This window comes from Arthrobacter sp. U41 (genome assembly GCF_007679325.1).
Classification (GTDB): domain Bacteria; phylum Actinomycetota; class Actinomycetes; order Actinomycetales; family Micrococcaceae; genus Arthrobacter.
This window is the reverse complement of sequence record NZ_VEGI01000007.1, coordinates 115344-173014: the sequence shown is the minus strand read 5'-3', so window position 1 is coordinate 173014 and position 57671 is coordinate 115344. Positions and strand designations below refer to the sequence as shown.

Annotated in this window: 41 protein-coding genes, 1 tRNA gene and 1 pseudogene (2 of these 43 cut by a window edge); 16 read left to right on the top strand and 27 right to left on the bottom strand. The window is 68.3% G+C overall.

All coding sequences use genetic code 11. The features are described from left to right. The 8 genes from FS787_RS17325 to FS787_RS17290 all read right to left on the bottom strand — a co-directional run. Positions 1-1563 carry the 5' portion of a LuxR C-terminal-related transcriptional regulator gene (locus FS787_RS17325; RefSeq protein WP_144674381.1) on the bottom strand. The gene continues 1173 nt to the left of window position 1, outside the view, so only the first 1563 of its 2736 coding nucleotides appear in the window; the start codon lies at positions 1561-1563; its stop codon lies beyond the left edge, outside the window. Positions 1564-2507: 944 nt separating this feature from the next. Further along, positions 2508-5156: a LuxR C-terminal-related transcriptional regulator gene (locus tag FS787_RS17320; RefSeq protein WP_144674379.1), complete on the bottom strand. Its 2649-nt coding sequence runs from the start codon at positions 5154-5156 to the stop codon at positions 2508-2510. A gap of 43 nt (positions 5157-5199) precedes the next feature. Further along, on the bottom strand, positions 5200-7941 hold the full coding sequence (locus FS787_RS17315; RefSeq protein ID WP_144674377.1) for a helix-turn-helix transcriptional regulator: 2742 nt from the start codon (positions 7939-7941) through the stop codon (positions 5200-5202). Between the two features lie 189 nt (positions 7942-8130). After that, positions 8131-8718 carry an aminoacyl-tRNA hydrolase gene (gene pth / locus FS787_RS17310; RefSeq protein ID WP_144674375.1) on the bottom strand — a complete coding sequence of 196 codons (588 nt, stop codon included), beginning with the start codon at positions 8716-8718 and terminating at the stop codon, positions 8131-8133. 111 nt (positions 8719-8829) lie between these two features. After that, positions 8830-9429, bottom strand: coding sequence for a 50S ribosomal protein L25/general stress protein Ctc (locus tag FS787_RS17305; RefSeq protein ID WP_144674373.1), 600 nt, complete (start codon positions 9427-9429; stop codon positions 8830-8832). A gap of 298 nt (positions 9430-9727) precedes the next feature. Further along, on the bottom strand, positions 9728-10708 hold the full coding sequence (locus FS787_RS17300) for a ribose-phosphate diphosphokinase (protein ID WP_144674371.1): 981 nt from the start codon (positions 10706-10708) through the stop codon (positions 9728-9730). 6 nt (positions 10709-10714) lie between these two features. Next, positions 10715-12205 (bottom strand): bifunctional UDP-N-acetylglucosamine diphosphorylase/glucosamine-1-phosphate N-acetyltransferase GlmU, encoded by a 1491-nt coding sequence (gene glmU, locus FS787_RS17295; RefSeq protein WP_144674369.1) that lies wholly within the window; start codon positions 12203-12205, stop codon positions 10715-10717. 212 nt (positions 12206-12417) lie between these two features. Continuing rightward, positions 12418-12489: transfer RNA gene (locus tag FS787_RS17290), tRNA-Gln, on the bottom strand. A gap of 216 nt (positions 12490-12705) precedes the next feature. Between FS787_RS17290 and FS787_RS17285 the strand changes: the two genes are divergently transcribed. Then, positions 12706-13305, top strand: coding sequence for a TetR/AcrR family transcriptional regulator (locus FS787_RS17285; protein ID WP_144674512.1), 600 nt, complete (start codon positions 12706-12708; stop codon positions 13303-13305). Positions 13306-13896: 591 nt separating this feature from the next. On the opposite strand, the gene FS787_RS17280 is transcribed toward FS787_RS17285, so the two are convergent. The 5 genes from FS787_RS17280 to FS787_RS17260 all read right to left on the bottom strand — a co-directional run bounded on the left by FS787_RS17280 (position 13897) and on the right by FS787_RS17260 (position 20344). Further along, on the bottom strand, positions 13897-15726 hold the full coding sequence (locus FS787_RS17280; protein ID WP_144674367.1) for an ABC-F family ATP-binding cassette domain-containing protein: 1830 nt from the start codon (positions 15724-15726) through the stop codon (positions 13897-13899). A gap of 95 nt (positions 15727-15821) precedes the next feature. Next, positions 15822-16784, bottom strand: coding sequence for a 4-(cytidine 5'-diphospho)-2-C-methyl-D-erythritol kinase (locus FS787_RS17275; RefSeq protein WP_144674365.1), 963 nt, complete (start codon positions 16782-16784; stop codon positions 15822-15824). A gap of 79 nt (positions 16785-16863) precedes the next feature. After that, positions 16864-17748 carry a 16S rRNA (adenine(1518)-N(6)/adenine(1519)-N(6))-dimethyltransferase RsmA gene (gene rsmA, locus FS787_RS17270; protein ID WP_144674510.1) on the bottom strand — a complete coding sequence of 295 codons (885 nt, stop codon included), beginning with the start codon at positions 17746-17748 and terminating at the stop codon, positions 16864-16866. A 232-nt stretch (positions 17749-17980) separates the two neighbouring features. After that, positions 17981-19150, bottom strand: a complete 1170-nt coding sequence (locus FS787_RS17265) for a resuscitation-promoting factor (protein ID WP_144674363.1) — start codon at positions 19148-19150, stop codon at positions 17981-17983. Between the two features lie 306 nt (positions 19151-19456). Continuing rightward, positions 19457-20344 carry a TatD family hydrolase gene (locus tag FS787_RS17260; RefSeq protein ID WP_144674361.1) on the bottom strand — a complete coding sequence of 296 codons (888 nt, stop codon included), beginning with the start codon at positions 20342-20344 and terminating at the stop codon, positions 19457-19459. Positions 20345-20741: 397 nt separating this feature from the next. On the opposite strand from FS787_RS17260, the gene FS787_RS17255 reads away from it, so the two are divergent. From FS787_RS17255 to FS787_RS17245, 3 genes are read left to right on the top strand one after another with little or no spacing between them, the layout of a single operon-like run. Next, on the top strand, positions 20742-21890 hold the full coding sequence (locus FS787_RS17255; RefSeq protein ID WP_144674359.1) for a MoxR family ATPase: 1149 nt from the start codon (positions 20742-20744) through the stop codon (positions 21888-21890). A 13-nt stretch (positions 21891-21903) separates the two neighbouring features. After that, positions 21904-23361 carry a DUF58 domain-containing protein gene (locus FS787_RS17250; protein ID WP_144674357.1) on the top strand — a complete coding sequence of 486 codons (1458 nt, stop codon included), beginning with the start codon at positions 21904-21906 and terminating at the stop codon, positions 23359-23361. Continuing rightward, complete coding sequence (locus FS787_RS17245; RefSeq protein WP_144674355.1) at positions 23358-25943, top strand: DUF3488 and transglutaminase-like domain-containing protein; 2586 nt, start codon at positions 23358-23360, stop codon at positions 25941-25943. The genes FS787_RS17250 and FS787_RS17245 overlap by 4 nt, the downstream gene beginning before the upstream one ends. Positions 25944-25971: 28 nt before the next feature. On the opposite strand, the gene FS787_RS17240 is transcribed toward FS787_RS17245, so the two are convergent. Together FS787_RS17240 and rsmI are read right to left on the bottom strand one after the other, a co-directional pair. Then, entirely contained in the window at positions 25972-27471 is a 1500-nt protein-coding gene (locus FS787_RS17240; protein ID WP_144674353.1) for an NAD-dependent succinate-semialdehyde dehydrogenase, read from the bottom strand. A 203-nt stretch (positions 27472-27674) separates the two neighbouring features. Beyond that, positions 27675-28496 carry a 16S rRNA (cytidine(1402)-2'-O)-methyltransferase gene (rsmI, locus tag FS787_RS17235; protein ID WP_144674508.1) on the bottom strand — a complete coding sequence of 274 codons (822 nt, stop codon included), beginning with the start codon at positions 28494-28496 and terminating at the stop codon, positions 27675-27677. Positions 28497-28682: 186 nt separating this feature from the next. Here rsmI and FS787_RS17230 point away from each other — a divergent pair, with 186 nt between their 5' ends. Continuing rightward, entirely contained in the window at positions 28683-30395 is a 1713-nt protein-coding gene (locus FS787_RS17230) for a dolichyl-phosphate-mannose--protein mannosyltransferase (protein WP_144674351.1), read from the top strand. 58 nt (positions 30396-30453) lie between these two features. After that, the gene (locus tag FS787_RS17225; RefSeq protein WP_144674349.1) at positions 30454-32283 is read left to right on the top strand and encodes a long-chain fatty acid--CoA ligase; all 1830 of its coding nucleotides are present in this window, start codon (positions 30454-30456) and stop codon (positions 32281-32283) included. Positions 32284-32614: 331 nt separating this feature from the next. On the opposite strand, the pseudogene FS787_RS17220 reads toward FS787_RS17225, so the two are convergent. The 5 genes and pseudogenes from FS787_RS17220 to FS787_RS17200 all read right to left on the bottom strand — a co-directional run. Then, a pseudogene (locus FS787_RS17220) lies at positions 32615-33727 on the bottom strand (TIGR01906 family membrane protein); the annotation flags it as partial. Positions 33728-33928: 201 nt separating this feature from the next. Continuing rightward, positions 33929-35191, bottom strand: coding sequence for an Ig-like domain-containing protein (locus FS787_RS17215; protein WP_144674347.1), 1263 nt, complete (start codon positions 35189-35191; stop codon positions 33929-33931). Between the two features lie 227 nt (positions 35192-35418). Beyond that, on the bottom strand, positions 35419-36906 hold the full coding sequence (gene ahcY, locus FS787_RS17210) for an adenosylhomocysteinase (protein WP_144674345.1): 1488 nt from the start codon (positions 36904-36906) through the stop codon (positions 35419-35421). 123 nt (positions 36907-37029) lie between these two features. Continuing rightward, on the bottom strand, positions 37030-37287 hold the full coding sequence (locus FS787_RS17205) for a Trm112 family protein (RefSeq protein ID WP_144674343.1): 258 nt from the start codon (positions 37285-37287) through the stop codon (positions 37030-37032). Between the two features lie 80 nt (positions 37288-37367). Next, complete coding sequence (locus FS787_RS17200) at positions 37368-37757, bottom strand: DUF3499 domain-containing protein (protein WP_260982624.1); 390 nt, start codon at positions 37755-37757, stop codon at positions 37368-37370. A gap of 106 nt (positions 37758-37863) precedes the next feature. Between FS787_RS17200 and FS787_RS17195 the strand changes: the two genes are divergently transcribed. Then, positions 37864-38400, top strand: coding sequence for a metallopeptidase family protein (locus FS787_RS17195; protein WP_144674339.1), 537 nt, complete (start codon positions 37864-37866; stop codon positions 38398-38400). An 84-nt stretch (positions 38401-38484) separates the two neighbouring features. Here FS787_RS17195 and FS787_RS17190 read toward each other — a convergent pair whose 3' ends face one another. From FS787_RS17190 to FS787_RS17180, 3 genes are read right to left on the bottom strand one after another with little or no spacing between them, the layout of a single operon-like run. Further along, positions 38485-40245, bottom strand: coding sequence for a DUF5719 family protein (locus FS787_RS17190; protein ID WP_186329233.1), 1761 nt, complete (start codon positions 40243-40245; stop codon positions 38485-38487). Then, on the bottom strand, positions 40232-43672 hold the full coding sequence (locus tag FS787_RS17185) for a glycosyltransferase family 2 protein (RefSeq protein ID WP_144674337.1): 3441 nt from the start codon (positions 43670-43672) through the stop codon (positions 40232-40234). Before FS787_RS17185 ends, FS787_RS17190 begins: the two co-directional genes overlap by 14 nt. 29 nt (positions 43673-43701) lie before the next feature. Beyond that, on the bottom strand, positions 43702-44244 hold the full coding sequence (locus FS787_RS17180; protein ID WP_144674335.1) for a WhiB family transcriptional regulator: 543 nt from the start codon (positions 44242-44244) through the stop codon (positions 43702-43704). A 350-nt stretch (positions 44245-44594) separates the two neighbouring features. On the opposite strand from FS787_RS17180, the gene FS787_RS17175 reads away from it, so the two are divergent. Further along, the gene (locus FS787_RS17175) at positions 44595-45299 is read left to right on the top strand and encodes a TIGR03089 family protein (protein ID WP_144674333.1); all 705 of its coding nucleotides are present in this window, start codon (positions 44595-44597) and stop codon (positions 45297-45299) included. 24 nt (positions 45300-45323) lie between these two features. Here FS787_RS17175 and FS787_RS17170 read toward each other — a convergent pair whose 3' ends face one another. After that, complete coding sequence (locus FS787_RS17170) at positions 45324-45887, bottom strand: GtrA family protein (protein WP_144674331.1); 564 nt, start codon at positions 45885-45887, stop codon at positions 45324-45326. Between the two features lie 212 nt (positions 45888-46099). Here FS787_RS17170 and FS787_RS17165 point away from each other — a divergent pair, with 212 nt between their 5' ends. The 5 genes from FS787_RS17165 to FS787_RS17145 all read left to right on the top strand — a co-directional run bounded on the left by FS787_RS17165 (position 46100) and on the right by FS787_RS17145 (position 51877). Beyond that, entirely contained in the window at positions 46100-47248 is a 1149-nt protein-coding gene (locus tag FS787_RS17165; RefSeq protein ID WP_260982630.1) for a 5-(carboxyamino)imidazole ribonucleotide synthase, read from the top strand. Positions 47249-47319: 71 nt separating this feature from the next. Continuing rightward, entirely contained in the window at positions 47320-47859 is a 540-nt protein-coding gene (purE, locus tag FS787_RS17160) for a 5-(carboxyamino)imidazole ribonucleotide mutase (protein ID WP_395940366.1), read from the top strand. A 10-nt stretch (positions 47860-47869) separates the two neighbouring features. Continuing rightward, positions 47870-49522 (top strand): LCP family protein, encoded by a 1653-nt coding sequence (locus FS787_RS17155; protein ID WP_144674325.1) that lies wholly within the window; start codon positions 47870-47872, stop codon positions 49520-49522. A 71-nt stretch (positions 49523-49593) separates the two neighbouring features. Beyond that, a complete protein-coding gene (gene manA, locus FS787_RS17150) occupies positions 49594-50880 on the top strand; it encodes a mannose-6-phosphate isomerase, class I (protein ID WP_144674323.1) in 1287 nt (428 codons plus the stop codon). 4 nt (positions 50881-50884) lie between these two features. After that, positions 50885-51877, top strand: coding sequence for a peptidoglycan bridge formation glycyltransferase FemA/FemB family protein (locus FS787_RS17145; RefSeq protein WP_144674320.1), 993 nt, complete (start codon positions 50885-50887; stop codon positions 51875-51877). 299 nt (positions 51878-52176) lie between these two features. Here the strand turns inward: FS787_RS17145 and FS787_RS17140 are convergent, their stop codons facing one another. Then, entirely contained in the window at positions 52177-52683 is a 507-nt protein-coding gene (locus FS787_RS17140) for a DM13 domain-containing protein (protein WP_260982623.1), read from the bottom strand. Between the two features lie 387 nt (positions 52684-53070). Then, positions 53071-54093, bottom strand: coding sequence for a class II fructose-bisphosphatase (glpX, locus tag FS787_RS17135; protein WP_186329239.1), 1023 nt, complete (start codon positions 54091-54093; stop codon positions 53071-53073). A 206-nt stretch (positions 54094-54299) separates the two neighbouring features. Here glpX and FS787_RS17130 point away from each other — a divergent pair, with 206 nt between their 5' ends. The 3 genes from FS787_RS17130 to FS787_RS17120 all read left to right on the top strand — a co-directional run bounded on the left by FS787_RS17130 (position 54300) and on the right by FS787_RS17120 (position 57171). Beyond that, positions 54300-55037 (top strand): DUF4245 domain-containing protein, encoded by a 738-nt coding sequence (locus FS787_RS17130; RefSeq protein ID WP_144674316.1) that lies wholly within the window; start codon positions 54300-54302, stop codon positions 55035-55037. A gap of 10 nt (positions 55038-55047) precedes the next feature. Next, positions 55048-55662: a carbonic anhydrase gene (locus FS787_RS17125; protein WP_144674313.1), complete on the top strand. Its 615-nt coding sequence runs from the start codon at positions 55048-55050 to the stop codon at positions 55660-55662. 72 nt (positions 55663-55734) lie between these two features. Next, positions 55735-57171: a class II fumarate hydratase gene (locus tag FS787_RS17120; protein ID WP_144674311.1), complete on the top strand. Its 1437-nt coding sequence runs from the start codon at positions 55735-55737 to the stop codon at positions 57169-57171. A gap of 111 nt (positions 57172-57282) precedes the next feature. Here the strand turns inward: FS787_RS17120 and FS787_RS17115 are convergent, their stop codons facing one another. After that, on the bottom strand, positions 57283-57671 hold the 3' portion of the coding sequence (locus FS787_RS17115) for a vWA domain-containing protein (RefSeq protein WP_144674309.1). It continues 280 nt past the right edge of the window; the window shows 389 of its 669 coding nt (coding positions 281-669); its start codon lies off the right edge, out of view; the stop codon is at positions 57283-57285.

The following is a 57671-nucleotide window of genomic DNA, read 5'->3' as shown; positions in this document are numbered from 1 at the left end:
CATCTGCAGGACATCACCGTACCGGCCTTCGAAGGCTGCCAGCTCTGCGTAGGCCAGGCGAACGCGCTCAGCCACCGAACCCGGCCCGTGTCCGGTGTCCCCGGCTACCGTGAGCCGCAACTCAATCTCCTGCAGCCGGGCCAGCGCAGTTCCGGCCGCAGCCGGGCTCCGCCTGTCGAGCTCGGCCCACAGCAGCTGCAGGGACGCCCATTCATCCAATGCCAGTTCCTCGCCCGCCCGCTTTTCGACGCCGGCCAGGACGCGCCGGGCCGCTTCGTCGTTATGCAGGGAGATCAAGGCCCGGGCGGATTCGACGGCCACGTCCGTCAGCTTCTCCCCTCCGGCGATTTCCCGGGTAAACCTCAGGGCCGACTGCGGATCGGACTCCTTGTTCGCGATGCGGGCCGCCGCCAGCGCCAGCTGGGGATCCACTTCTTCACCGCAGTCGAGTGCCCAGGCCACCGCAGTGGACCCGGTGTATTCGTCCAGGTCCAGGTCCTGGAGCACAGCACCCAGCCGGCGGCGGAGTTCCGCACTGCGTCCGGGCGGCACTACGCTGGCGACGATTCCCGCTGTGACCGGGTTGGTGATGCTCACCATGGGCGGGTGCTCATGGCTGACCCGGATCAGCGCCCGCTCCTGAAGGGTGTCGATGTCCTGCGCCTTGGACACGTGCATCAGAGTCTGCAGGGGCAGGGCCCCGGCGAGCGACAGAAGCTCAAAGACGTCACGCTGGCCCGGACTCAGCCGGTTCAGGCGGGCCTTGAGCACGTCCCGGATCTCGCCGGCCAGCGCCACCGGCCTGTCCCCCAGGACCCACGAGTCCTCGTGGCGGACAATGACTCCCAGCTTGATCTGCTCCCGGGCCAGGGAGTGCAGGAAGAGCGCGTTGCCGCCGCTGGCGTTCCAAAGGGCTCGTGCCGCCGTGTGGGAGAAGTGTCCGCCGTATTCCTGGGCGAGGCTGTCCGCCGTTTCACTGAAATCGAAAGGACCAAGGTCCACCCGGCGCAGCAGGTCATCCTTCCAGAGCCCCATGATGTCGCTGCCCAGGTTGGGCAGGTCAACGCACGCGGCGAGCAACAGGACGTGGCCGCCGGCGCAGAGCTGGGCCACCATCATGGTGGACAGTTCATCGAGGTCATGGGCATTGTCGACAAAAAGTACGATGGTGCGGCCCTGGGCGCGGGTATGGAGCAGCTGTGTCAGGCCACGCAGGACCATCAGCGGATGCTCAAGGTGGGAGGAATCCAGTTCGTTAAGAAGTACGCTCAGCGCACCGTACGGAAGCTTGGAGGAAATGGAGCTGCCGCGGACCTGGACCACCAGGTAGTCATCACCGAGCTGTTCAAGTGCCCGCTGGGCAATAAAGGACTTTCCGGCCCCGTGTTCCCCCACAATCACCGCCCCGCAGCCGGTTCCGGAGGTCAGAGCCGCGACGACGTCCAGGACGGTCTTGTGCCGGGTGTAACGCTTCTGGTGCCACCCCTTCCCCTGCTGTTGGGCGGCTGAAATCACATCTGTTCTGCCGCTGCCCGCAGGCAGGCCGGCTTCTTGCTGAAACATGAGAGAGACCTTCGCAATCAAAGTATTGACTACCGATAGGTCCAATTTATGGATGCGGGGATTTATCGGGATGCGTAAGTGCTACTCGATTACCAACGTGGTGATCGGCCGGGGGCTACGCAGGTGTACTCAGAATCCGAGGGCCCCCACGATTACAAAACCAAGTAGTCGGAGCTGCCGTGCCCGGCTCCCGGGCAATATGCCATTCTCCGCACGTGGACCAGGGCTCCGGAACCGGCGGCATCGGTGCAGCTCAGGCCCGGACGGTGCCGTGACGCTGCGGGCCTCAGCCTGCTGCGAGCGTCTGCCACCCGGTGGGCGACACAGTCCTGGCACGGCCGCCCGGGCTGCGGGCGGCCGAGCCAGGACTGCGGACCGTAAAGCTAGGGAGCCGACGGCGGCTGGGGGGAGGAACCTCGGTCTCAGAAGGTTCCGACGCCGTCGGCTCCGTCAAAGGGGTTCACGCTCCAAGCGGAACCAATTGGGGAGACCATGGAAGAAATTTAGTGTCTACTGCACCAGAGCGGGAGATCCCCAAGGCCGGCGATCCTGGCAGCTTCATCGGAGGGCCTGGGCCGCTTCCGCATTGATGGCTCCACGTTCAACGTCCTTTGTCGGGTGGTACTGCCCGGGTAAATCCTGATGGGCGGGAGAATCCTGGTGGGTGATTCCTGATGCCTGAATACAATTTAGCGAACCGGACGGCACCGGGGCACCGGTAGTCCGTACTCGAATTCGTGCCGGGTTCCGAACGAACCGGGATCGAGGGTACTTGTCACGGCAACGGGCACCTGACGCTTGCGCGGTCCGGCTACGCGGTCCCCGTACGCGGGTGGCCCGGAGCCTACTTGCCCGTTTACCCGGCCTTACGCACGCCGGGGCGGGTGAAGGGAGTGTTTCTGCAGCGTGCCGGGCATCGGCGACCCGGAAGATGGTCACGTTGGCTAGCCCGGGGACACACCGGGCAGCTGGTCCCGGCCGCTGACGTTGAGCTTGGCATAGCTGCGGTACAGGTGGCCTTCGACCGTTCGGATGGACACCTGCAGCTCGGCGGCAATCTGGCGGTCGCTGAGGCCGCGCACCGCCAGTGCCACAATGTCGCGCTCCCGGCGCGTCAGCACGCCAAGGGCATCGGAATCGGGTTCCGGCTCCTGGCCGTCGACGCTGTCCATCCGGTCCAGGCACCGCTTGCGCTGGGACAGCGCCACACGCTCCCTGAGGGTGTCCCCGGCCGCCCGGTATCCGACCGCAGCCGCATCGTAGGCCAGCGCCGCGAAACCCCACAGCTCGGCGTCTTCGCAGCTCTTGGCGGCTTCGAGATGGTCTGCAGCCAGGCCGGTGCGGATCGCAGCCGCATAGTGGCCGATGGCAGCTGCCCTGGGACCCTCGAGATCGGGCTGCAGTTCGAGCACCCGGGAAGCGGCATCCCGGTCCCCCAGTGCAAGGCAGAAGGCGAGTGCATCGAACTCCAGGCCCGCCGTGGAGCCTCCGCCCTTGGGACGGCCCAGCGCCCGGAGCTCGTCAATGGCGCCCGGATAGTTGCCGAGCCTGGCCTTGCCGTAGGTGACTGCCATTTGCGAGAGAATGCGCAGGTAGCGTGACACGGCCCGCGGCGCAGCCTCGTAGTCGGCCAGGAATGCCGCAGCCTTGTCCTTGGCCCCGACGTCGGCGGCGGCGGCGAAGGCCATCGAAGAGGTCAGTGCGAAGAGCTGCTGGGGATCTGCGAGCCGCAATGACTCCAATGCCGCGCTAAGGGTGTGCAGGGCCTGGGCAGCCTTGCCCTGGTACAGCAGGATGACGCCGTGCGCGGCGTGGACTCCCCCGCCGAACGAAATGCGGTTGGGCCCGGGCCCGGCTGCTACCCCAGCCAGGAGCGTCTCTGCTGCTTCCCAGTCGCCGCCGTGGATGACCGCTGCTGCCGCCCGGGCCACGAGGAATTCAGCCAGGAAATACAGTTCGTCGTGTCCGGAGCCCGCTGATTCCAGGGCCTCGGAAACCGTCGCGAACGCCTGCACGGCCTTCCCCTGGACGAGGAGCTGTTCCGATTCCAGGGCCAGCCTGAACGCAGCCTCCAGGGTGTTGGCCGGCGGACCGGCCCACACGTCGGCCTGTGCGCCGTCACCGTCCGGGTACTCGCCGGCCAGCGCGAACACCATCGCGTGCATGGTGGCATAGCGCTCCCGCGTGGCCTTGAGGATTCCCTCCGCGTCCTCGGGGTTTTCCTTGGCCAGTCGCTCGCCTGCCTCCAGGAGGGCTCTGGCGCGGTCCATGATGTCGGCCGGGCTGTATCCGAGCGCGGCCTGCACGGCAGCCCACATCAGGGTGCCTGTCAGCAGGACCGCCACGCTGAGGCCCTTGGCGAAGTCGGCCTCCAGGATGTCCCGGGCGGCGGCATAGTCCGAGGTGTTGAAGTATGTCCGCGCGGTCACAGACCGTGCCGCCACCTGGAGCTCAGGATCCTTGATCAGGGCGGCGGCCTTGCGTGCCAGCTCGTCCTCGTAGAGCCGGCTGGCCAGCACGGCCGCCCGCAGCAGCTGCCGGTCATCGACCTCTGCCCCGCATTCCATCGACCAGCTCACCTGCCGGAGCAGGCCTTCCGCCGAGGTCGGTTCGCTGTCCATGAGCCGGAGGAGGCTCTGCCGGAGCTGGAGGCTGCGCGCCGGAGAAATGAGGTTGCGCAGGGTGTCGGCATAGATCGAGTGCCACAGGCGCAGTTGAGGGTGGGGTCCCGGCGTGACCCTGATCAGTTCATGTTCAATGAGCACGGCAACCGGATCCTGGCCCACTGTGGACTCGATCAGCTCGCGGGACACCGGTTCCGCGAGGGCAATCAGGTTCAGGGCCTGGCGCTCCTCCGGCGAGCGCCGCAGTAGCTGCCGGCGCACGACGTCGGACAGTCGGTCCCCGTGACTGTTCAGGGGACGCCCCAGCAGCCACACCCCGTTGCGCTGCAGTAGTGTGCCGTCCTTTTTTGCGTCGTCGATCAGGCCGTTGAGCAGCAGCGGGTTGCCCTCGGAGGCTTCCCAGAGGATTTCAGCGACGTTCGGCAAGACCTGGGATCCCAGCTCGCGTTCCAGAATTTCCGTCGTCTGCCCCTGGGTGAGCGGGCGGAGGTCGATCCGTTCGGCCATGCCTTCAAACCACAGCTGCAGCAGTGGGTCCGGCAGACCCGGCCGGGTGGCCGAGGCTACAAGCAGTTTCGCCCAGCCGGCGGCGGCCAGTTCCACCAGGATCCCTGCGGTGGCCTCGTCCAGGTCATGGGCGTCGTCCACGATCAGTAGCAGGGGCATCTGGGAGGCGCGGCGCTCTTCGTCCAGCCGGGACCAGAGGGTCCTGAGCACCGCGAGCTGTGACGTGGCCTCCTGAACGGGCAATTCAACGATAAACGGACCCAGCACCCCGTACGGCACGTTCGTCAGCGAAGGGCTGCCGTGGATGCGGACCGGCGTGACAGTTGTTCCCAGTTCGGCCACCACGGCGTCCAGGAGCGTGGATTTGCCGATCCCGCTGTCCCCGAGCAGCAGGACCGCGACGTGCGTGCTGCCCCGGATCGCCTCCACCGCCGAGCCCAGATCCTCCACACGGCCGGTCAAGGCGTTGGATCCCCCCGCCTCATCGGGAGCAGCTGCGCGTTTCCTAGATGAGGCCAAGCAGATCACTTCGCGAAGAAACTCCCAGCTTGGTGAACACCTGGTACAGGTGTCCTTCCACGGTCCGCACGGAGATGCCGATGGCCAGGGCGATGTCCTTGTTGGAGACCCCGTTGCCGGCAAGGGTGGCTATCTGGCGCTCCCTCTCTGTGAGCAGCGGCCCCTTGTTCCGGGGCATGATCGGCAAGGCCGGAACGGAACCCGCAAGGCTCTCCAGGATGGCATGTGCGGCGCTCGCTTTCCCGCTCAGACCCGCGGCCTTGGCGAAGTCGAAAGCGAGGGCGGCGCACCGGGCCTGGACGGCGTCAAGTTCCATGGCGGCTGCCTGGCCGGCGGCTTCCAGCATGATGGCGGCATCTTTTTTGCGGCTGCCGACGGCGACGGTGCGGGAGAGTTCCGCCAGCGGACCCTGCCGCAATGCTGCGATCTCTTCCATGAACTGGAAGTCCCTGGCGGTGCCGTTGACCGTCGCGCCGAGCATGAAGATGCCGGCCAGGGTGTACCGGCCGCGCCGGTAGTGTTCCTCGGCCGAACGCACCAGCCGGTCTTTCGCCTCCGGATCACCAAGCCAGCGCGAGGCCATGTCCATGCAGAAGTCCGCGGAGCTTCGGACCGCGAAGCGGGCTGCTCCCTCTGCTGACCGCGCCCGGTCCAGATAGACCGTGGCCTGCACGGAGTTCCCGGTCTGGGCGTAGGCGAAGGCGGTGGCCGCGTAGGCCTGCCGCAGTGAGTGCAGGCTTGCCCTGACTTCGAGCTGCGCTATCGCGGCCAGGAGCGGGTCGAGGGCCATGTAGCCGCGGCCCGCATAGACATAGGCGAGGCCGACGGCCAGATCAGTGGGCGCGCTGCCGGAATGCAGCCCGTGGCCTGCCCGGCCGCTGGCGTCCTTGAGCATGTCGATGCTCTGGCGCCACTGTCCGGACAGCAGCAGCACGTTGAAGGATCTCCACGCGAAGTTCTCGCGGATCCGCGGGACGTTGGACCACTCCCCGAGCTGGCCGCCGATGTCGCGCATCAGCTTGCGGGCTTCAAGTTCCTTGCCCGTCATGCACAGGGCTTCCATCAGAATGATCGCGGACCTCAGCCTGTGCACCGGATTCTCGTCATCCGTTTCCGACGAGGCCGCCGCGGTGAGCCGGTCCATCATAGGCGCGTAGTCACCGACAAAGGAGAGATAGTTGAATTCGCAGAGGTCCAGGCACAAACGGGCGCGGGTCAGCTCCCCGGCCGGTGCCGGCGGGCCGTCCTCACCGAGCTCGTCGAGATGCTGCCGGCCCTGCCGGATCAGGTCGGGTACCTGCCCGGTCCGGTCCTCGAGCCACGACATGCAGTCGGCCTTGGCGGCAATCAGCTCCGCGTACGCTGCCGCGCCGAGGGCGCTGATCTGTGGTTCCGACACATCGTCCAGGGCAGCCATCGCCTGCAGCGGCAGTCCGAGCTGCAGGTAGGCCGCGGACTTCTGCAGCTGCCCCTCGGTCCATTCCGGGTCCGCCGGACTCAGGCTGCCGGCGCACTTGAGCGCGAACTTCGGGTCGAAGAGTTTGACGGCGGCGCCGGCAGCCGCCACGGCGTGGGCCGGCGCAAGGGGCGCGTCGCAATCGTGGGTCCATGCGGCGTACGCCAGCAGGTCCTCCACAGTGAGCTCGTTCAGCTCGTCCTGCTGGTGCCCCGGTACCTTGTCGCGCAGTTCCAGCCGGCGCTCCACACTGAGCCAGTTCCGGACGATGTCGCCCAGGTAGCGGTCCCCGAGCGAAACGAGATGCCGGTCCGTGCGGTCAACGACAATCTGGCCGGCGTCTTCCATGTCCGCTATGACCCCGGGGCTGTACATCCGTGCGAGCCTGGCCAGCGGCAGGGTCCGGGCGCAGGAGAGCACTTCGATGACCTCCCGGGCCACCGGCGTTTCCCGGGCGTACCGGGCCCGCACAATGTCTTCCAGTGCGGTGCGGCCGTCCAGGACCACCTCATCCACCAGGGTCCAGACGGATCCGGACAACACGAGGTTGCCCCGTTCAATCTGCTCGGAGACAACGGCCTGCAGCAGGGTCGGGCTGCCGCCGACAAGTTGGTGCAGCTGGCTCGCCAGCGCGCTGGAAACCCTGTGTCCCAGCGCGGCCTGGAGCACTTCGAGGGTCTCGACCTCCGTGAGGTTGGCGAGCCGGACCTCAGCCAGCTGGCCGGAGGTGATGAGCCAGTAGAAGTCCGGCGGCAGGTCCGTCGTGCGCTGGGCGGTGGCCACGAGCCGCGCTGTCCGGGTCTGAAGCAGGTTGAGCAGGACGCCGGTACTTAGTTCGTCCAGTCCGCCGGCGTTGTCCAGCAGGATGACGCACTTGCGTCCGGCGGCATCGTCACGGATCCGGGAAGTGATGCCGTGCAGGATGGCAGTCGGCGAGCCGAGGGAACTTTGCGGCAACCGGGCGAGCGTGAAGGCGAGGCACCCGTAGGGAGTTGCCGTTCCGGGTCCCGGGGTGCGGAGCTGCAGCGTGTAGACGTCGGGGCCGAAGCCTGCCACCGCGGCGCGGCCCACCTGCGTCTTGCCGACGCCGCGGTCGCCGGTGATGACCACGCCCATCCGGTCCTCCGCGATCAGGGCGCTGCGAACCCGGTCGGCGTCGGCATTGCGCGCGAGACCTGACCACCTGTGCCGGTCCAGCGGACCGGATGCAGGTTCTTCGGCGGGTGCCAATGTAGTGGAAACATTCCCCCAGCCCAGCGATTCCCTCGACATCTTGTTTCCTTTGTACCGCTTTGCGGACAGCAAAACTGAGACCGTCCACCTAGAAGTAGCGTATCCCTATCCCCCGACATGAGAGTAGAGCGATCATAACGGCATTTCAGGAAGCTTGGAAGCAATTCGCCGCGTCGGTGGCGCCGCGTTACGCGGTGCACCGCACCGGATTTCCGCGGCGTGTTTGGGCTAGGGTGTCTTCGCGGGGTGGAACTGTTGCTGCGCGGCAAGCAGGCCGTCCCGGACCAGGACCTCCACCGCGTCGGCCGCTGTGTCGACCAGGAACGGCAGTTCTTTCTTCTCCGGGCCGGAAAAATCCCTCAGCACAAAGTCGGCGGTATCCATCCTGCCCGGCGGGCGGCCCACACCGACCCGGACGCGCAGGTAGTCCTTGGTGGCAAGGGCCTTGCTGATATCCCGGAGCCCGTTGTGTCCCCCTTCGCCGCCGCCGAGCTTCAGCTTCACCGTGTCGAAGGGAATATCAATCTCATCATGCACGGCGATGACGTGGCCGGGCTCGATGTCGTAGAACTTGGCCAGCGCCGAGACCGGCCCGCCGGAGACGTTCATGTAGCTCAGCGGCTTGGCAAGCACCACCCGCGGACCGCCGATGCCAAGCCGGCCTTCCAGGACGTGGGCCCGTGACTTGTGGGATTTAAAACCGCTCCCGATCCGGGACGCGAGTTCGTCGAGGACCATCTGGCCCACGTTATGCCGGTTGTGGGCATACTCCGCCCCCGGGTTGCCGAGGCCTACGATCAGCCAGGTGTCAGTCATGCGTGGGTCCTTCGCTAAGGCGGGCAGGGTCCGGGCGCCGGGTCCCTGCCGGGCGGAGACGACGGCGGCCGGGCCCCAAAGGGACCCGGCCAGCGGAGGATTTCGCCGGAATTACTCGGCTGCTGCCTCGGAAGCTTCGGCGGTGGCCTCTTCGGAAGCCTCTTCCTCGGTGACCTCGGTGGCCTCGGAGATGTTGACCACGAGTGCCTCGGGGTCAGCCAGCAGGACGGAGCCCTTCGGCAGGACCAGGTCGGAGGCGTGGATGTGCTCGCCGGCGCTGCGGCCTTCGATGCTGACCTCGACGGCGGTCGGCAGGTGGGTGGCCTCGGCCTCGAGGGAGACGGTGGTCATTTCCAGGTTGTGGACGTTGCCCGGAGCCAGTTCGCCACTGAGGTGGACGGGGACGTCAACGGTGACCTTCTCGCCGGTGCGGACGGTCAGCAGGTCCAGGTGCTCGATGATCTGCTTGATCGGGTTGCGCTGGATGTCCTTGACGAGGGCAAGGTGCTGTTCGCCGTTGATGTCCAGGGTCAGCAGGGCGTTGGCGGTGCGCACGGCCAGGGTGGTGGCCTTCGCCGGCAGGGTGATGTGGATCGGCTCAGCGCCGTGGCCGTAGATGACGGCCGGGATCAAGTTGGCCATGCGGGCGCGGCGGGCGAAGCCCTTGCCGAATTCGGTGCGGACTTCTGCTGCGAGCTTCTGCTCAGACATGGATATCTCCTCGTTGGATTTCAAGCTGTGGGACTAAACGGTGCTCAGCAAGGGCGGAGGTCTGTTTACGACCTTCAACGCCGGGCTGCTCTGCAGCGGCCCTTCAGAAGGAGATTCAGACCCAGTCGATAACGGATACCAGCAGTCCGGTTGACCGTGCATACTGTCTGCACACGGCGTACCGGCGCTCTCCCTCGCCAAGGTTTCGGTTCTAGGCTACCAGTGCGGGGCCGCAATCAGGAAAACAGCCCCGCACCGGCAGGCGGTTGAGCATGCTCAAGCCGCGCTCCATGGAGACCTACGCGTTGCCGTCGAACAGGCTGGTCACGGAGCCGTCGTCGAACACTTCGCGGATGGCGCGGGCGATCAGCGGTGCGATGGACAGCACGGTGAGCTGCGGGAAGCGCTTGCTGGCGTCGATCGGCAGGGTGTTGGTGACCACAACCTCGCGGGCGCCGGACTCGGACAGCCGCTGGGCCGCCGGATCGGAGAACACCGCGTGTGTTGCCGCGATGATGACATCCTTGGCGCCGGCGTTCTTGAGCACCTGGACGGCGCCGGAAATGGTTCCGCCGGTGTCGATCATGTCGTCGATCAGGACGCAGGTGCGTCCTTCGATCTGCCCCACGACCGTCTTGGAGACGGCCTGGTTCGGGACGGTGAGGTCGCGGCTCTTGTGGACGAAGGCCAGCGGCGCCCCGCCGAGGCGCTCGGCCCACTGCTCGGCGACGCGGACGCGGCCGGTGTCCGGGGAAACCACCGTGATGTCGTCGGCGCCGACGCGGGTGCGGATGTAGTCCGCCAGCAGCGGGATGGCCATGAGGTGGTCCACCGGTCCGTCGAAGAAGCCCTGGATCTGCGAGGTGTGCAGGTCCACGCTCATGATGCGGTCGGCGCCGGCGGTTTTGTACAGATCGGCGACCAGGCGTGCGGAGATGGGTTCGCGGCCGCGGCCCTTCTTGTCCTGCCGGGCGTACGGGTAGAACGGGGACACCACGGTGATGCGCTTGGCGGAGGCCCGCTTGAGCGAATCGATCATGATGAGCTGTTCCATCAGCCAGTTGTTCAGCGGGGCGGGGTGCGCCTGGATGACGAAGGCATCGGTGCCACGCACGCTCTCGCCCGCCCGGACGTAGATCTCACCGTTGGCGAAGTCGTAGGCATCCAGGGGCAGCAGCTCGGTTCCGAGCTCCTTGGCGATTTCCCTCGCCAGCTCAGGATGCGCGCGTCCAGCGGCAAGCACCAGCTTCTTCTCGCCGTGTGCCGTAATTTCGCTCATTATTTGCTAGCCCTCTTCTGTAGTTGCCGGAGTACTGGAGGAAGTCGTGGTGGCGCCGGCCGCCTCGGCCAGGGACGCAGAGAGCGAGTCCGGGCGGTTTGCGAGGACCCAGCCCTCGGCGTTCTCCTGCTTGGCCAGGGACAGGACCAGGGCACCGGGCGGCACGTCGCGGCGGATGACCGCGCCGGCGCCGCTGTAGGCGCCGTCGCCGACCTGGACGGGAGCGACGAAGACGGTGTTGGAGCCGGTGCGCACACCGGACCCGATGACCGTGCGGTGCTTCTTCTCGCCGTCGTAGTTCGCGGTGATATTGCCGCACCCGATGTTGGTGTCCTCGCCGATTTCGGCGTCGCCGGCGTAGCCCAGGTGGGAGAGTTTGGAGCCGCGGCCGATGGTGACGTTCTTGGTCTCGTAGAAGGCGCCGATCTTGCCGGTTTCTCCGAGGACGGTGCCGGGCCGCAGGTACGTGAACGGGCCGACGCTCGCCTTGGCGCCGATCGTGGAGCCGGACCCGTGCGTGCGGATCACTTTGGCGCCCTCCCCCACCTGGACATCGGTGAGGGTCGTGTCGGGGCCGACGACGGCGTCGCGCGCCACCGTGGTGGTGCCGTGCAGCTGGATGTTGGGCAGCAGCCGGACGTCCTCGGCGAGGGTGACGGTGGCGTCGATCCAGGTGGTGGCCGGGTCCACGACTGTGACGCCGGCCCGCATCCAGGCCTCGACGGTGCGCCGGTTCAGTTCGGCGCCGAGGGCCGAGAGCTGGACCCTGTCATTGGCGCCCTCCACCTGCCAGCGGTCTTCAGTGACGACGGCGGCCACACGGCCTCCGGCGGCACGGGCCAGGCCGAGCACGTCGGTGAGGTACTTCTCGCCCTGGGCGTTGTCGGTGGTGACGTGCGCCAGCGAGTCGCGCAGAACGGCGGCGTCGAAGGCGTAGATGCCCGAGTTGATCTCCCGGATGGCACGTTCGGCGTCGGTGGCGTCCTTGTGCTCCCGGATGCCGGAGACCGATCCGTCCGCAGCCCGGAGGATGCGTCCGTAGCCGGTCGCATCGTCCAGGACGGCGGTGAGGACGGTCACGGCGTTGTTCCCGGCCTCGTGGCTGGCGACCAGTTCGCCGAGCAGCTGCCCGGTAAGCAGGGGGACGTCGCCGTAGGTGACCACCACCGTGCCGCTGACCTGCTGCTGGGGATGAAGCGCGTCGAGGGCGTCGAGGGCGGCTTCGACAGCGCGGCCGGTTCCCGGGATCTCGTCCTGGTCGACGATCAGGGCTGCCGGATCGACGGCGGCGACGTGGGCAGCCACGAGGTCGCGTTCATGCCGGACGACGAGGGCCAGCTCCTGCGGCCGGATGGTGCGGGCGGCATGCAGCGCGTGGCCGACGAGGGACCGGCCGCCGATTTCGTGCAGGATCTTGGGGGTACGGGACTTCATCCGGGTACCGGCGCCTGCAGCCAGGACGATGACGGCGGCTGGGCCTGTGTTCTCGGGGCTCACGTACGGGCTCTCCTTGCTCTGCGGCTTAGCTCATGCCGCTGCTTGGTGGATCTGGGTGGCCGGCGGCTGGGGCCTGGTAATGCGCTTTGGTTGCCGGATCCTTGCGGCTTGGGCCGCCCGGACACCGGTCGCGGCGCCAGATTCATCCTACTGGACTCATCCCGGGCCGCGCCCGCCGGGTGCCGCTTTTACGGTGCCGCGACGCGCAACAGTTCCGCCCATAGGACTCGAACCTATACTCCACGGCTCCAAAGGCCGGGGTGCTGCCATTACACCAGGGCGGACCATGCCAAGGCGCTGAGCCTGTGGCACGAGAGTCAATTCTGCCATACTGCGTTGCCGCCAAGTTTTGCGGGGATGCCCGGAGCACGGTCACCCGACTTACGCCGGGTGATCTGGGGCATGATGGAGCGGTGAGCAACAGCGCAGGGGCATCCGGAGCGGCGGAGGGCCGCGGCGGCAGGCCCGCACGGGCTGCCGACTTCGTGCCCCGGATCCGGATGACCGGACCCCAGCGCCGCAGCCAGCTCATCGGCATCGGCCGCGGGCTCTTCGCCCTCCGCGGACTGGACGGAACCACCATCGAGGAAATCGCCGCGGCCGCCGGGGTCTCCAAACCGGTGATTTACGAGCACTTCGGGTCCAAGGAAGGCCTCTACACCCAGGTTGTCGAGTACGAGTTCCGGATCCTGCTGAGCTCCATCACCGAGGCACTGTCCGAGGAAGCCAAACCGCGTGTCCTCGTGGAGCGGGCCGCCCTGGCACTGCTGGGCTACATCGAGGAGCGCACCGAAGGGTTCCGCATCCTCATGCGCGACGCCCCGCCGACACAGCCGGAAGGCGCGTTCTCCACCCTGCTCTCCCACGTCACGGCCCGGGTGGAGCACATCCTGGCCGACGAGTTCGCCCGCCGCGGCTTCACCTCGGCCGACGGCGCCATGTACGCGCAAATGCTCGTCGGCATGGTGGCCATGACGGGCCAGTGGTGGCAGGACAGCCGGACCCCGGACAAACGCGAGGTGGCGGCCCACCTGGTCAACCTCGCCTGGAACGGCCTCACCGGCCTGCAAAAGGACCCGGAGCTGAAGTCCGAGGGTTAGTCGTTCCGTGAGTGTGGTCACCTTTCGCGGCGCAGTGGCCCTTCGCCGTCGCTTGTGCCCACCTTCGCGGCGCAGCGGCCCTTCGCCGTCGCTTGTGCCCACCTTCGCGGCGCAGTGGCCCTTCGCCGTCGTGTGTGCCCGCCTTCGCGGCGCAGCGGCCCTTCGCCGTCGCTTAGACACGACGCAAAGAGGCCCCTGCGGTCGCTGAGCGACCTTCGGAGCCCGATGCGCCGCGATGCGCGACTACACGAAGGACCCCCGCACCGCTCGTGCCAACAGTTCCGTTCTCCGAAAGTCCCCCGCGCAGCTGCCGACATTTCCGTTCGCCGAATGTCGCCTACCGTGACGGACACCGATCGCGATTCCGGAAGGTGACGCGCGCCGCTAGTGCCGATAATTACGTCCGGGGACTGTTGCGCAGGAATAAGGTGACGCTCCGAGAGTCGGAGGCGGTCCTTCCGAAAGGAGCGCATCGCGGCGCATCGGGATGCGGAGGTCGCCCAGCGACCGGAGCGTCCCTTTTGCGTCGTGTCTAAGCGACGGGGAAGGGCCGGCTCCGGCACCCAACCCAGCCAGCACAGGCTGGAGGGTCTATTCGCCGAGGACTTCCAGGGCTCCCAGCCATTCGAGTTCGAGGGCCTCGCGTTCGACTGCGAGGTCCTTGAGTTGCTTGTTGAGCCCCGCGAGCTTGCCGACGGCGGAGGGGTCTGCGGCGGCGGTGGTCATCTGGGCGTGGATCTTGTCCTCCTGCTGCGTGAGCTTGCCCAGCTGGCGGTCGATGCGGTTCTTGGCCTTGCGGGCATCCCGCTTTTCGGCTTCCGAGGGTCCGGTGGCGGCCGGGGCGGTGCTGCCGCTGGCGGCGGTGACGGGGTTGCCGCCGCCGGTGATCGTAGAACCGGCCATGGCCGCTTCGCGCAGTTCCAGGTACTGGTCCACGCCGCGCGGCAGGGCACGGATCTTGCCGTCGCCCAGGAGCGCCATCTGGTGGTCCGTGACGCGTTCGAGCAGGTAGCGGTCGTGGCTGACGACGACGAGCGTGCCCGGCCAGCCGTCCAGGACGTCCTCGACGGCGGCCAGGGTGTCGGTGTCGAGGTCGTTGGTGGGCTCATCGAGCATCAGCACGTTGGGCTCCCCCACCAGCAGGCGCAGGAGCTGGAGGCGCCGGCGTTCGCCGCCGGAGAGGTCCTTGACCGGGGTCCACTGCTTTTCGTTGGTGAAGCCGAGCTGCTCCACGAGCTGGCCGGCGGTGAATTCCTTGCCGCCGACGTTAAAGGAGCGCTTCTCGCGCTCGATCACTTCGATCACGCGCAGGTCCGAGACGTCGTCGAGCTCTTTGACCTCCTGGGTCAGGACGGCGGTGACAACGGTCTTGCCGCGCTTGACCTTGCCGGAGGTGGGCTGGATTTCGCCGTTGAGGAGCTTCAGCAAGGTGGTCTTGCCGGCGCCGTTGACGCCCACCAGGCCCAGCCGCTCGCCGGGAGCAAGCCGCAGGGTGATGTTGTCGAAGAGCTTCTGCCCGGCCTCGCCGCCGAGGAAGTCGAGGGAGACGTTTTCGAGGTCCAGGACGTCCTTGCCGAGCCGGGCGGTGGCCATCTTGCTCAATGCCGTCGAGTCGCGCGGTTCGGGAACATCGGCGATCAGGGCGTTCGCCGCCTCGATCCGGAACTTGGGCTTGGCGGTGCGGGCAGGGGCGCCGCGGCGCAGCCACGCGAGTTCCTTCTTCACAAGCTGCTGGCGTTTGCTTTCCATCACGGACGCGGAGCGGTCGCGTTCAGCGCGGGCCAGCACGTAGGCGGCATAACCGCCGTCGAACGGGTCCATGATGCCGTCGTGGATTTCCCACGTCTTGTTGCAGACTTCATCGAGGAACCAGCGGTCGTGGGTGACCACGAGGAAGGCGCCCTGGTTGGCCCGCCAGCGGGTCTTCAGATGCCGGGACAGCCACGCAACGCCTTCGACGTCGAGGTGGTTGGTGGGCTCGTCGAGCATGATGACGTCGTGGTCTTCGATCAGCAGTTTGGCCAGCGCAACGCGGCGCTTCTGCCCGCCGGAGAGGGCGTGCACATTGGCGTGCCAGTCGACGTCGGACACGAGCCCGCCCATCACCTCGCGGATCTGCGGGTTGCTGGCCCATTCGTAGTCGGCCTGGTCGCCGACGATGGCAGCGCCCACCGTGAGGTCGCCGTCGAGGACGTCGCTCTGGTCCAGGTAACCGATGTTGACTTCGCTGCGCTTGGTCACGCGGCCGGAGTCCGGGGTGGCCCGCATCGCCAGCAGGCGCATGAGCGTCGACTTGCCGTCGCCGTTGCGGCCGACCATGCCGATCCGGTCGCCCTCTTCGAGTCCGAGGGTGACGCCGTTAAGTACGGTACGGGTTGCATACGAGACGGTGAGGTTCTCGCCGCCGAGCAGGTGTGCCACTGGAAACTGCTTTCTAGAGAAAAAATTGTGCCAAGCAATGTGTTTGGATCGGTCCGGCCCGGGCCGACTATGCCGCGCGGAGGACTGCCGTCCTATTAAAGGAGCGTATCCGAGATGATGCGTGCCCCGTGAACCGGGCCGTGCACCGCCATTGCCTCCAGTCCGTGGTGCCGGAGGTCTTCGGCCAGGCCCTCGGCTGCCGCCGGGCTGTGCGAGAGCAGCGCGACCGTGGGGCCGGAACCGGAGACAATCCCGGCGATCGCCCCCAGCGACTCGCCGAGTCCGAGCGTGTCGCGGAGGCTGGGCGCCAACTCAATCGAGGCCCGCTGGAGATCATTGACGAGGACCCTACTGAGGGAATCGGCATCGCCGGCCCGCAGGGCCTGGAGGATCATCGGGTCCACGGCAGTGGGTTCGTCGATCACGGCCTCTTCGTCCGCGCGCAGCCGGTCCAGGGTCCGGTAGACCTCCGGGGTGGGGAGCCCGAAGTCCGCCGTCACGAGGACCCAGTCGGTCTGGGCCTTGACGAGGGCGGGCGAGAGGTCGTCGCCGAGGCCGAGCCCGACGGCGGTGCCCCCGAGCAGGGAGAAGGGCACGTCGGCGCCAAGTTCCGCGGCAAGGTGGGAGAGCTCGTCGCGGGAAAGCCCGCTGTTCCACAGCGCGTCACAGGCCAGCAGGGTGGCTGCCGCGTCGGCCGAGCCGCCGCCCATTCCTCCGGCGACGGGCACCCGCTTGGTGATTTCGAGGTGGACGCCGGTGGAGTGCTCCGAGACGTCGGCCATGATCGCCGCCGCCTTGTAGGCCAGGTTGCGTTCGTCGAGGGGGATGTCCACGCCGTCGAGGTCCAGGGTGCTGGCCGGGCTGATGCTGACGGTTATTTTCCCGGTGTCCGTGCTGGTGGCGGCGACTTCTTCGTAGAGGGACACCGCGAGGTAGACGCTGGCCACCGAGTGGTAGCCGTCCGGGCGCAGTGGCCCCACATCCAGTGAGACGTTAACCTTGCCGGGAGCCTTGACCCGGACAGTCCTCGCGGCAAAGCGCCCTCTCACTGCGTTCATGGCTCCACGCTATGGCATGCCGGGGTCCGGCTCCAAGCACGGCACCCCCACCCGCACCCCACACGGGCGGCCGCCCGCGTTATGGCGCCGGCGTCGAGCGGGCTTCCGCGATCCGGGAAAACGCCGCGATGTCGATAACTTCACCGCGGGCGGTGGGATCGACGCCCGCGGCGCGCAGGCACCGTTCGGCCTCCGCCGCGCTGCCGGCCCAACCGGCCAGTGCCGCGCGCAGGGTCTTGCGGCGCTGGGCGAATGCGGCATCGATGACCGCGAACACCTGTTCCCGGGTGGCCGTGGTGACGGGCGGCTCCCTGCGCGTGAACGCCACGAGGCCGGAGTTGATCTTGGGCGCCGGCCAGAAAACGTTCATGCCGATGACGCCGGCCTTGCGCATTCTGCTGTACCAGGCCGCCTTGACCGAGGGAACACCGTAGGTCTTGGATCCGGGCCCGGCGGCCAGCCTGTCGGCCACCTCGTCCTGGACCATGACAAGGCCGTGGCGGAGGCTCGGGAAATGCTGAAGCAGGTGCAGGACCACCGGCACGGCAACGTTGTACGGCAGATTCGCCACGAGTGCGGTGGGTTCGGCGGGGAGCTCGGTGACCCGCATGGCATCGGCGAGGACCAGATGGAAATTCCCGACGGCGTCCGGCCGCCACTGGGCGACGGTGGCCGGAAGTTTGCCGGCGAGGACAGGATCGATCTCGACGGCGACAACCGACCGGGCGGCGTCCAGCAGGCCCAGGGTGAGGGACCCGAGTCCCGGCCCGACTTCCAGTACCGTCTCGTCCGGGTGGATGTCCGCGGCGGCGACGATCCTGCGGATGGTGTTGCCGTCAATGACGAAGTTCTGGCCGAGAGTCTTGGTGGGCCGGACCCCGATCTCCTCGGCCAGCCGGCGGATATCGGAGGCCCCCATCAAGGGTGCGGGTGCGCCCGCCGGCGTGCTGACCGGCTCAGTCATCCCGGTCATCGGCGTACTGATTGGGGTACTGCCTGGCGCGGAGGGGGTCGGTTCAGTCACCTAGGTATCCTATCCCGCCGGCGGCCCCGGGCATGGCAAAGGCCGGGTCCGTTGAACCGGACCCGGCCTTTGCCGGGTGTCCGCTGCCGTGGTCAGCCGCTGCGGAGACCGTGCGGGTTTTTTGGGACGTCACCTGGCCGTCAGCCGGAGCTGAGGGGCTGGCGAGCCTCCTTTAGCTGGAGGCTGCCCAGCCGCAGCCCCACGGCTGCAGGCCGCGCTGGGCGTAGACGCGGTTGGCGATATCGATCTGCTGGGCCTTGGTGGCCAGGCTGGCGTTCGGGGCGTAGGCGCCGCCGCCGGATCCGAGCCAGGTCTGGATGTCGAACTGAAGTCCGCCGTAGTAGCCGTTGCCGTTGTTGATGGACCAGTTGCCGGTGGACTCGCACTGGGCGATCTTGTCCCACATGGCTTCGTTCATCATGGCAGGAGCTCCGGCGCCGGTGTTGGCCGCCGCGGCCGCCTGGGCTACCGGCTTGGGCTTCGGCTTTTCTTTGGTGCCGACGGTGATCTTCCTGGTGACCGGCTGCGTGCTGACGGACTGCGACACCAGGGTGCGGGATGCTTCGCGGCCGTCAACGAGAACAAGCTTGAACTTCTTCGTGATGGAGCCGGCCGCGCCTGCCTGGGTCACCTTCTCTTCGCCCTTGAGCATGCCGGCGTCCTCGGTGGTGAGGGTTTTGAACGGCACGGCTTCGGTGGCTTCGGCCGTCTTGCTGACGTCCACGCGGGAAACCTTGATCACCATGTTGTTGACGACTGGCGCGTTGGCCGGCTGGGAGACGCGGTCGCTGGCCCCCAGTTTGATGCCGGCGTCGGCGAGGAGCTGGCCGACGTTGGCGGCTGTAGTCGTGGTCTTGGCGGCTTTGCCGTCGGCGACGAGGCTCACGGCCTTCGGCGTCGAGATGGAAACGAACGAGCCGGAGACCGCTAGCTGGGCGTCCTTCGGGACGGACAGCTCGGAGGCGCTGGCCACGCCAAGTTCCGTGACAAGCTCCCCTACGGTGGGTGAGGTGGTTTTGATGGTCCGCTCCGCGCCGTCCAGGCTGACCTTGACCGCCTTGGCGAGGTTGACGTTGATGACGGATCCGTCCTGGACCCGGGAATCCGCGGCGGGCGTGATCCGGTCGGCGGACTTGAGTTCAAGGTTGGCGCCCTTGACCACTTCGCCGACGGTGCCGCCGAAGGTCTGGACCGAACTCACTTTGCCGTCCACGTTGAGGGTGACTGTCTTGTTGTTGCCGACGAACGCGACGAGCCCCAGCACGAGCGCCACTAGCACCACAAGCTGCGTGCCCACCTTGACGAAGCTGAACTTGCCATCCGATGTGAAGAACTTGACCACGATTGCCCATATCTTTCGGACCGTCCGGGCACGGGGAAAAGTGCACACGTTGACCCGCCGCCGACAGCCCGGAGGCAGCACCGCAAAGGGTGCATTTTGTCCGCGGCAGGTGTGTGCACTGCCACACTCACAAACGAGAGCGCGCATATGGTTCGTTCGCCACGATGCGCGCCCTGCAGGAGTGAAATTATCCGAAGGCCTTCCCCGACCCCGGCTAATAGTTGTCCACTGTAACCGGAGCGTTATAAAGCGTCCAACAAATTATGCATACCGGATATCTAACCTGGTGGATGAACTTCCGTCACATCAGTCCCAGGAACCGTACGCCCGCACGGTATTTCCGGCGATCCGCGAGCACAGTTCCGAGAGCTCCCATCCGGTCAATTCGGCCATCGCCCGGACGGTGTAGGGGACCATGTAACTTGCGTTGGGACGCCCCCGGTGTGGATGCGGGGTGAGGAACGGGGCGTCGGTTTCGACGAGGATCCGTTCCGGCTCGGCGATGGCCAGGGCGGCGCGCAGGTTGGCGGCGTTTTTGAAGGTCAGGGTCCCGGCGAAGGACATGTACCAGCCCTCGCTGTTGCAGATCCTGGCCAGCTCCTCGCCGCCGGAGAAGCAGTGGAACACCACCCGGTCCGGGGCACCCTCCTCCCGCAGCACCTGGACGACGTCGTCATGGGCGTCCCGGTCATGGATCTGCAGGGTCAACCCGAGGCGTTTGGCAATATCGATGTGGCGGCGGAAGGAATGGCGCTGGTGGGCCAGACCAACACCTTCGGTCCGGAAGAAATCCAGGCCGGTCTCGCCGATGGCCCGGATGCGCGGGTGCACCGCGAGCGCTTCGATTTCGGCCAGGGCCTCTTCCAGCTCACCGCGGGCGGCGTAGGCCGGCGCGTCATTGGGGTGAAGGGCGACGGCACCCAGCAGCCGCGCGTCCTGTTCCACCGCCTGCACGGTGAACCTGGACGATTCGAGGTCGCACCCCACCTGCACCGCCCCCTGGACCCCGACGGCGGCTGCGGCATCGAGGGCGTCCGCGATGCCCACCTTCAGCTCGTCGAAGGGGAAATCGAGGTGCGTGTGGTTGTCCATAACAGGCACCGGAAGGGGCTCCGGTGCCGGCGGGTATCCCTGCCTGCCGGTGCCATCGCTGCCGGGTGCACGGAACGGGACGGGAGTCAGGGCATTGCGCATTCCCCCAGCCTATCGGGGCACCGCCGGACCCATGAACCGCGGGCGTCCGGGGAATTAACCCGCCCGCGCCATTTCCCGCATGACTTTCCGTGCCGTTTCCCTGCGCCGTTCCCTCGCGGTTTCCCATGCGGGGGCCGACGGATATTTCCCGGAACTCTCTGTCAGGTCCGGCAGTTGTGTAAGTACGCTGTTGGAAAGACTGGCTATACAAGGAAAATAGAACAACGATATAAACAAAGCTCAGGAACAGGCGGTCTGGTACAGACAAGCTGGTACAGATGGCCCAGGAAGTAAACGGCTAGGAATAGACGGTCAGGAACACAGGCACACACCCCACAGGTGGCCCGGCAGGCTCCATGCCGTTCCGCCGGGAACCACCAGGGCTGAAAGGCTACCGATGGACTACCACCGCACCTCCCTAGACGAAGCCCTCCCCGAGGGCCAGAACCTCCGGGAAGGCTCCGCCGTGACCGGGCTTCCCGGGACCCGGCGCGCGGCCCAGCCACCCGTGGCCATGGACGCGGAAGCGTTCAGCTCCGCCAGCGAGCGCATCCTGACCGCCATCAACACGGTGATCGATGGCAAGGCGGAAGCGGCCAAACTGGCCCTTACCGTGCTGCTGGCACAGGGCCACCTGCTCCTGGAGGACGTCCCCGGAGTGGGTAAAACACTCCTCGCGAAGACTCTCGCGCGCACCATCGACTGTTCGGTGAGCCGGATCCAGTTCACGCCTGATCTGCTCCCGTCCGATGTCACGGGCGTGTCCATCTACAACCAGGCGTCCCGGTCCTTTGAGTTCCGGCCCGGTGCGGTGTTCGCGAATATCGTCATTGGGGACGAAATCAACCGTGCCTCGGCCAAAACGCAGTCGGCCCTGCTGGAATGCATGGAAGAACACCAGGTCACCGTGGACGGCAAGTCCTACAAACTCGATGAGCCTTTTATGGTGGTGGCCACGCAGAACCCGATTGAAATGGAGGGGACCTACCCGCTCCCGGAGGCGCAGCGGGACCGGTTCATGGCGCGGATCTCCATGGGCTACCCGGACAAAGACGCCGAGATGGAAATGCTGGAAACACACCAAGCGACGTCGCCGCTGACTAAAGTCACCGCCGTCGTCACCGCCAGTGAGGTCGCCTCCATGATCGCCACGGTGAGGCAGGTCTACGTCTCCCGGTCGATCAAGGAGTACACCGTGGCCCTGGGCCGTGCGACGCGGGACAGCGGGCTGCTCCGGCTCGGCGCGAGCCCCCGGTCCATGCTCCAGCTGCTGCGGGCGGCCAAAGCCACGGCCGCCCTGGAGGGCCGGGACTATGTGCTGCCGGACGACGTCGTCAGCGTCGCCGAAGCCGTTCTGGCCCACCGGATCATCCTGGACCGCAAAGCCGCGAGCACGGGCGAGACCGCCCAGAGCGTTATCCGCGCCGTTTTGGCGAAGATCCCGGTCAGCCCGGAAATGGCGGCGGCTCCGGCATCACCGGCCGGACATGCCGCCGGTGGCAGGGTTGCCGCGGCCCCGGCTGCCACACTGCCGGACCGCCGCTAGGGGTGGCCCGGCCGTGGCGCTGATTGACCGGTTCCCGAGGCACATTTTCACGAGCCGCGGCTGGGGCCTGCTCGGCGCGGGTACGGTCTTCCTCCTCGCGGCCCAGGTGATGGGACGCCGGGACCTGCTGACGCTGGCCGTCCTGCTGCTTGTCCTGCCGTTGCTCGCGCTGGCCGGAACCCGGGTGCTCAAGCCGAATTTTCAGGTCTACCGGGAATTCAGTCCCGCCAGCGTCGAGACGGCGGCAACGGCCACGGTCCGGCTGGCCGTCGCCCGGACCGGCCTGGGATCCGGCCATGCCCTTATGGAGGAGCGGCTGCCCGCCCGGTTCGGGGAATCCCCGGTGTTCCGGTTCCCGGCGCGTTCTGCCACGGGCGGGACGAGCCGCTATGAGTACCATCTGCGCTCCGCGAAACGCGGCCAGTTCGTCATCGGCCCGGTCACGGCCGAGTTCAGCGACCCCTTCGGGCTGTCGCTGCACCGCCACGCCATCGACGACGGCGACATCCTCACCGTGACGCCCGCCGCCGTCGAACTCCCCGTCACCGGGCTGGCCGGGGCCAGGGGACACGACGGCGTTACCGCAACGCGCATCCGCGCCAACCCGAGCGACGACGACGTCATGACCCGGGAATACCGTCACGGTGATCCGATGCGCCGGGTGCACTGGGCGGCGACTGCACGGCACGGGCAGCTGATGGTCCGCCAGGAGGAGTCCGTCACTACTCCGGAAGCGACCATCATCCTGGACCAGCGGCTGGCAGCCTTCACCCGGGGCGCGTTCTCCGCCGGCGGGACCTCACACCGCGGCGCAGCCGGCCCCGACGGCCACGAGCTCGTCACCAGCGACACGTTCGAGTGGGCGGTGACAGCCGCGATGTCCATCGGCGCACATCTCGCCGAACGCAACTACGCGCTGCGCTTCCTCGACGCCGCCGGGGAGCCCGCCTTCCAGCACTCGCCCTCCGCCCCCGAGCCGGAGGCCGAAGAGTACATCGGCACGTCCGGCCTGCAGTCGATCGCCGAGAGCCTCGCAGCGATCCAGCTCACCGGCCACCACCACGGCCGCAGGGATGCCAGGGAGTCCTCCTCCTCCTCCCGGGCTTCCGGCCGCCACCCCTCCGGAGGGGAGGGCGGCCCGCAGCCGTTCGACGACCGGCTGATGGACAAACTGGCGGCCCACCGCATGCGCGGTCCCATCCTGGCGATCCTCGGAAATCTCACGCCGGCCGAGGCCCGGGCGCTGACCCCGGCTGCCGGCTTCACCGCGAACGCCTTTGCGCTGGTCATCGCGGAGCGGCTCCAGGAACTCGAGGGTGTGCTCGAGACGCTCCGGCTCGGCGGCTGGCGGGCCGTCGCCGTCACCCCGGCATCGCCGCTGCCCGCAGCGTGGGCGGCCTTCGACGCGGACGGCGCCGCGCCGCTGGCAGCCGCCCCCGATGTGCGGCGCGGATCAGGGGCCCGGCGATGACACTGACACCGCAGCGCAGCGCGGGCCCGCATGCGGGCCCGTCGGGGGCTTCACCGGCCGGCGGCTCCTCCGCCGCGCCGCAGGGTTCCTTCCCGGGGACCGGGAAGGCGTCGTCGAAGGTGGGCGCGCAACCATGGTTCATGGCCCTCGCGGTGGCAGTCGCCGTCGCCGGTGCCGCGCTGAGCCTCAACGGCGTGCTGCGCGGCTGGGCCTGGTACTCCCCTGTCCTCTCGACGGTCCTCACCGTGGCCCTCACCATGGCCGGGCTCCGGGCTCTCCGGTGGCGCAGCGTGTTCGTGACGGCCGGTGCGCTGGCTGCGCTCGTGCTGATCCTGACGTTCACTTTCTTCCGCTCCAGCAGCATCCTGGGCTTCCTTCCTTCCGGCGACACCCTGGCGCAGCTGGGGCGTTACCTGCGCCGGGCCAGCGAAACCGTCCTGGCGGAAAGCGCCCCGGTGGCCCCCAACGCCGGGATCGTCCTGCTGATCTGCGCCGCTTTGGGGCTGCTGGTGATCCTGGTCGATGCGCTCGCCTATCCCCTGGCCCTGCCGGCCACGAGCGGCCTCGGAATCCTCGCCATCCTCATCGTTCCCGCCATGATCAAGCCGCAGAGCGTCGGCGTGGCCGGTTTCGCTGCGGCCACGGCCGGCTACCTCCTGATCCTCGGCTGCAGCCACTGGTTCGCCCCCGACCCGCGGACCGGCGCGGACACCGCCCGGAACCCGGGCCAGTTCCGCCGCGGCGCCCTGACCGGTGCCGTGGCGCTGACACTCACTCTGTTGCTGCAGCTCGTGATCCCGGGATTCGACCAGGGAACGTTCCCGCAGGGCTCGCGGCTGAATCCGTTCGGCACGGCCTCGGGGCTCAACCCGATGATCAGCCTGGGCAACAGCCTCCGGGCCCCCACCGGGGACGGCCGGATCACGTTTGCCACCAACGCCCCAAGCACCCCGTACCTGCGCTCCGTGACCGTGGACAGTTTCAACGGTGACAACTGGGCGCCGGATGACCGCAACGACACCCGCCGCCTGGGCACGGGCCGGATGGATTCGGGCTTCGAGTCCGCCGCCACCGAGGTCCGGGTGGTCACCGCGGTCAACACCGGCCAGTTCACCAGCCCCTATCTGCCCGTGCCTTACGCCCCGGAAGCCGTCAACGGCCTCAACGGCCGCTGGAGCTGGGACCCGGCCACACTGAGCATCAAGGGGGTCGACACAAACTCCCGCGACCAGCAGTACGTGGTGCTCTCCGCCTCCCCTCAGCTCACCCCGGACCTGCTGGCCGAGGCCACCGGGTCGGTGCAGGGTGTCCCCGAGCAGTTCACCCGGGCGCCGGCCAACGTCCCGGAGATCGTGCGGAGGACCGCTGAGACCGTGACCGCGGGAAGCTCCACTCCCTACGCCCAGGCCCTGGCCATCCAGCGATACCTGCGCTCGGTCGAATTTTCCTATTCGCTGCAGTCCCCGGTACAGGGCGGCTATGACGGCAATGGCTTGTCCGTGCTGGCGGACTTCCTGACCCAGAAGAGCGGATACTGCATCCATTTCGCGTCGGCCATGGCGGTAATGGCCCGGCTGGAAGGCATCCCCAGCCGGATCGCCGTCGGCTATGCCCCGGGACGGCCCACTGGCGCCACGGTGTCGATCGGGGGCCAGGGCGCCCTGCCGGAGTACGAGGTCGATGCGCGTGACGCCCATGCCTGGCCGGAACTCTATTTCCAGGGACTGGGCTGGGTGGCGTTCGAACCCACCCCGTCACGCGGTGTGGTGCCGGCCTATGCCACGGAGGCCCAGTCCCCCGGCGGCGCCAGCACAAACGAAAACAACGACGGCCTCCTGCCGAGCGTCAGCCCCAACCCCGCACCGCAGCCCACTGCGGCGCCGCTGCCGGTCCCGGGCGCGGACGCTACGGCGGACGCGGGCAGCCGGTGGCTGCCCGTGCTGTATTCCGCCGGGGGCGTGCTGGTCCTCGGCCTGCTGCTGGCGTCGCCGCAGCTGGCGCGCACCGCAGTGCGCCGCCGCCGGCTGAACGGTGCCGGGGGCGACAGCGTGGCAGCCCTGCAGGCCTGGGCCGAGCTGCGCGACCTCGCCATGGACTACGGCGTCGCGCCGCGGACCAGCGAGACGCCCCGTCATTTCTCCGACAGGCTGCGCCTCTCGGGCGCCCTCGGGGAACCGCTTGGCATTGACGCGCCCGGCCACCAGGCCGTCAGGGTCCTTACGGCGGACTTCGAACAGCGGCAATACGGCCGCCCGTCCCCCGGGGCCGACGGCGCCGGCACCCCGGGCCGTGCGAAAGCTGCGGGCGGGGCCGGTGCTGCGGGAAGCGCGGGGTCACCGGCCGCTCACCGGATCGAAGTGGTCCGTTCCACGCTGAGGGCCCATGCCGGGCTGCTGGTGCGGTTCCGCGCGGTATGGCTGCCGCCCTCCCTCATGGCCGCCTGGCGGCGTGCCGCGGCGGCCCCGTTCCGTGCCGCCCGCCGCGCAGTACAGCGCACCCGCCACGGTCTCGCGAGTGGCTGGTCAAAGACCCGCGGGGCGGCTAACCGGGTGCGTCGGGGAAGCTGGCTGCGCCGGAGCTGAGGCAGGTCCGGCGCAGCCGGTTGGGTTCTTAGCCGGCGTAGGGGTCGGCGATGCCGATGTACTGGGTGTAGAGGTATTCCTCGATGCCCTCGAGGCCGCCTTCCCGGCCCAGTCCTGACTGCTTGACCCCGCCGAAGGGTGCCGCGGCGTTGGAGACCACACCGGCGTTCAGGCCCAGCATGCCGGTCTCCAGGCGTTCGCCCATCCGGATGCCCCGGTTGAGGTCCTTCGTAAAGACGTAGGCGACCAGTCCGTACTCTGTGTTGTTCGCCAGCCGGACCGCCTCATCCTCGGTGTCGAAGGTGATGATCGGCGCGACGGGCCCGAAGATCTCCTCGGACAGGATCCGGGTGCCCTCGGTGACACCTTTGAGGATGGTGGGCTGGTAGAAGTAGCCCGGACCGTCCACCGCGGCGCCGCCGATCACCGCGACCGCGCCGGCGGATACGGCGTCGGAGACGAGCTCGTGGACCTTGTCCCGGCTCTTCGCATCGATCAGCGGACCCACCTTGGACTCGGCCTCGGTGCCCCGGGCCGTCGTCATGCCGGCCATCTTGGCAGCGAACTTCTCCGCGAACTCATCCGCGACCGATTCGTGGACAATGAACCGGTTCGCCGCGGTGCAGGCTTCGCCCATGTTCCGCAGCTTCGCCAGCATCGCCCCGGCGACGGCGGCATCGACGTCGGCGTCCTCAAACACCACGAACGGGGCGTTCCCGCCGAGCTCCATCGACGTCCGCAGGACCGTCTCCGACGCGTCCGAGAGCAGCCGGCGGCCCACCTCGGTGGAGCCGGTGAAGGAGAGCTTGCGGAGCCGGGAATCCTTGATCAACGGACCCGTGGTGGCCCCGGCCGTGGACGTCGGGATCAGGTTCAGCACACCGGCCGGCAGTCCGGCCTCCACCATCACGGCCGCGAACAGCTGGGACGTCAGCGGGGTCAGGTTCGCGGACTTCAGCACCATGGTGCAGCCGGCGGCCACTGCGGGCGCCACCTTGCGGGTGGCCATCGCCAGCGGGAAGTTCCACGGTGTGATCAGCAGGCAGGGGCCCACAGGCTTTTTCGTCACCAGCAGGCGGGACTTCCCGTCCGGGGACACCGAGTAGCGGCCGAAGGCGCGGACGGCCTCTTCGGAGAACCAGCGCAGGAACTCCGCACCGTAGGTGACCTCGCCGCGGGCCTCGGCCAGCGGCTTGCCCATCTCCAGCGTCATCAGCAGCGCGAAGTCCTCCGCACGCCCGGTCACCAGTTCAAAGGCGCGGCGCAGGATTTCCCCGCGCTCCCGCGGCGGGACCTTCGCCCAGGAATCCTGCGCGGCGGCCGCGGCATCCAGTGCCGCCGCCCCGTCCTCCGGTCCGGCATCGGCAAGGCTCAACAGGACTTTGCCGGTCGAGGGATCCTCCACGTCGAAGGTCTTGCCGGACGCGGCCGGACGCCACTGGCCGTCGATGAGCAGACCTGTGGGAACAGAGGCCAGCAGGGCGCGCTCGCGCTCCGCGGTAACAATGGGCTGGGCAGTTACAGTCACGGTTGACTCCCTCGTCAGCGGTTCGGGTGAATGGGATGGGATTCAGCACTGTCCAAATGACCATTCAGAAGCGCTGGATTTACTGCCACGGTACTGCTGTATTCTTCGGGCTGTCTACGCATCCCCGCACTACACGGCCGGGGGTTCGCTGTGCAGCTGCACAGCGAACGCGCTACGGGCGGCCTGCGGTGCCTACCGGGACGCTACCGGGCCGCGAGCACGGCGGAATACAGCTCCCGCTTACTGACCTTGGCGTCCTCCGCCACGGCCGCGACGGCCTCCTTGAGCCGGATGCCCTGCGCGATCAGCGCGTTGACGTCTGCCACGTGGTCTTCCGGCTTGCCCGGTTCCCGTTCCGGGGCGCCGCCCACCACGACGGCGATCTCGCCGCGGACCTCGTTTGATTCGGCCCACTCCAACAGCTCACGCAGGGTGCCGCGGATGACCTCTTCGTAGGTCTTGGTCAGTTCCCGGCATACGGCGGCGCGTCGGTCCGCGCCGAACCGCTCACGGAGCGCCCGGAGCATCGGTTCCAGCCGGTGCGGCGCCTCAAAGAAGATCATGGTGCGGCGTTCGGCGTCGAGATCCGCCAGGCGGGAGGACCGTTCGCCGGCTTTGCGGGGCAGGAATCCCTCGAAGCAGAACCGGTCGGTCGGCAGCCCCGAGAGCGCGAGGGCGGTGAGTACCGCGGACGGTCCGGGTGCGGCGGTGACCGTCAGCCCGGCGGCCACGGCCCCTTCGACCAGGCGAAAGCCCGGGTCCGAGACGGACGGCATGCCGGCATCGGTCACCATGACGAGGGTCTTGCCGCCGCGTACCTGGTCCAGGAGTTCGCCGGTCTTGGCGGCCTCGTTGTGCTCGTGGTAGCTGATGATCCGGCCGGCCACGGTGACGCCCAGGTTCTGGACCAGGCGGTGCAGCCGCCGGGTGTCCTCGGCGGCGACGATATCCGCCGTCGTCAGCAGCTCGATCAGCCGGTAGGTGGCGTCTCCGGCGTTGCCGATGGGGGTCGCCGCCAGCACGATCCGTCCGGGTCCGCCGCCCTGGGGAACCGGCCCCGGACCGGAATCCTCGACGTCGTCCGCCGGGCCCGGGTTGTCGCCGGACGGTTTCGGGGCAGTGCTGAGTTTAGGATCCACAGGACCAGCCTACTGCGGGGCCGGGCCGCGGGCCGACGAACCGGGCGGAGGAGCACAGCCGCAAAAGGTAGCATGGGCAACGTGACGCAGACCCCCACCCGGGACGTCGAGGCCGGTTCCACCGGATCGGCGCCCCCAGCCACCCGCACCGGACGCAACCTGGAGGGGCACCGCTGGGTCAGCCGCCCGGAGGAGGCGTTCACCCCCGAGGCCCTCAAGGACCGGCTGATCGGCAATATCCGGAGCTGGCGGGACTACCCGCCCTCGCTCCGGCTCTGGTTCTGGCTCATTCCGGCCATCACCGCGGCCCTCGGCGGCGTCCTGCGCTTCGTCCGGCTGGATTCGCCCCGCACCCTCGTCTTCGATGAGACCTACTACGTCAAGGACGGCTACTCCTTCCTGGTCAGCGGCTATGAACGGGCGTGGCCGGACAAAGCCAACGAAGCCTTCGTGGCCGGGAACCCCGGGGTGCTCCTGGACAGCCCCGAGTACGTCGTCCACCCGCCGGTCGGGAAATGGATGATCGCCGCCGGCATGTGGCTCTTCGGCCCGGACAATCCCTTCGGCTGGAGGTTCGGGGCGGCCCTGACGGGCACGCTGTCCATTTTCCTGCTGGCCCTGATCGCGCAGAAGCTCTTCCGTTCGCTGACCCTCGGGGCTGTGGCGGGGGTGCTGCTGGCCGTGGACGGCCACCACCTGGTGATGTCCCGGACGTCCCTGCTGGATATTTTCCTGATGTTCTGGGTCCTTGCCGCGTTCGGCGCCCTGCTGATGGACCGCGACGACGGCCGGCGCCGGCTCGCCGTGCGGCTCGGACGGCAGGCCGCGGCCTCCCCGGACGGACGCCCCGGCCTGCTCCAGCTGGCCTCCGGCCCCTGGCTGGGGATCCGCTGGTGGCGGCTTGCCGCCGGGGTCTGTTTGGGCCTGGCCGTGGGCACCAAGTGGTCAGCACTGTTCTTCCTGGCCGTCTTCGGGCTGCTCACGGTCTTCTGGGACCTGAGCGCGCGCCGGATCGCCGGCATCCACGGCTGGATCAGCGGCGGAATCCTCAAGGACGGGATTCCGGCCTTCCTCAGCATCGTCCCGGTGGCCGCCCTCGTGTACGCCGCCAGCTGGACCGGCTGGTTCCGGTCCCGGGACGCGTACTTCCGGAACTGGGCCGCGACGGTCCCCTCGGCGGAATGGGGCTGGCTGCCGGATGCCGTCCGGTCCCTGGCGCACTACCACCTGGAAGCCTACAAGTTCCACCAGGGACTCAGCTCGGACCATCCGTACGAGGCCAGCGCCTGGAGCTGGCTGGTGCTGGGCCGGCCCACGTCCTTCTTCTACGAATCCCCCGAGCAGGGCAGCCCGGGGTGCGACACGGCCAGCTGCACAACGGCCATCCTCTCCGTCGGCAACCCGGTGATCTGGTGGGGCGCCGCCGTCTGCCTCGGCGTCCTGCTCTTGTGGTGGGCCGGGCGGCGCGACTGGCGCGCGGGGGCTGTCCTCGCGGGCGTGGCGGCCGGCTACCTCCCCTGGTTCCTGTACCCGGAACGCACCATGTTCTTCTTCTACGCCGTGTCCTTCGAGCCGTTCCTGGTCCTGGCCCTCGTCTACTGCCTGGGCCTCGTCCTGGGCCAGCGCACGGATCCCCTGTGGCGGCGGCGTTCGGGCCTGTTCCTCGTGGCCCTCTTCGTGGCCACGGCCGTGGTGGTCTCGGCGTTCTTCTACCCGGTCTGGACCGCCGAGACCATTTCCTACCAGGATTGGCGGTTCCGGATGTGGATGCCGTCCTGGATCTAGGGGAGGATTGCAGGGGACGTCCGCCGGCACGAGGCGGACCCGGAATGGAGAAACGGCTGTGAGAGAAGCAAGCACCGGACTGCTCGTCGAGCTCGACCCGGGCAGCAATGTAACGGATCTGCTCCTGGAGCAGTACGCCAAGGATCCCGTGCATGCCCTCTACTCCCGCAAAGGACCGGCCGGCTGGGCCGATGTTTCCGCGCAGCAGTTCCTGGACCAGGTCCGGGCACTGGCCAAGGGGCTCATTGCCGGCGGCCTCACTCCCGGGGAAACCGTGGCGGTCATGTCCGGCACCCGCTACGAGTGGACCGTGGTGGACTTTGCCATCTGGTTCGCCGGCGGCGTCCCCGTTCCCATCTACGAGACGTCCTCCGCCACCCAGATCGAATGGATCCTGCACGACTCCGGGGCCCGGCGGATCTTCGCTGAAAACGAGGACAAGGCGGCCCTGGTCCGCGAGGTGCTCGACAGCTCCGGCCTGATCGGTGACTCTGTGCTGCCCGTGGTGCGGATGGATTACGACGGCGCCGCCCCCAACCTCGCCAGCCTGGCGGCCGCGGGCACCGGCGTCGGCGATGCCGAGCTGGAACGGCACCGGTCCGCGGCTGGCCTCGCGGACGTTGCGTCCCTCGTCTACACCTCCGGCACCACCGGGCGGCCCAAGGGCTGCGAAATCACCCACGGCAACTTCGCCCTGGTGGCCAGGAACATCGTGCCGTTCCTGCATGAGATCCTGATGCAGCCCCGCACCCGGACCCTGATGTTCCTTCCGCTGGCGCACGTGCTGGCCCGCGCCGTCCAGGTCATCTGCCTCAGCGCCGGAACCACCGTGGGACACACTGCCAGCGCCAAGGAGTTGATCGAGGACCTGGCCAGCTTCAAACCCACCTTCCTGCTGGTGGTGCCCCGGATCTTTGAGAAGGTCTACGCCGGCGCCGCCCACAAGGCGGCCCTGGCCGGGAAGGAGCGGCTGTTCGAGTCGGCCGCCACAACCGCGATCAACTACTCCAAGGCGCTCGACGCCGCCGCCCGGGGCACCGGCACCGGCCCGGGGCTGGTGGTCCGCGCCCGGCACGCCCTGTTCGACCGGTTGCTGTACCCCAAGCTGCGCCAGGCCTTTGGCGGCCACCTAGGTTACACGGTCTCCGGGGCCAGCCCGCTGAGCCCCCACGACGCCCATTTCTTCCGGGGCGCGGGCGTCCCCGTCCTCGAAGGTTACGGCCTCACCGAAACCACAGCACCGTGCACGGCCAACACGCCGGCGCGTTCCAAGGTGGGGACGGTAGGTATACCGGTGCCCGGAACCACCATCCGGGTGGCCGAGGACGGCGAGATTCTGGTCAAGGGCATTGGCGTTTTCAAGGGGTACCACAACAATGCCGCAGCCAATGCGGAGGCGTTTGTGGACGGCTTCTTCCGCACCGGCGACCTCGGGTCCCTTGACGAGGACGGTTTCCTGACGATCACCGGCCGCAAGAAGGACCTGCTGGTCACCGCGGGTGGCAAGAACGTCGCCCCCGGGCCGCTGGAGGAAAAGATCCGCGAGCATGAACTGGTCCTGCAGGCCGTGGTGATCGGGGACGGCAGGCCGTTTGTGTCGGCACTGATCAACCTGGACCCGGAAGGACTGGAGAACTGGTGCGCGCTGCACAAGGTCCCTGCGATGACCCCTGCGGAAGCCAGCAGCAACGATCTGGTCCGCGCAGCATTGCAGCACGCCGTGGACCAGGCAAACGCCCTCGTGTCCCAGGCCGAGTCCATCCGCAGCTTCATTGTGCTGGACGCTGACTTCACCGTGGAATCCGGGCACCTGACCCCGTCGCTGAAACTCAAGCGCGGTGCCGTTGTACGTGACTTCGAGGCCCAGATCAACCGGATCTACGGCTGACGCCCCGGCTCCCGGAGGGATGAAAAAGCGGCCGGCACCGCGGTGCCGGCCGCTTTTCCATGCGGTACGGGATCCAGACGCTCTAGACGGCGCTGGAGTGTCCCCTCGTGGGGGTGTCGTGCGTCCCGGTGCCTGTTGTCCCCGATTCCCGGGTCACTGGGGCCGGCGTGCTACCGGCAGCCGCGTCCGTGGCGGCCGGATCGTCCGTGGCGGCCGGCTCATCCGTCTGGGCCGGGCCTGCGGCGGCGACGCCGGACTTGCCGGCTTTGTCCCGCCGGAAACGTGACCGCTTGGCCGGGACCGGCTCCGCGGGGTCGGCTTCCGTGGGATCGGATTCCGTGGAATCGGACTCCTTCGAATCGACGGCCGTGGGATCAGTCCCTGCCGGGTCCCCTGCTGCATCGGCTGCCTCATCTGCTGCCGCCGCGCGGCGTTTCTTCGGCAGCCCGCGGCGCTTGCGCGTCGGCCACGTGAGGATCAGGGTGATCAGGGAGGCGATCAGCACCAGGCCGGCGACAACAATCCCGCCGTCAACCCAGAACTGGCCCGGGAAGAGCCTGATCAGGGTGTCCTGCAGTGCGAATGTCCAGGTGCCGCTCGCGAAGAAGACACTGTGGAACTGGGTGAAGAACTGCTCCCAGCCAAGCACCGCCAGCACACCGAGGCTGATGATGATGACGAGCGTGACGATCGATCCGGCGAACAGGCCGCGCCGCACTCCCCCGGGGCTGCGGCGCCGCAAGTAAATGATGGCGATGAGGCTCAGCAGGATCAGGAGGGCGCCGGCGCCGAAGGCGGACAGGATGACGAGTTTGACGTCCGCCATATGGCTGACCTCGCCCTCGCCGAAGAGTTTGTCGCCGTTGCGGTTGACGAGTTCTCCAAGGTACCGCGGACCGGACCAGTTGCTCAGGTAGTCCACGGCATAGGATCCGTACGTCATGCGGTCGTCGGTGCTGAAGCCGTAGCCGTCGCCTGGAAAACCGGGACGGTTGTACTCCACCCACAGGAACAGGGGGCTGGCGACGGCCCGGACGGCCAGCACCAGCAGGATGACAGGGAAACACACGGCCAGAAGGACCTGCATCACCCGGGGGGCCACCGGTTTGGCGTTCGCGGCGTGCTCCCGTTCGGCGTTCCGGCGTTGGACTTCCTCTTCCGGCGGGCGGATCTGCAGCGCGGAGGTGGGCAGTGGCTCGCTGAAGTGCCCGCCGCTGCCCTTGGGCGCCGGTTCGACGGCGGCTTCGGCCGCCTTGCGGTCGGCGCGCGACAGGGGTTCGGGGGCGCTGGCCGCATCAGTGCCGGGAGCGCGGTCGGAAGCCGGAGCGGGACGTTTGTCCGCGGAGGCCGGCTTCATCCAGTCGAAGGCTGGTTCGTCAGTGTCATCGGCCGGATCCAGCTGCGGATCCTGTCGTTTCGGAGGGGTGGGACTTGAGTCAGTCACTGCAGCTTCGCTTCCGTAGGCTTTCGCGCCGCCGTCGGGGCCCGGCAACGCTACATATCTGTATCCGAGCCTACCGTCAGCGCCTCGCCGCGGGCGAGGTGCCACCCCGTGTGCCTCCGGGATTCGGCGGCCGTTTGTGGGTGGCTGCTGTTCCGCGGGCCCCGGCCCCCTGCGGCACGCGCCGGGCGGACCCCCGAGGGGTCAGCGCTTGGCGTACTGCGTCCAGGGAATGTTCCAGTCGCCGAAGCCTTCGAGCGGTTCCACGGCCGGGGCCCCGGTGTTGAGGGTCCTGACGACGTCGCCGGTCTTCATATTGTTGAAGAACCAGGCGGCGTCCGCCGGGAGCAGCCCGACGCAGCCGTGCGAGACATTGACCTTGCCCACTGCGCCCCACGCCGATTTCAGGGCCTGGTGGACGTACACGCCGGAGGTGGTCAGCCGGTTGGCGTACTCCACCGTCAGGGGCGGGTAGTAACCCTTGTCCCCGGGTTTGAGCCCGATGCTGCCGGCGTTGAACTTGGACTTTCGCTCCTGCTCCATGATGACCGCGTAGCCGGTGGGTGAGAGCCAGTCGGCGTCTCCCAGGGTGACCGGGGCGGTCCTAACGAGCTTGCCGTCGAAATAGACCTTCATGGTTTTGGTCTTGTCATCGACGACGGCGAGACGCTGCGGCCCCACCTTGAAGGAGACCTTGGTATCGGAGTTCCCGATCATGCCGTTGCCAAAGTCCACGCCAAAGAGTTTCAGGTCCACGGTGACCGTGGTGTTGGAGGCCCAGAACGCCTGGGGGCGGATCCGCACACGACGGTCCGAATACCAGCGCCACGCCACAGCCTGCCCGGAGGAGGCCTTGACGGCGACGGCTTTTTCCATGGCTGCCTTGTTCAGTACCGGTTCGCTGAAGACAATCTCGATGGGCTGACCGGCGCCGACTGTGGTGCCGTTGAGCGGATAGACGGCGGCGTCCGCTTCGTTGGCCGGGGCCACGGTGGCGAACGTCTGGGCCTTCTTCGTCTCGCGGCCGGCCTGGTCCACGATGGTGAAGCTGTACTGGTATTCCGTGTTGAATTCCAAGGGGTCCTCGGCGGTCCAGGTCGAGCCGTCAGCGCTGGTGGTCCCCGGGACGCTGTCGCCTCCTCCGGCCGGCGCCAGCACGACGTCCTTCACCACGCCGTTGACCGCCTTCACCGAGGGGGCGGCGGCCGGGTTGACGCCCGTCGCGCCGTCAGTGGGGGTGACGCCGAGCTCAACGAGTTTCACGACGGGTGCGGCGAGGCCGGACACGTTCCGCATCGGCGTCGAGGCTTCCGAGGGCATGTCGGCCTGGGCCCAGCCCGGTGCCGTGGCGACGCCGACGCCGCCCGCTCCGACAGCTGCACAGATGGCAAGGACGGCCAGCATTTTTCCCGTATTGCGGGGACGGCGTCCCGGCTGCCGGCGTCGACGCCCGCTGTCTTCAGTCATGGCCACTTCCTGTGTTCCCCCGCTGCTCGTGCCTGTGAACCCGCATCAGAGCTCGCGATCTCCTTATGCCAGCATAAGCGAAGCGGCACGTCGGGCCGGCCACGGTCGCGGCACGATCAGGTCACAAAAGGAGCCCCGGACGGTAGCCCGGGGCTCCTTGGCAACGATGACAGTGCGCGGCAACGGCGGCATCTGCAGCGGCGCCGGCCGCTGCGCCGCGGTGCTCCCTAGTAGCGGTAGTGCTCCGGCTTGTACGGTCCGGACACCTCGAGGTCCAGGTAGTCGGCCTGCTCCTTCGAGAGCTCGGTCAGCTCGACACCGAGGGCGTCCAGGTGCAGCCGCGCGACCTTCTCGTCAAGGATCTTCGGCAGCACGTAAACCTGCTTGTCGTACTCCCGTTCGCCCTCCGGCTGGCCCGCCTTGGTGAAGAGTTCGATCTGCGCGATCGTCTGGTTGGCGAACGAATTGCTCATCACGAAGGACGGGTGTCCGGTGGCGTTGCCGAGGTTCAGGAGGCGTCCCTCGGACAATACGATGATGGAGCGGCTGCCCTCTCCCGTGGCCGGGTCGGCCTCGAAGACCCACTCGTGCACCTGGGGCTTGATCTCCACCTTCTTGACGCCGGGAATCCTGGCCAGGCCGGCCATGTCGATCTCGTTGTCGAAGTGGCCGATGTTGCCCACGATCGCTTTGTCACGCATCCCGGCCATGTGCTCGGCCATGATGACGTCTTTGTTGCCAGTGGTGGTGATGAAGATGTGGCCCTCGGCGAGGACGGATTCCAGCTTCGCGACCTGGTATCCGTCCATGGCGGCCTGCAGCGCGCAGATGGGATCGATCTCGGTGACGATCACACGGGAGCCCTGGCCGCGGAAGGCCTCTGCGGCGCCTTTGCCCACATCGCCGTACCCGCATACGACGGCGACCTTGCCGCCCATGAGGACGTCGGTGGCGCGGTTGATGCCGTCGGGCAGGGAGTGGCGGATGCCGTACTTGTTGTCGAACTTGCTCTTGGTGACGGAGTCGTTCACGTTGATCGCCGGGAACAGGAGCTTGCCCTGCTCCGCGAGCTGGTAAAGGCGGTGCACGCCCGTGGTGGTCTCCTCGGTGACGCCCAGCAGGCGGGAGCCGATCCGTGTCCACTTCTCCGGATCCGCCTGCAGCGAGGCTCGCAACACCTCGAGGAAGACCCTGCCTTCCTCGGACTCGTCGTCGGCGGCCTCCGGGACAGCGCCGAGCGCCTCGAACTCGGCGCCCTTGTGGACGAGCATGGTGGCGTCCCCGCCGTCGTCGAGGATCATGTTCGGACCGAGATCAGGGTTGCTGTCCGCGCCGGGCCAGGTGAGGATCTGCTCCGCTGTCCACCAGTATTCCTCCAGCGTCTCGCCCTTCCAGGCGAAGACGGGCACACCCTGGGGGTCCTCGACGGTTCCGTTGCCGACCACAACGGCGGCGGCGGCCTCGTCCTGGGTGGAGAAGATGTTGCAGGACGCCCAGCGCACCTCGGCGCCCAGCGCCGTGAGGGTCTCAATCAGCACGGCGGTCTGCACGGTCATGTGCAGCGAGCCGGCGATCCGGGCGCCCTTGAGCGGCTGGCTGGCGCCGTATTCCTCGCGCAGGGACATCAGGCCGGGCATTTCGTGCTCGGCGAGGCGGATCTGGTGACGGCCTGCCTCGGCCAGGGAGATGTCCGCAATCTTGTAATCGAGAGTCATGTGAGTCCTTTGTTGTGGCCGGCGGGCCGGTCCGGAACGCGGCTGCCTGCGAAGGCGGTGAACGAGCTAATCGGTGACTGGAAAGTACTTCGGTGCCAAAAGGCGAAGCGATGGGCCCGCGGGCTACAGGTCGTTAGGCCGGGACGCCGCCGGCCCGGTGCCGGGCTGGCCGGCGTCGTGCTGGAAACCGGGCGCGGCGGCGGCGGCCGGGAGAAGTTCCGGCGGGAGCAGCAGCGGGATGCCGTCCTCGATCGTGTAGCGCAGCTTCTCCCCGGAGGGGCCGGCCGCAGTGGTGACGAGTTCCTCGCCGTCCTGCGCCAGGGGCGAGCCGGTCACGGGGCATCGCAGGACAGACAACAGTTCGGGACTGATCTTCGGCATTTAACGCTCCCAGGTGGACGCCGCAGCAGGCGCCGGTGGCTTACGGATTTTGCAGTTTCCAGCCTACCGCCAGTTGCGTCTTAGGACGGTTCGCGCAGGACGCGCAGATGCCCCCGGCGGGTGCCCTCGGCCGGGGCCGGAGCTTCAAGGGCCGCGTGGACACTGCGCTGGCCCTGGCCGGCTTCCGGGTCGGCGGGCCGTGAGGCCGCTTCCCGGACGGCGGTGGCAAGGGCGAGGAGGTCATCGGGACCGGGGCCTGCGGGGGTGGCCGGCATGGCGAGCCGCAGCACTTCCCAGCCCCGCGGGACCGTCAGTGATCCGGCGTGCTGTTCGCACAGGTCGTAGCAGTGCGGTTCAGCGTAGGTCGCCAGGGGGCCCAGGACGGCGGTGGAATCTGCGTAGACGTACGTCAAAGTGGCCACCGCTGAATTGCGGCAGGCTGACCTTGAACAAAGACGAATTGCACCCACGACATCACAGACTACTCCCCCGGGGCGCCTGCCGCCGTCCGACGCGCTGACGGCGGGTCGGACGGTCCGTATCGCGTAAACCATTCGCCGGGTTTAGAGTCGAGATATGCAGTCATCGCACCAAGATCCCGGTTTCACGGTCCGCTTGGCTGAAACCGACGCCGGACGCCTCGACGCCGGTTCCGTACCAGCCGGTACCGGGCGCGCCACGGCGCCGAAGGGCTTCCGCCAGCGGCGGAGGAACCGGCATGGCCGCGGGCTCCGCGGCGAGCTGATGCTGCCCACACTCCCTGGCTACCGCACACGTTCGGACCGCTTCGACGACTTCGTCCTGGACTCGGCCGAGCGGCTACACGACATCTGGGGCAAGCCGCTGGACGGCGTCCGCTTCGCCGTCGACGAAATTCCGCCGGGACTTGAGCAGCTTGTAGCGGAGCGCGCCCCCGCCCCGATGGGTGCCTACTCCCCCGCCACACCGGAGGAAGGCCCGGTGATCACGCTGTACCGCCGGGTGGTCGAGCAGGCCTGCGGCAGCCGCGAGGAACTCCAGGACCTGGTCCACGACGTGGTGGTGGAGTACACGGCCGAGATGCTCGGTGTGCCGCCCGAGTCGCTGGACCCCGTCTACCGCCGCCGGTACTAGGCCCGCGCCGCGCGCACCCGACCGGACACCGCCCGAACCGCACCCACGAACTGCACTCGGTACCGCGCCCCGCGCGCCGCCGGATCAGTAGCCGAGCGCGACCGGGACCTGCTCCTGACCCGCTGCTGCGGGGGCAATCGCAACCGTTGAGATGTCCTGCCGGCCGTCCTGCTGCAGGAGCACGGCGCCGTAGGCGGGGTCCCCCGCGGCGGAGACGAGGTAGCCAACGAGCCGCGAGCCGCCGACGTCGGCAGGGACCTTGATGGATGCCGTGGTGCCGCCGGCGATGTCGGCGGCCGCGGCCGGCCGGACCTTGCCGTCCGCCGTGATCGGGGTGTAGGAAATAGTTGCCCGGCCCTCGGGAGCGCCGAAGACCAGGTAGCGGTCCCCCGTTGCGGGGACAGGAACAACATGCTGGCTTCCGAGTCGCACCGAGGCCGCGGACCAGGCGAAATCGGAGGCATCCTCGGTTTTGAGGCCCCTCGTGACACGGGCCGCGGCGGTGAAGGACACGTCCGAGCTGACGGCCACGGTGTAGGGGCCGGCCGGCACGCCGGACAGCGGCATCTCGGTGACGGTACCGGCCTTGGCCGTGACCACCCCGCCGCCGGGCAGGGCTTTTTGGCCGTCCCGCCCGTACAGCTTGACCGCGATGACAGCGTCGGAGGAACCGGGCACCGCGATCTGCAGTGCAGGCCCGGCGTCCCCGAAACCGGACTTCCCCGTGAGGCCCGCCAGCCCGGCCGGGTCCTGGATGTCGACACCTGAGATCACTTGGCGGAGGGCCGGAGCGGTGGCCGGGGCGATGAACTCGACGCCGCCGGGAGTGAGACCCCGCAGCACGCTCTGCTGAATGACCGCGGCGACGGGCCCGCCGGCGCTCCGCACCCGGACGCTGAGCCGCTCCTGTCCCGGGGCGAGCCCGGCCAGGATGATCGCGCGGGTGGTGCCCGGCGCCACCAGGAGCCCGCGGCTGCCCGGCGCCTGGATCTGGCCTTTGGCGCCGAAGAGTTCGAGGCTGACCGTGGCCGCGCTGCCGGACGCGTTGCTGAGGTTCAGGACGGCAGTCCGGCCGAGCGCGGTGTTCGCGCCGACAAGCCAGAGGTCGTTGGCGGGCGGCTGGCATGCTGCGGCGGCTGAGCCGCGGAGATCCCCGTCTTCGGCCGCATAGCGCATGACCGCTCCCGCGGAAGCCTGGCGGCCGGCCTGGGCATCAGCGCTGAGGACACTGACGTCGTTAACGCCCCGCTGGGACACCACACCGGCCGGCGGCACGGTGTTGGCCGGCTTGGCCGCCGCCGAGGGGGTGCCGGAGGCCGGGGCGGCCTTGGCGAGCTCCAGCAGCGTGCTGCCTTTGAGCGAGGAGAGACGGCTGCCGGGGAGTCCGTTGGCACTGGATCCCAGCACAATGGCGTTGACGTCGCTCTTGGCGGTGGCGGACTCCGGGCTGAACTGCGGATCGGTGCCCACGGGGGCGCCTTCGAGCAGGCGCGCAGGCCCCGGGCACACGCCGATGCTGCTGCCGGCGGGAACCGCTGCCAGCGGCGCAGCGACCGGCCGGCTGCTGCCCGGCCCCTGGGGCGAGAGCGCCGTGGCGGAAACCAGCCCGCCGCCGGCGGCCACAAGGACAATCGCCGAGAAGATGCCGCCCAGCCGCCCTGCGTGCGGAAGCGCCTTCCAGCGCGGCGGCACCTGCACGGCCGGCCGGCGGCCGGACCGGCCGGAGCGTCCCGGCCGGCGGCCGGCTGAGTTGCGGGTGCCGTCGGAAGTGGCTGCGGCGTCCGCCGAACCGGCGTCGTCGGGGGTTTCCGGGGTGCCGGTTGCGGGGGTGTCATCCCTGGGCATGTTGATATTCCTTACGCAGGGAGCCTTCGTCCCGGGAGAGGCCGGTGTTCGGCCGGCGGGCAGGCATGGGGACAGCAAGCAGGGCGGTCAGGCCGATGATGACGGCCTGGGCAACACCCGCCCAGACGGCCCAGGGCGCTTCGTAGCGGAGCGTGAACTGGCCGCCCTGCGCGGGCAGGGTGAAGGCCTGCGCCCAGCCGGACGTGGTGGCCGTCAGGCGGCGGCCGTCGAGCCAGGCGCTCCAGCCCGGATCTGCACGATCGGCCAGCACCACGAGCCGGCCTTCGGGCCCGGCCGGAATCGTGGCCTCGGCGGACACGGGCTGGGAGTGGACCCGCCCGATGGTGGTGCCCGCGCCGTCGACGATCCGCACGCGGTGCGCGACGTCGGCGGCCTGGACCGCGGGCCCGTTGACCGGGCTGATCCGCCAGAGCCAGCCTACGTCGGTCTTGCCGACGGCCACCAGCCCGGGCACGGCGTCCATGCGGCTCGCCGTCAGCTGGGCCGCGGTATCGGCGGCCCGCAGGACCACAAAGCCGACGCCGAGCTGCTCGAGCTCTGCACGGGGGTCGACGCCCTGGCCGGCCACGATGGTGGCCACGACGTTGCGGAGTGACGCCATGGCGGCGTCGTCGTCACGGACCGTCTCCTGGCCGGGCTCCCCCATGATCGGGCGGGCCGCGGCGATGGTGGACAGGGCGTCCAGGGTGGTTCCGGCTCCGCGCATCAGTGTCGCGTCAAACGTTCCGTCTTCACGGGTGGAGATGAGGAGCGTACGGGACTGTTCCGGTCCTTCACCGCGGTCAATGGCCGTGGCGGGAAGGGTCCGCGGCTCCACCGGCTGCACGAGCCGCGGCGTGCCCAGGGAGCCGGCGCCTTGGGAGTCAGGGTTTTGGGTGTCAGAGCTTTGGGAGTCAGAGCTTTGGGAGTCAGTGTCCAGTGAGTCGGCTGTGGGCGACCCGGCACCGGCCGGTTCCGTGACGGGCGCGGTGGCGGACGCCGGCAGGATGTTCTGCGCTGCCCACACCGTGAGGCCGGCGAGCGGTCCGGCCAGCAGCAGGACCATGGCCGTGACCGCCGTGGTGCGGACCAGGGCCTTGCGGCCCGCCGTCGCTGCGGCGGCCCGGTCGGCGGAGTCCAGCAGGCCCGCGGCGCCGATCAGCGCCGCACCCAGGATGGCGAAGGCGGCGGCCGACACGGCCGGTCCCGTGAAGGGCGTGACCAGGGCGCTGGCGCCGACTCCGGTGGCGACCCGGCTGCTGAGCCACCCGCCGGCCAGCAGCAGGAGGGCAGCGGCCCAGAGGGCGCGGGCAATCCGCGGCGGCCGGCCCGGAAGGAATAGAGCGGCCACGGCCAGGAGCAGGGCCGGCAGGCCTATCAGCAGTGCCAGCAGGAGGGCCCACGGCACAGCCGAGTCGGCGCCGAAGACCGGGAGGCCGGTGAGGCCGCCGCCGGCCGCGAAGCGCAGCGGCTGGCCCAGGGCCTGCTGCCAGAGCGGCGCGGCATCAAAGCCCAGCGGGAGTCCGGGGTCCGCGAGCACGGCGCGGGGACGGTCAAGGGTCGAGGCAACAAACGGGACGAACAGGGCAAGGCTGGGCAGCAGCGCCCACCACACGGTGCGGCCGCGGCGGCCCATGAGCAGGCCGCAGAGGATTACGAGGACGACGGCGGGCAGCAGCAGCGAAGGGGCTGCCGCGGTGACAACGGCCAGCGCCAGGCCGGCCGCGGCGGCGGCGGTCCAGGAAGGTGTGCCGTTGATTCCGGGCTTGGCCGGCGGCATTTCGGTGAAACGCCGCTCCCCGGGCGCCGGAACGGCGTACCGGCCGCGCCCCGCGGCGGTACCGGTGGCCCGCAGCAGGGCCAGTACCAGCAGCGGCATCATGACATGGACAAGGAGGGCTCCGACACGGCCCTGGTTGAGGGCCACCTGCAGGGCCGGAGCGCCGGCCCAGATGAGGGCTGCGGCCAGGCGCAGGCGGCGGCGCTGCGTCAGGGCGCCGGCGGCAAACCAGGCGCCGAGGGCGGAGAGCGGCATCGCCAGAATCAGCAGCCAGCCCAGCGCACCGTTGGCGTTGCCGGCGCCGAGCACGCCAAGGATCCAGAGCACATAGGCGAACGGGTCGCCATGGCCGGGAAGCCCCGCGCCAAGGGTGATCCACCAGCCGGAGGCCTGGTCCCAGATCTCGCCCAGCCCCAGCGAGGCCGGAATGAGCGCGCCGCCGGACACTGCCTCGGCGCGGAACAGGCTGAGCAGGCCGATCAAAGACGCCGCGGTGGTGATCAGGACGGCGAGCAGCGCACCGTTGCCCACCCAGCCGCGCTCGGAGGTGGTGAGGGCCGCGAAGTCGTCGGCCGAGTCGCCGGTGGGCTGGTCGGGCAGCGGGTGGCTCCCGGTCAGGGCTTCGCCGGAGTCGTCCGCGCCGATCGCCTCCATCAGGGAACGGCGGTGGGCCCACACCTCACGCCGCGGAGTCTGCAGGCCCTTGATCACGGAACGCCGGATGCGGCGGGTCCGGGCGGCGTTGCGCCGGCCCCGGATCACGGCCGCGGGACGCCCCAGGGCGCCGAACGTGGCCAGGAGCTGCGCGAAACCGTGTCCCGGATCCTTGACGGCAATGCTCAGGACCAGCTTGAAGAGGCTGCCCAGCAAGGCACCGGCGGCATGCAGGGGCACCTTCCACGCGGCGGCGTGCTTGAGCCGCAAGTGCACCTGGGCCTTGCGGGCCGCCGAGGCGTTGCCCAGGGCGTGCGGGCGGTGCGAGACGTGGAACATCCGGGCGCCCGGGACCACCACCACGCGGTGACCGGCCAGCCGGTTGCGCCAGCAGAAGTCGACGTCGTCGCCGCTGCCCGGCAATGCCGGGTCGAAGCCGCGGAGGTCCTCCCAGACGTCCCGGCGGATGAGCATGCCGGCGGAGTTGACGGCGAAGGTGTCGCTGCGGCCGTCGTACTGCCCCTGGTCGAGTTCATCGGCGTCGATCAGGGTCAGCCGCTCCGCCCAGCGGCTGGTGGAGAGCCCGACGTCGATCAGCCGGCGCTCGGTGTGCCAGTCCAGCTGCTTGCAGCCCGCCACGGTGACGGACGGCGCGCGTTCCACGGCATGGAGAAGTTCGGCAAGGGCTTCGGGGGCAGGGGCCGCATCGTCATGCAACAGCCAGATCCACTCCGCAGCCGGACCGCTGCCAGTGCCGCCGCCACCCGCTTCGGGGGCCAGGGCGCTGAGACCTGCCTGCACCGCGGCGCCCATGCCGCTGCGGGCGTGGTCGAAAACGGTGACGTTGGCCTTGCCGAAGGCCTGCTCAAGGAGGGCTGCGGAATGGTCGCGGGAGCCGGTATCAACCCCGATACAAGTGTCCGCAGGACGGGTCTGAGCCGCCAGCGCCGCGAGGGTCCTGGGGAGAAAGTCACCGCCGTCGTGGGAAACCACGACGGCGGTGACTCGAACTTCCTGAAGAATTAGATCGCTCGCTTCCTAAGCCGGCGCCGCTCGCGCTCGGAGAGGCCACCCCAGATTCCGAACCGCTCGTCGTTGGACAAGGCGTACTCAAGGCACTGCGAGCGGACGTTGCACGCTCCGCAGACCTTCTTGGCGTCGCGGGTGGAGCCACCCTTCTCGGGGAAGAATGCCTCCGGGTCAGTCTGTGCACAGAGCGCATCCGTCTGCCAGCCCAGTTCGCCTTCATCGTCGAAGTCCTGCTGGGAGGGCAAGCCTATCCACACCGGCTGCGCGGTGGTTCCCGAATGGAGGGTCTGGAGTTCCATCGGCGGATCGTGAAGATCGTTGTCGTGGTCCGGACCGGCCAGAAGTTCGTCGTGCGCCGCGAGGAAGGCGGTCGCCTGATCCTGCAGTGAGTCGTTCGTGTGTTCGTTGTAACGGTCTGCCGCGTCCGGATCGGCCGGATCTACATACCAGTCACTCGGCACGCCGCGTGAACGGTATTTGGCCGTGGCCTGCCCAGCAACGACGGCCTCTTCATGGATACGCTCTGCTAGCCCCATTGGCGTTCCCTCTCTGATTTTGCAGCCTTTGACTGACCCTCGGACACTCGGTTGTGTGCCGGTTTCTGCGCATTGGCCTTCGATACCTAATTACACGTGTGTAAGTATCCGGGAGTCAAGCCACGGCGGAGATAATAATCAACCTGAGATCCAAATCCGGGGCACGCCACGCCCGAGTTTTTTCGGCTCCGCCCCGGAGAACCCGCGGAATAATCAGGGTACTGAGCACTTCTGAGAATTTTTGCCGAATTCCCGGGAAACTTCCCGCATCCGCTCCGGCGCACCGGCTGACGGCCTCCAGTGGCCTATGACGGAGATCACAGCCACCCCCTCCGTGGCAAGATGAAGCCATGAGTATCCCGGCAATCGAACTGATGACAGCCCTGCGGTCCGGCCAGTCCACCTCCCCCCGGCTCACCTGGTACGGTCCCGACGCCGAGCGCGTGGAGCTTTCCGGCCGGGTGCTGGACAACTGGGTCGCCAAGACGAGCAACCTCCTGCAGGACGAACTCGACGCCGAACCCGGGACGCGGCTCAGGCTGGACCTGCCAGCGCACTGGAAGTCCGTGATTCTCGCCCTGGCCGCCTGGCAGCTCGGCATGGAGGTGGTCCTTGGCGACGCCCCGGCCGAACTGCTGGCGACCGCCGACCCGGCGCCCGGGGCGGCGCAGGGGGCGTTCGACGCCGTCGTCGCGGTGGCGCTGCCGGCGCTGGCCATGCGGTGGCCGGGCGAGCTGCCCACCGGCGTCGTGGACTACGCCGCCGAGGTGCGCTCCCACGGCGATGTTTTTATGGCGCATGTGGATCCGGAAGATTCCCGGCGTGCCCTGCTGGACGCCGCCGGGACGGAACATACCCACGACGGACTGCTGGACGGCTTCGCGGCAGTGCACGACGACGGCGTCCGGCTGCTGGTGCCTGCCGGCGAGGGCCTGGAATCCGCACTGGCCCAGTCCCTTGGCGCCTGGCGCAGCGACGGCTCAGTGGTGCTGGTGCACCCCGACGTGGCGGTGACAGAGAAGTTGCTCGCCGACGAGCGCGTCAACGGCAGCTGACCGGCGCCCCAAGCTGCGGGCCGGCTAGGCCTGCGGCCCGGGCAGTTCCGGATCCTTGACGGCAACGCCCTCGACGCGGACGTCCTCCCGGGAGTGGGGGTGGCGTTCGATAATTTCGTGGTCGTGGGAGAACTCCGGCTCTTCGTCGAGTTCCTTGTTGAAGACCAGGAAGCGGTACGCAAAAAAGCGCACGACGGTGGCGACGAGGATACCGACCACCCCGGCAGCGAACAGCATGTTTTTGTCCGTGACGCCGAAGCCGTATTTGGCGAGGGCGGTGAAGCCGGTGGAGATGGCGATGCCGATGCCGTTGATCAGGATAAACATGAGGAACTCGCGGACCACGTTGTCCTGGCGCCGGTGGCGGAAGGTCCAGAAGCGGTTCGCGATCCAGGAGAAGATGGTGGCGATGCTGGCGCCGACGAAACGGGCTTTGGCCTCGCTGTCGGTCATGGGGCCGTGCATCAGGTAGTACGTGAGTCCGTTGTCGATGATGAACGCAACACCGCCCACCGCACCAAACTTGGCCACTTCGCGCCAGAAGAGCGAGGCGAGCCCGCGCAAGCGCTCCGTAAGTGTAGTAATCATGACCCTCCGTGGCCGTCTTGAAATGTCGGCCATTGGCCCAACGACCCATTTTAGCGCCGAATGCCGGGAGCTCCCCCCGGCCCGCGGTCCCCACACCCCGGCTGCGCCCCCACCGGAAATCCAAAAAGCCGGGATATGGCATGGCTTTCGGTAGGCTTGGACTTGTGACTTTTCCTGTGATTGGTGTTGTTGGCGGCGGCCAGCTCGCCCGAATGATGGCCCCGGCGGCCACTGCCCTGGGCTTCGAGCTCCGTGTCCTTGCCGAAGGTGAGGACGTCTCAGCCGTCTCCGCCGTGGCCAACGCCCCGGTGGGTGATTACACCGACCTGGATCATCTCCTGGAGTTTTCACGTGGCCTTGACGTCCTGACGTTCGACCATGAGCACGTGCCCACGGAACACCTCCGTTCCCTGCAGCGGGCCGGGGTCAATGTCCACCCGGGACCGGATGCCCTGGTCAACGGGCAGGACAAGCTGGTGATGCGGGCGGCCATCGACAGGCTGGAGCTGCCCAATCCGCGCTGGGCCTCAGTGGACGACGTCGCCGGGCTGATCGCGTTCGGCGACGAGACCGGCTGGCCTGTGGTCCTCAAAACCCCGCGCGGCGGCTACGACGGCAAAGGCGTGCGGATCGTGGACTCCGCTGCGGATGCCGCGGACACGGCCGACTGGTTCGCCGCGATGTCGCCGCTGCTTGCCGAAGCCAAGGTGGAATTCAGCCGCGAACTCTCGGCCCTGGTGGCCCGGACCCCCGACGGCGAAGCACGGGCCTGGCCCGTGGTGCACACGATCCAGGTCGACGGCGTCTGCGATGAGGTCATCGCCCCGGCCCTGGACATCCCGCTGGAGGTCGCGGCCGCGGCGGAGAACGCCGCCCTGCGGATCGCCAGCGAACTCGGCGTCACAGGCGTGATGGCCGTGGAACTGTTCGAGACCCCCGGCGTGGGAGCAGGCTTCCTGATCAACGAACTCGCCATGCGTCCGCACAACACCGGCCACTGGACCCAGGACGGCTCGGTGACCAGCCAGTTCGAACAGCACCTCCGGGCCATCCTCAACCTGCCCCTCGGTGCCACCGATCTGCTCGGTCCGGTGGTTGTGATGAAGAACTTCCTGGGCGGCGAGAACCAAAACCTGTTCTCCGCCTACCCCGCCGCCCTTGCCAGCGAACCCGCGGCGAAGGTCCACTGCTACGGCAAGGCCGTCCGGCCGGGCCGCAAGATCGGCCACGTCAACCTCGTCGGCGGTTCCGTGGCCGACGTCGACTCCGTACGCGAACGCGCCACCGCGGTCGCCAACATTATCCGGAACGGAACGGCCCAGCCCCGCACCGCTGCGGGAGCCCACGAGGAGAGTGCATGAGCGCCAGCAACACAGTCCCCGCCACCGACGTCCAGCTCCCGGCTGGCCCGGATGCCGGGGCCGACGCCCCCATGGTCGGGCTCGTGATGGGCTCGGACTCCGACTGGCCGGTGATGGAGGCTGCCGCCGAGGCCCTCGCCGAGTTCGGAATCCCCTTTGAGGCCGATGTGGTCTCCGCGCACCGCATGCCGCTCGAAATGGTCCGTTACGGCCAGACGGCCCACGAACGCGGCCTGCGGGTCATCATCGCCGGTGCGGGCGGTGCCGCCCACCTGCCGGGCATGCTCGCCTCGGTCACGCCGTTGCCGGTCATCGGCGTCCCGGTGCCGCTGAAGACCCTCGACGGCATGGACTCCCTGCTCTCCATTGTCCAGATGCCCGCCGGGGTCCCGGTCGCCACCGTGTCCATCGGCGGAGCCCGGAACGCTGGCCTCCTGGCCGTGCGTATGCTGGCCGCCGGCACGGACCCCCTGGCTGCCGAGCTCCGCGCCGCCCTGGTCGATTTCGCCCAGGAACTCAATGACGCCGCCACCCGGAAGGGCGCGAACCTGCGGCAGAAGGTGAGCGAAGTGTTCGCCGACGCAAACGTCGTGACCCGGGGCAGCCGTTAGGGATCGCCGGATGACCAACAGTTACGCCCCTTCCCGCCAGGCGGCGCCGCGAAACCCGACAGCTGCGGCGTCCCTCACGAATCCCGTCCGCTACCCCTCGGGGGCGGCGGCCCCGGTGCTGACCAAACGGGCGTTCCTGCTGGTGCTGATGACACTGCTGGTGCCCGGCAGCGCCCAGACCGTGGCCGGCAACCGGCGGCTGGGGCGGTTTGCGCTGCGCGTCACCCTCACCGTCTGGGTGCTGGGCCTCGTGGCGGCAGCGCTCCTTCTGGCATCCCGGTCGACGCTGATCAACCTGTTCACCAGCCCCGTTGCCTCGCTGCTGCTCATCATCTGCCTGCTGGCGCTGGCGGTCGGCTGGGCGGCCCTGTTCATCAACACGCTCCGGCTGATCCGGCCCGTGCTGCTGGCCCCGAAGGTGCGCCCCGCCGTCGTGGCCGCCCTGGTGCTGGCGATGATCCTCAGCAGTGGATCGCTGGGCTACGCCGCGTACCTGCTGAACGTCAGCCGCGACGCCATCGGCAACATCTTCTCCGCGGGACCGGCGATGGAGCCCTCGGAGGGCCGTTACAACTTCCTGATGATGGGCGGCGACGCCGGGTCCGACCGCACCGGCCGCCGGCCGGACAGCCTTTCGGTCATCAGCGTGGACGCCTCTACCGGCGCGACGGCCATCATCTCCGTGCCCCGCAACCTCCAGAACGCGCAGTTCAGCGAAGACTCCCCAATGCGCAGCATCTACCCCGACGGCTACGACTGCGGCAATGAATGCCTCATCAACGCGATCAACACCGAGGTCACCAACGAGCACAAGGACCTCTACCCCGGCGTGGAAGACCCCGGCGCGCAGGCCACGATGGAGGCAGTATCCGGGACGCTGGGCATCGAGGTCCAGGCCTACGTCCTCGTTGACATGGACGGCTTCGAACGGCTCATCGATGCCATGGGCGGCATCAAGATCAAGGCCGGCGGCTGGGTCCCCATCAGCGGCGAGACCGTTGACGAAGCCAACGGAATCCACGGCATGCCGCTGGGCTGGATCCCGGCCGGCGACAATACGCTGGACGGCTACCACGCCCTCTGGTACGGCCGCTCCCGCGAATTCGTGGACGACTACGCGCGCATCGCACGCCAGCAGTGCGTCCAGCAGGCCATGCTGAAGCAGCTCGATCCGGCGACTCTGCTGTCCAAGTTCGAGGACATCGTCAAGGCCGGCACCAAGGTGGTCGACTCCAACATTTCCTCAAGCCAGCTGGGGAGTTTCGTGGACCTGGCGATGAAGTCGAAAGGACAGGAAATGAGCCGGCTGACCATCGGGCCGCCCGATTTCGACGCGTCCTTCTCGACGGTGCCGGACTTCGACCAGATCCACCAGAAAGTCGACGCCCTCCTCGCGCCCGCACCCGCGGCCGCCGCCGCGGACGACGTGATCCTCCCGCAGGATCAGGTACCCGGCCCGCTGTCCGCGGCCGGCCGGATGCCGGGCGCACTGCCCGGCACGCAGCCGGCGCCGTCGCCGTCGTCGTCGGACTTCACGCCGGTGACCACGACGCCGGACGGCGAACCGATCACCGAAGAGATGCTGAACGAGTTCAAGCGCCTAGGCGACGAGCAGTCGATCCGCAACCTGGTCGCCACAAACGGCCAATGCGCGCCGCTGTAGTTCCAGTAACCGTTCTTTCCTTAACCAGGCTTCCGCGACGGAGCTTCCGCAACAGATAGGGCACCCAGGCCGTGTACGAACTCGAGAATGTCCTCCGGCCCTACGCCTGGGGCTCCACCACCGCCATCGCCGGGCTGCTCGGCAGGCCTGCTTCCGGCGGCCCCGAGGCGGAGCTGTGGATCGGCGCGCATCCAGACTCCCCCTCGGTGGCGCTTAGTCAGGCCGGTTCGGCCGGCGCCCATGCCGCGGTTGCGGACCACGGTGGACGCCGGCCCCTGGATGCGCTGATCGCGGAAGATCCGGAGCACCACCTGGGCAGCGAAAGTGTCGCCGAATTCGGCGCCCGGCTGCCGTTTCTGCTCAAAGTCCTGGCCGCCGACAGCCCCCTTTCGCTCCAGGTGCACCCGACGCTTGAACAGGCCCGGGACGGGTTCGCCCGCGAGGAGGCCGCCGGGGTGCACCGCGCCGCGGCGGAACGCAACTACAAGGACGATAACCACAAGCCGGAGATGATCCTCGCGCTGACGCCGTTCGAGGCGCTGTGCGGTTTCCGTCCGGCGGTCGAGGCGCGCGCCGTCTTCCAGCTGCTGGCGGCGGATTTTGACCTCGCCGGCCTCGAACTGCCTCCACTGGTCCCGCTGCTGCTCCAGGATCTGGCGCAGCCCGAGGAACACACCGCCCTGCGCTCGGCGTTCGAGCGGCTGATCTCCGGCGGTGAGGACATCGCGGAGGCGACGTCCGCGATTGTGGCCGCCCTCATCTCCGGCGCCCCGACCGCGCCGTACCAGGCGGAGCTCTCCACGGTGGTCACGCTCAACGAGCGGTACCCGGGCGATCCGGGCGTGCTGATTTCGCTGCTGCTCAACCGGATCTCGCTGGCGCCGGGCGAGGCTGTATACCTTCCCGCCGGCAACATCCATGCCTACCTGCACGGCCTCGGCATCGAGGTCATGGCCTCCTCGGACAACGTGCTGCGCGGCGGGCTGACCCCGAAGTTTGTGGACGTGCCCGAACTGCTCCGCACCGTCTCCTTCGAGGCCGTCGGCGTGCCGATGATCCACCCCGAAACCACGATGCTGGGGCAGGAGGTCTTCCGGCCGCCGTTCCGGGAGTTCCAGCTGCAGCGCGTCGAGCTGGAGCCCGGCGCGGAACCCGTCCCGCTGGCACAGGAGGGCGCCGCGGTCATCATCGTGCTGTCCGGATCCGTGCTGCTGGACTCCCCCAAGGGCGAGCTGCGGCTGGAACGCGGCGGAAGCGCCTTCCTGCCTGCGGCTGAGGCGCCGGTCAATGCACACGCCGTGTCCGGTGCCACCGGGACCGCCCTGGCCTTCGCCGTCACCACCGCCCTGAAAGGCTGAGCCCGTGGACCACTTCCTGCAGAGCCCCCCGTGGGCCGCGTTCCAGCGCAGCCTGGGCCGGACCGTGCACCAGCGTTCAGGCCCCGGCTGGAGCTTCCTGGCCATCGAGGAAAGCAACCCGGCCGGGAAGCTCCTCTACGCACCCTACGGTCCGGTGGCCGCTTCCCTCACCGCGTTCGACGACGCGCTGGCGGCACTGACGGACCTGGCCCGCAGCTGCGAGGCCGTGTTTGTCCGGATCGAGCCTGTGGATGCCGGCATCGCGGCGGCCGACGCCGATGCGCTCCTGCGCACCCGCGGCCTCCGGCCCGCCCCGGCCAACCAGCAGCCCGAGCTGAGCTGGATTGTTGACCTGGACCGGGACTTCAAGGACGTCCTCGCGGACATGAAGCCGGTGAACCGCAACCTGTACCGGAACATCCACAAGAAGGGTGTGACGTTCCGCTCCACCCAGGACCCGGCTGAGATATCGGTGCTGCTGACATTCCTGCACCTGACGGCGGCGCGCAACGGATTCAAGCCGCAGAGCGATGAATACCTGACCCAGGTTGCCCGCTCACTCATGCCGGCCGGCGCTGCGACGCTCTTCGTCGCCGAGCTTGAGGGCGAGCCGATCGCCGCCGCCCTGGCCTACGACTCGGCGGATACCCGTACCTATGCCCACGCCGCACTGGACGACGCGCACCGGAAACTCAGCGCCGGGATTCCGCTGCTGGTCACGCTGATGGCGGACGCCAAGGACAAGGGTCTGAAGCACGTGGACCTCTGGGGCGTGGCCCCCGCTGACCAGCCCGACCACAAATGGGCCGGCTTCACGGCGTTCAAGAAGTCCTTCGGCGGGCGAGAGGTCGCCTATCCCGGAACCTGGGACCTGCCGGTAAACAAGCTGCGCTACAGCGGGTACCAGCTGGCCCGGAGGGGCGCGCAGGCCGCCCGTCGCAGCCTCAGAGCGGCCCGGACGTTGCCTGCCCGCGTGCGCGGCGCCCTCCCCCGCTAGCACTGAGGAGAAGGAGTGCCCGTAGCCGCACCCGCCTCGAAGCGCTTAGACCACAGGTTCTGAGTCTCGGGCCCTATCCGCTTCGTATGAGCGCAACCCGTGCTTCACTCCGAGGCGAATGATCCAATACAGGGCAATTACAGCGAGAACCACAGGCCCAGCGACAACAACCACGCCGATGACCATCGAAAGCATGTCCAAAGTTTTTCCCCCATATGTGATCTTTTCTCAAAGCCTCTCATGAGGCTTGACTATCGGAACATCACTGCCGGCCGCCGGACGCCCGCATGTGCAGCCAATCAGGAGCCTTCTGTCGCCGTGAGGTTGGCGGTGCCGTAAGCAGTCTTGTCGGCATAGTTGTAAATCACTACGCTGCGGACAGGTGCCGGCATGGTGGCCCACATCCGGGAGTCCATGTCGACACGCTGGCTGCCCGATTGACTGAGCGGCCCCAATTCAATCAGCGTCGACGACGACAGCTCGAATCCGCCGTCGGATCCGGGTCCAAGGGTCCCGGGGCTGAGCGCGAGCCGGAGATCCTCTGCGGTGCCTGTTGCAATATCCTCGATCTGTAGAACAGCGCCAGAAGCGGTGACGTGAATGGTGGCCGTCCCCGTGGTGATCGCTCCTTGCGATTGAAATTGTCCTTGCAGAGTCACAGGGATCGCAATGGAGGTGGGGCTTGGACTCGATGGGGGTACGCTCTGCGCGCTTACCTGCTCAGGCACAGGGTCCGGGTACGTGCAGCCGGCGAGGCCGGCAGCCACAACGCTAGTGAGCAGCGCAGATCGAAGCAGCTTCATCATTCCCCCAATGATTTGTTTCCTACGCACCCTACCCGAGGACGGGGCAGTCCCGACCGTCACTACCGCGGCCCCCGCAGCCCTGGGCGGCGCCTCCCCCGCTGGGCATGCCCCGCGCTGAACGTGGCGACTGGACATAGGCCCGCCATGCCCAATCCCAAGCGCCACCACTGAGCATGTCCCCCGGTGGGCACAGCCCTGGGCGGCCCTCCCCCGTTGGGCATGCCCCGCGCTGAACGTGGCGGATGGACATAGGCCCACTATGTCCAATCCCAAGCGCCACCACTGAGCATGTCCCCCGGTGGGCGCGCCGAAACCTGCCCTGAAAACAGCGGATCCCGGGGCGCGGTACGCACCCCGGGATCCGGATGTTCAAGCTCGTGCCGGATGCTAGCCCTTGCGGGCGTAGCCCTCCCACTTGCTGGCCTGGTGCTCGCCATCAACGAAGCGGATGGTGCCGGACTTGGAACGCATCACGATGGACTGGGTGAGGACCTTGTCCTTCGAGTAGCGCACGCCCTTGAGCAGGTCGCCGTCGGTGATGCCCGTGGCCGCGAAGTAGCAGTTGTCGCTGGAGACGAGATCGTTGGTGGAGAGCACGCGGTCCAGGTCGTGGCCGGCGTCGATCGCCTTCTGCTTCTCGTCGTCGCTGGTGGGCCACAGCCGGCCCTGGATCACGCCGCCCAGGGACTTGATGGCACAGGCAGCGACGATGCCTTCCGGCGTTCCGCCGATGCCCATCAGCGCGTCCACCCCGGTGCCGGAGCGGGCGGCAGCGATGGCGCCGGCGACGTCGCCGTCCATGATGAACTTGGTCCGGGCACCGGCCTCGCGGATTTCCTCCACGAGGGGGCGGTGCCGGTCGCGGTCCAGGATCATCACGTTGAGCTGGTTGACTTTGACGCCCTTGGCCTTGGCGATCAGGTGCAGGTTCTGCTTGACCGGAAGGCGCAGGTCCACCATGTCGGCGGCTTCGGGGCCGGTGACTAGCTTTTCCATGTAGAAGACCGCGGACGGATCAAACATGGAGCCGCGCTCGGCGACGGCGAGGACGGCCAGGGCGTTGTTGATGCCCAGCGCGGTCAGGCGGGTTCCGTCGATCGGGTCGACGGCGACGTCGCACTCGGGACCGGTCCCGTCACCCACGCGCTCCCCGTTGAAGAGCATCGGGGCTTCGTCCTTTTCACCCTCGCCGATCACAACAACACCGTTGAAGTGGACGGTCTGGAGGAAGGAGCGCATGGCGTCGACGGCGGCGCCGTCCGCCTTGTTCTTGTCCCCGAACCCCACCCAGTGGCCGCCGGCGATGGCGGCGGCTTCGGTGACGCGGACCAGTTCCAGAGCAAGGTTGCGGTCCGGCTCGTCGATGCCGACGGCGAGAGACGGGGAAAGCGTGGAGTACTTCTGGGTCATTGGCGCTGGTGTCACGGGAACCTCTTCTTCGAGTGGCGATCATTGAAGCCGTACGGACAGGTCGATCCGTCGCGGTGATTCGTTGGTTAGTGATCTCGTCTGGTACTGATCATAGTCGCGGCGAAAAGCCGCGTCTCGGAATGACCAATCCGTGAACCGTCCGGCACTGCCGCGCCCGGCACCTCCGAATGTGAGATCGGCCCGGAATGGGCGACTATAGAGGGGTGAGTGAATTGCAGGAAACGCCCCCCGCCGCCCCAGCCTCCCCTGCCGGGACCGCCGGCACGGAAGCGACCGGCCAACCGCCCGTCAAGCCCGTCCTGACCGCCGGAGCGGCCAAGCGCGCGAATGCCTCGGTGATCGGGATGATCATTGCGCTGGTCCTGAGCATCGCCACTTTCCTGCCGATCGTCCTGATGAACCCCTCGCCCAAGTCCGACGGCTACCGGCCGGACATCAACGTCAGCGCCGTGGCACGGAACGCCGAGGATGTGGCGGGATTCACACCGGCGGCCCCGGAAACCGGCGACACATTCCGCGCGAATTACGCCCGCTGGGAATCCGGCACGGGCAGCGGCGTCCCCACATGGGAGGTGGGCTACCTGACGCCCAAGGAGTCCTTCATCGGAATGGTCCAGACCCGGCAGTCGAATCCCACGTGGCTGCTCCAGCAGGTCAAGAGCGCGCCCGTCACCGGCACGCGCAGCGCCGGCGGCCGGGACTGGGAACTCCGTGACACCGGCAAGGGCGAGAAGAGCATGGTGCTTGTCGACGGCGGCGGAACCACCGTCATCCTGACCGGATCGGCCCAACTGGACGAATTCACGACCCTGGCAACCGCCGTCGTGAAAGCCCTGAACACCAACTCCGGCGCCGCGGGCGGCGCGTCACCCGGGATCACGGGGTCCGCAACAGTTTCACCTTCGCCCGCCCCTTCACCGTAAAGTAGGGGCCGTGGCCACTTATCTCACCCCAGCACTCGCCTGGCGCCGCCTCCGCGAAGGCAACGAACGCTTTGTGTCCGGCGCATCGTCCCACCCCAACCAGGATGCGTCCCGCCGGTCCTCCCTCGTGGAAAACCAGCACCCGTTTGCGGTGATCTTCGGCTGTTCGGATTCCCGGCTCGCCGCTGAAATCATCTTCGACCTCGGCCTCGGGGACGCCTTCGTAATCCGCACCGCGGGCCAGGTGATCGACGACGCCGTGCTCGGCTCACTCGAATACAGCGTCAGCGTCCTCGGCGTGCCGCTGATCGTGGTCCTCGGACACGACAGCTGCGGAGCGGTCACGGCCACCAAGAACGCCGTTGAGACCGGACAGATGCCCGTCGGTTTTATGCGCAGCCTCGTCGAGCGCATTACACCGTCAGTCCTGACCTCGATGCGCAACAACCAGCACGACGTCAACGACATGGTGGTCGAGAACGTCAAACAGACGTCGCAGCGGCTTGTTGACAGCTCGCGGGTCATTTCTGATGCCGTAGGCGGCGGTCGGGCGGCCGTGATCGGCCTGGCCTACAGCCTGGCCGAGGGCAGGGCGGACCTCGTTTCCGGAATCGGCGAGCTCTAGCTTCCGCCAGCGGCCCGGTAGCAGGGGGTTCACGGTTTTCGGTGGAACGCCTCCGCCCAATAAGCTAGCCCCATGACTTCCACAGAAGAGTTGAACACCGAAGAGTTCCGCATTGAGCACGACACGATGGGCGAAGTCCGCGTCCCCGTGAACGCCCTGTACCGCGCCCAGACGCAGCGTGCTGTCGAGAACTTCCCGATCTCCGGCAAAACCCTCGAGCGCGCCCACATCGAAGCCCTCGCCCGGGTCAAGAAGGCCGCGGCCCAGGCCAACGCAGAACTGGGAGTGCTCGACGGCGAGCTCGCCCAGGCGATCGCGGACGCCGCCGATGAGGTCGCCACCGGAAAGTACGACGGCGATTTCCCGATCGACGTCTTCCAGACCGGTTCGGGCACCTCGTCCAACATGAACACCAACGAGGTCCTCGCCGAGCTGGCCACCCGCGCGCTCAAGGCCGGCGGCAGCGACAAGGTGGTCCACCCGAACGACCACGTCAACGCCTCGCAGTCCTCCAACGATGTCTTCCCCACCTCCGTCCATGTGGCCGCCACGTCGGCCCTGATCAACGACCTGATCCCGGCACTGGGCTACCTCGCGGAGTCCCTGGAGCGCAAGGCCGTCGAGTTCAAGGACGTCGTCAAGTCCGGCCGCACGCACCTGATGGATGCCACGCCGGTGACGCTGGGCCAGGAGTTCGGCGGATACGCCGCGCAGGTCCGCTACGGCGTCGAGCGCATCAACGCCGCCCTCCCCCGCGTCGCGGAAGTTCCGCTGGGCGGCACCGCCGTCGGCACCGGCATCAACACCCCCGCCGGTTTCCCGGAGCGCGTCATTGAACTGCTCGCCGCCGACACCGGCCTGCCGCTGACCGAGGCCCGCGACCACTTCGAGGCACAGGCGAACCGTGACGGCCTGATCGAGGCGTCCAGCCAGCTGCGCAACATCGCGATCTCGTTCATGAAGATCAACAACGACCTGCGCTGGATGGGCTCCGGCCCCAACACGGGCCTGGGCGAAATCGCGATCCCGGACCTGCAGCCAGGCTCCTCGATCATGCCCGGCAAGGTCAACCCGGTCATCTGCGAAGCCTCCATCATGGTCTGCGCCCAGGTCATCGGCAACGACACCGCCATCGCCTGGTCCGGCACCAACGGCGCCTTCGAGCTCAACGTCGGCATTCCCGTGATGGCCGCCAACCTGCTCGAATCCACGCGCCTGCTGGCCAACACCAGCCGCGTGATGGCGGACAAGATGATCGACGGCATCACCGCCAACGTGGAGCGCGCCCGCTTCCTCGCCGAGGCCTCGCCGTCCATCGTCACGCCGCTGAACAAGTTCATCGGCTACGAAAACGCCGCGAAGATCGCCAAGAAGTCCGTCGCCGAGGGCCTCACCATCCGTGAAACCGTGGTGGCCATGGGCTTCCTGGACCGCGGCGAACTGACCGAGGAGCAGCTGGACACGGCCCTGGACGTGATGTCCATGACCCGTCCGCCGCACAAGGCCTGACACACCCCGCGCCCAGCCCCCGCGCCATCCCGGCGCGGCAGCGTCCGACGGCGGCCGGCACCTTTCCCGCGAAAGGCGCCGGCCGCCGTTTCCTGTGCGGCCGGCGCGCGCTCAGGGCGCCGGAGTCCCTCCCCCGGCCGCGTCCCGTTCCTCCGCCGTGTAGGCCGCCGCAGCCGCGGCGTCGGCAAGGCTCGCCCCGCCGATCCGCGCCTCCCTCAGCCGCCGCGTCTTCGCCGACTGGACATGGAAGGCCGCCTCCACGTTCCCCGCGGCGTACGTCAGGGCGTCCTCGGCCCGGATGCCCAGCCCGTGGGCCGTCAACACGGCGTCCTGGTTGGCGCCCAGATACGTGAACTGCCAGCCCCACTGGCTCTGCTGCCGTTCAACCAGCTCCTTGACCATGGCGCCTGTGGCCTCCCGTGAGGAGTTCTCGTGCCCGTCGGTCAGGACGGCCACCAGCACCGTGCCGGGGCGCTGGTCCTCCGGGAGTGCGGCCAGCT

Bases quoted from the DNA above. Each gene is read 5' to 3' on its own strand.
- FS787_RS17315 (WP_144674377.1), bottom strand. From the start codon at position 7,941: ATGTCGAGGGAATCGCTGGGCTGGGGGAATGTTTCCACTACATTGGCA.
- pth (WP_144674375.1), bottom strand. From the start codon at position 8,718: ATGACTGACACCTGGCTGATCGTAGGCCTCGGCAACCCGGGGGCGGAG.
- FS787_RS17305 (WP_144674373.1), bottom strand. From the start codon at position 9,429: ATGTCTGAGCAGAAGCTCGCAGCAGAAGTCCGCACCGAATTCGGCAAG.
- FS787_RS17300 (WP_144674371.1), bottom strand. From the start codon at position 10,708: ATGAGCGAAATTACGGCACACGGCGAGAAGAAGCTGGTGCTTGCCGCT.
- FS787_RS17285 (WP_144674512.1), top strand. From the start codon at position 12,706: ATGACCGGACCCCAGCGCCGCAGCCAGCTCATCGGCATCGGCCGCGGG.
- FS787_RS17275 (WP_144674365.1), bottom strand. From the start codon at position 16,784: ATGAACGCAGTGAGAGGGCGCTTTGCCGCGAGGACTGTCCGGGTCAAG.
- rsmA (WP_144674510.1), bottom strand. From the start codon at position 17,748: ATGACTGAGCCGGTCAGCACGCCGGCGGGCGCACCCGCACCCTTGATG.
- FS787_RS17260 (WP_144674361.1), bottom strand. From the start codon at position 20,344: ATGCGCAATGCCCTGACTCCCGTCCCGTTCCGTGCACCCGGCAGCGAT.
- FS787_RS17255 (WP_144674359.1), top strand. From the start codon at position 20,742: ATGGACTACCACCGCACCTCCCTAGACGAAGCCCTCCCCGAGGGCCAG.
- FS787_RS17245 (WP_144674355.1), top strand. From the start codon at position 23,358: ATGACACTGACACCGCAGCGCAGCGCGGGCCCGCATGCGGGCCCGTCG.
- FS787_RS17230 (WP_144674351.1), top strand. From the start codon at position 28,683: ATGGGCAACGTGACGCAGACCCCCACCCGGGACGTCGAGGCCGGTTCC.
- FS787_RS17215 (WP_144674347.1), bottom strand. From the start codon at position 35,191: ATGACTGAAGACAGCGGGCGTCGACGCCGGCAGCCGGGACGCCGTCCC.
- ahcY (WP_144674345.1), bottom strand. From the start codon at position 36,906: ATGACTCTCGATTACAAGATTGCGGACATCTCCCTGGCCGAGGCAGGC.
- FS787_RS17205 (WP_144674343.1), bottom strand. From the start codon at position 37,287: ATGCCGAAGATCAGTCCCGAACTGTTGTCTGTCCTGCGATGCCCCGTG.
- FS787_RS17195 (WP_144674339.1), top strand. From the start codon at position 37,864: ATGCAGTCATCGCACCAAGATCCCGGTTTCACGGTCCGCTTGGCTGAA.
- FS787_RS17190 (WP_186329233.1), bottom strand. From the start codon at position 40,245: ATGCCCAGGGATGACACCCCCGCAACCGGCACCCCGGAAACCCCCGAC.
- FS787_RS17180 (WP_144674335.1), bottom strand. From the start codon at position 44,244: ATGGGGCTAGCAGAGCGTATCCATGAAGAGGCCGTCGTTGCTGGGCAG.
- FS787_RS17175 (WP_144674333.1), top strand. From the start codon at position 44,595: ATGAGTATCCCGGCAATCGAACTGATGACAGCCCTGCGGTCCGGCCAG.
- FS787_RS17170 (WP_144674331.1), bottom strand. From the start codon at position 45,887: ATGATTACTACACTTACGGAGCGCTTGCGCGGGCTCGCCTCGCTCTTC.
- FS787_RS17165 (WP_260982630.1), top strand. From the start codon at position 46,100: ATGATGGCCCCGGCGGCCACTGCCCTGGGCTTCGAGCTCCGTGTCCTT.
- purE (WP_395940366.1), top strand. From the start codon at position 47,320: ATGGTCGGGCTCGTGATGGGCTCGGACTCCGACTGGCCGGTGATGGAG.
- FS787_RS17155 (WP_144674325.1), top strand. From the start codon at position 47,870: ATGACCAACAGTTACGCCCCTTCCCGCCAGGCGGCGCCGCGAAACCCG.
- FS787_RS17140 (WP_260982623.1), bottom strand. From the start codon at position 52,683: ATGATGAAGCTGCTTCGATCTGCGCTGCTCACTAGCGTTGTGGCTGCC.
- glpX (WP_186329239.1), bottom strand. From the start codon at position 54,093: ATGACCCAGAAGTACTCCACGCTTTCCCCGTCTCTCGCCGTCGGCATC.
- FS787_RS17130 (WP_144674316.1), top strand. From the start codon at position 54,300: ATGGGCGACTATAGAGGGGTGAGTGAATTGCAGGAAACGCCCCCCGCC.
- FS787_RS17120 (WP_144674311.1), top strand. From the start codon at position 55,735: ATGACTTCCACAGAAGAGTTGAACACCGAAGAGTTCCGCATTGAGCAC.